This is a genomic window from Nostoc sp. NMS4 (assembly GCF_017115095.1).
Taxonomy (GTDB): Bacteria; Cyanobacteriota; Cyanobacteriia; order Cyanobacteriales; family Nostocaceae; genus Nostoc.
Window position 1 is genome coordinate 1 of the sequence record NZ_JABXKI010000277.1, and the last position, 44,884, is coordinate 44,884.

Below are 44,884 nucleotides of genomic sequence, written 5' to 3' on the forward strand. Positions count from 1 at the left end.
CATAATGTATACCAAGTCTTTTTCGTTTTTGCAACTTGAATTGGCTCTTGCCAAGTACCTGATTTTATAGGAAAACCAGCTTTAAAAGACACATTGAATGTAAGATTAGTATGTATTTTTATAATTTCTGATTCAGGTAATTTGATAGCAATATTAGGAGCGATATTGTTTGCTCCTGTTTCTACATCAGACAAGTAGCACTTTAAAAGCTCGATAACCGATTGATACATTCTTTCTGATTCTTGGCTAGTAATTTGTTTTAATACATCTACCATGACCAGATTGAGATGCATAGCAAGCTCATTAAATTCTTCGTTAAGTTGCCTGAGTTTATTTTTATCTTGATCTGTTCTCGCTTCCATTTTTTTACCTTCTTTCGCAAACGAGGCAGTGTAGCCTAATCTGACAAGTCTTTTTAGGCAGTTACCCAGCAAATTGATATTTATGACATTTGCTTTTTTGAGATTTAGTGTGTCTAGAATGACTTTTCCATTTTCTAGCGATTTAGCTACTGATTCTAGAACTTGATTTATTCCTTGACCAATCTCTCTTCGCCATCCATAAAGGGGATATAATTTATCTCCTAATTCATTGTATGGTTCGACATTTTTAATTTTTAAAAGTGTATTCTCTAGATAAAGAACTGGATCATCTTCTGATTCATCTGCTAAAAACTGTTTAATTTTTTTATCTATTTCTTCAAAAGGCTCTGTTAATTTTTTGTTACTAATTTCTAAAAAACTATCAATTGTTGAGCGAATCCATAATATCTTTTCACGTTCTTGTTGATAGCGTTCTTCGGAACTATTCAGAATCGCTGTTGTTGTCTGTAAAGACCACTCTGTAATAGCATTACCAGCAGCAATATTAAAACGTTCTATTGCTTGGGGAATAACTAATCGGGGAAAATGTTGGCTAATATGCTCTCTTAAGGATTGCTGAAATTCTTCTGCGTAAGACTTTTTCCATAACGCATCAGCAACCCTATTTCGGTCATGTCTAGACCATTTTTCTGTTTTACGCGGTAGGTCTTCTAATATATTCTCATCAATTAATCCATTAAAATGGTTATCTGCTTTTTTACAAGCTTCTAAACTGTATATTTCATCATATTGTTTTATCTGAAGTGCTAATAAAGCAGCCCATGTACTCAGTTTTATAACCTGTAATTTCTCAATGTCTTCTCTATATTCTTTTAACTGATCGGAGAGTTCGTGCTTGATACTACGTATCGCATTCTCAACAAAGCGAGTCTCTGTTTCTGGCCAGTTTCTATCTGCTCGAAAAATGTCAATCCGATTGAGAATAAACAGCATACGTGCAGGAGAACCACCTAAATCTTTTACCTGCTCAACTACTTCTTGCAGCAAGCTTCTAACTTTTTCTTTGTCGGTTTCTGCACTGTTATATGTTACCAAGCACAATGCCTCACGACACTGTTTAATCACATTTGCGTTACCTTCATCGCCCACATACGCTAAACCAGGCAAATCCATAATTCTTACCTTTACGCCTCTGGGTAATTCCAGTTTGGATTCTTTGATGAGTCTAAAAGGGTAAGATATGGTCGATTGGGGGCAAGCTAAATTAGCTTGTTTCTCTCTGTTATCGATGTAACTTATCATCACATCGTATAAGCGTTGATAAATTCGCTCATCACTAATACCTGTCCATTCTCCACACTCCCATAATGCTCCTGGAGTTTCATGGATTATTAAAGATTTTGTTTCGCTGTATTCTATGGTTACTGCTCCGGCGCTCATTTCGCTGACAGCTACAGGAACAATTTCGGCTCCACATAATAGATTTACTAAAGTGCTTTTACCACTACTGGTAGTTCCTGTAGTCGCAAGGGTAAGAGTAGGATTGCGAAGCTCATCTACTAAATTATCAATAGCTATCTCTAACTTGTCAGAAAGTTCTTGTAGTTCGGCGTGATATGTATCTGGCAAATGCTCAGATATTTCGGTAGAAAAATTATGCCAATATTTGGAGAGAAGTTGGGCATTTTGTTCTACATCTTCAAATACTTTGTATAACTTGTTGCTCATTTTAAAACCTATTGCTAATTTTTTATAACTACAGAATTTTTAGTTTCTGTATACTTCCAATAAATTTCAGTTTTATTTAGTTAACGTGTGGCTAGATTTGAGTATTTTCGCTATTTATTTATAATCGGAAATTAAGTGAATAGCTTACGTATTTACACGTAATTAGCTATTAAAGTGTTTAAAATTTTATCATTTTACGTATGTAGCCAATATTTCGCAGACTCATTCCATTTGGCACAAATTACGGTTTGGGTGCAGCATTTGGATGTTTACCTGCGTAGTAGACAACGACTTTCAAGAGTTCTTCATGAGGAACGTAAAATACTCTGTCCCCTTTTGTCACCTCATATTCCCATGCGCCTTTGTAGAGTTTGCCCTTCAAAGGAAAAACACGACCAGGCTTTCTGGTTGTTGGTGCAGTACATAAATCCTCACAACAACGACGAGTGCTTTCTGGATGAGGTTCTATTAGGGACTTCCAAATAAAAAAAAACATCCCAAATTTTCTTGTGGGATGGGTGTCCCCACCCGTCCCAGATTTAGGGCGGGCAAGATGCCCACCCCACAAGATGGATAATTTATTTCTTGGAAGTCCCTTAAGGCTTCCCAATCCCGATTTACCCGACGATTTGTGGCTACTACTAACCAAGTGCTTTCTGTCTCGGATAATGTCGGAACTATCAGTTTAACTTCTGGTAAATATATCCGATTTGTGTCAATACGGTTCAGTTAAGCATTTTTCTCTTCTCTCTGTTTCCTCTGCGCCTCTGCGGTTCGTTAAAAAATTGACTTTGATAAAGAGTTTTAGCCTTAACTGAACCGTATTGCGATTTGTATACGTAATAACACGCAAAAGCTGACCTGCTTAAGTTAACAAAAACATTGCAAAAACGATCGCTGTAATCCAGTTCTTGAGTGTACTGACGACAAGCCGAAGAAGCCTCTACGCCTTTCTGGAGTTTAGTGTAGTGGCGGAATAAAATTTAGATTTCGGTTTTTCACACTGCATCAAAAAATAACCTGTCAAAAATGCCCGAAACATATTCTGGGTATAGATTGTGACGAGTGCGATCGCAGGACTGATGAAAAATGCGGGCTAGGCTGTGATTGGTTTATTATTCTCAGGTTAATTTAGTTCTAATCATGGTCAAAAACACGACTTTAGATCCTCTAGTAACGGATATTCGATATGAAGAAATTTGTCAGATTTTGGGAGAGACTTACAACCAAGAACGCTGGAACGACTGGCGCTGGCAAATGCGGCATCGGTTAACTAAGCTGGAACACTTTCAGAAGTTATTAAGGCTTAGTGCTACCGAAGAACAGGGACTTTTAATCGCCCCAGAGAAGTTTGCTGTAGCCGTAACCCCATACTTTGCATCACTACTCGATCCAGAAGATCCCCTTTGCCCACTACGGTTACAAGTAATCCCACGGGAAGAAGAACTAATAGTTAGTCCAGCAGACATGGTAGATCCATGTGGTGAAGATAAGGACACTCCAGTGCCAGGACTCGTACACCGCTACCCTGACCGAGTGTTGCTACTTGCCCTAGACAGTTGCGCTGCTTATTGTCGTTACTGCACCCGCTCTCGTTTGGTAAGCCAAGGTGAGATGTATCCAGTAACACGGCGGTTGGATGCGATCGCTGCTTACCTGGAGGAACACACGGAGATCCGTGACGTGTTAATTTCCGGTGGCGATCCTCTATTGATGGCTGATGAACCTTTAGATAATTTGCTGAGGCGGCTGCGTGCCATTAAGCATATTGAATTTATCCGAATTGGTTCCCGCGTGCCAAGTTTTTTACCGCAGCGAATTACACCAGAACTGGTTGCCTTGCTTCGTAAACATCGAGTGTGGCTATCTTTGCACTTTTGTCATCTGCGAGAACTTACCCCAGAAGTCGCGCAAGCTTGCGATCGCCTAGCTGATGGCGGCATTCCTTTAGGCAGTCAAACTGTGCTGTTAAAAGGTGTAAATGATTCTGAAAAAGCCTTGAAAAATCTGTTTCACGGTCTTCTTAAGCTGCGTGTGCGACCTTATTATCTTTATCAATGCGACCCAGTTGTTGGCACTGCACATCTGCGAACGAGTGTGCAAACTGGGCTTGATTTAATTTCTAAATTGCGCGGTCATACTACTGGCTACGCTGTACCAACCTATGTAATTGATGCCCCTGGCGGTGGTGGCAAAATCCCAATTCAAGCTGAGACTTTACTTGCTTATGAGAAGGGTACAGCTACAATGCGAAATTGGGCAGGTCAAACATACACATATATAGATCCAGTAGAGCAGGGCTAATATCGTGTCCGGTTGGCAAACCAAAAAACTAAGTAATCGCAGGAGATTAGTGGGAATGTTGATTGTTGGTAATACAAACCTAAAAGGTCGGGGTGTCTTCGCACAGAAGCACTTTTTCAAAGGAGAGATCATTGAGAGAGTGCCAGTTGTTGTTATACCCGCAGAACAGGTCGAATTCCTAGATAAAACAATTTTGGGCAACTATTACTACGATTGGGAAGATAAAGCTGCGGCGATCGCTCTAGGTTTATCTTCCTTGATCAACCATTCTTACCATCCCAATAGTTATTATGTGAAAAAATTCGCCGACCAAGAGTTGGATCTGATTGCCTATCGAGATATAGAAGCGGGAGAAGAAATTACTGCCAACTACAACGGTTCTCCTGATGATAAATCTCCTATATGGTTTGATGTTGTTGATGAGATATTTTCACTTAACTAAGGATTTAGTAATCCGAATTCCTTAATTAAGACACCTAATTTATAAAGCTAACAGAGAAAGTTTTCTCGCTGGGAATTATCGGGCTATGGGATTATTCATTGGTCTGTGTTATGACCTGAAGGCAGACTACCTTAAGGCTGGTTTCAGTGCCTCTGAGGTGATGGAGTTCGATGATGAAGAAACTATCATCAGTTTAGAAACTGCACTACTTCAGTTAAGTCATCAGGTTGAACGTGTTGGTAATGGTAGAGAACTGGCTTGGCGTTTGGCAAAAGGCGATCGCTGGGATTTGATTTTCAATATTGCTGAAGGTTTGCAGGGTCGCTCTCGTGAAGCCCAAGTCCCGGCAGTCTGCGAATTATTCGCTCAACCCTATACCTTTTCCGATCCGCTTACCTGCGCCCTCACGTTAGATAAGGCACTGGCTAAAAGAGTAGTGCGCGATCGCGGTTTGCCAACAGCCCCTTTTGAAGTGGTGAATACTACCGCAGAAGCCACGGGTGTATCGCTGCCAATGCCACTTTTCCTCAAACCCGTGGCGGAGGGTAGTTCTAAAGGGGTAACTGGCTGTTCTCTTGTCAAAGAACGCGAGGAGCTAGTAAATGCTTATCAATTGTTACACGAACTTTTTCAGCAACCAGTACTCGTAGAAACCTTTCTTCCAGGTAGAGAAGTAACAGTAGGCATTGTTGGCAACGGTAGCAACTCACGGATAGTAGGTGTGATGGAAGTAATTTTTACAGAGCAAGCGGAAGTTTTTGCTTACACCACCCTTAACAAGGATGAGTATTTGGAAAGGGTATCTTATCGTTTGCTGATAGATCCCGAACCACTGGCAGCACAAGCAAGGCAACTGGCGCTGGATGCTTACCATATTCTTGGTTGCCGTGATGCCGCCCGCGTGGATCTGCGCTGCGATGCTAGTGGTGTGTTGCAGTTTATGGAGGTTAACCCACTGCCAGGGCTACATCATATCCGCTCAGACTTGCCAATTATGGGGCGTTTGGGTGGTATAACATACACAGAAATCATTGCTGAAATAGTCGAGTCTGCATGGCAAAGGTATGATTATTGTAAAGACGGCGATTCATCGCGTCTCTTGTCTTAACGGAACAGCATTGAGAGATGAATTATCTAATAGCGGCAAAGCAGTCAAAAGATAAAAACGCCCAGTTAAAAGCACTGCACCCATAAGTAGCCCTAGTACTAAACCCAGCCATAAACCTATAGCACCCCAGCCGAAAGTGAATGCCATCAGATAGCCCCCACCTAGACCTACCACCCAGTAAGCGAACATAGTAATTAATGCTGGTACTTTGGTGTCCTTTAACCCGATTAAAGCACCAGCAGCAATAGTCTGAATCGAATAAAATATTTGGACTATTGCCCCCGCAGTGAGGAAAGAAGTTGCTGTTTTAACTATCTCGATATTATCTAGATTACTGGTGTCTAAATACATTGCCACAATATAGTTGGGAAACAGCCAAAAAACTAGTGCCACAATGCTTACAAAGGGAGTCACAAGCGCAATGCAGACTAATCCGGCTCTGCTTGCACCCTTGCGATCGTTTTGTCCCCTCAACTGCCCTACTCTCATGGTGACGGCATAGGAAATACCTATAGATACTGTTTCGACAAAACTTTCTGTCTCGATGGTAATTTCATGGGCTGCTAACGTCTCTGTTCCAAACCACCCCATCAGTAAAGCAGTGGCAGTGAATACTCCAATTTCTGCCCCATACTGCAACCCCAAAAACCATCCAGTTTGGAAGATATCTATAAACATCTCCCGATCGAATTTATGTAAAGCGTTATTAAGTTGGTATTCTTTAAAGTAGTTATCGAAGCAAATCCAAATGGCGGCGGCGATAAAATTCAGCCAAAAAATGAGTGTGCTTCCCCAACCGATACCGGCTAAACCAAGGGCTGGTAAACCAAATTTACCGAACATTAGCACGTAATTAGCAACTGCATTTAATAATAGTCCAGCCACCGTAATTACTGTTAAAAATTGGGGGCGATTGAGGGCAGAGCTAACTTCTTTTAAGATACAAAAACCGAGTGCAGCCGGAAAACCCCAAACAATAGACCGCAAATATGTTTGAGCTAATAATACATTGCTTTCTTCTTGACCAGTCAGCAGCAGGATATAGTCAAAGTGCCAAATGATAAACATCACAGGTAAGCACATCGTCACAGCTAACCAAATTCCTTGACCGGTAGCACGGTTAATTTGGTCTATTTCTCCTGCACCAAAAGCATTGGCGATACTCACACCTGCGGCTGAAAGAATAGAACGACAAACGGAAGCTAGAGTAGAAAAGGTAACAGCGCCTAAAGCACCCGCAGCTAATGCTTGGCTGTTAAGTAAGCCCATCATTACCCCATCCAATAAAGGAATGCCCGCTTCTAATATTTGAGTAATTACCAAAGGTACTGCCAATTGCAGACAGGCTTGGACTTCTAATATCAGTTCTGACTTAAATTCTTTTGAAGTTAACTCCATTGGGGCGCTAAAAAAGCAATACTGCATACATTAAGATATACTAACGCCTACAGGTGCAATTAACTCAAACTATTAGCGATCGCTCTCCATTAACTACGTATTAAGATGTTACCTTTTAACCATAAATGAGGGTAATTCAGGAGTGCTGTTAGGGATTTATAATCTCTCCCTGCCCCTTACCCTCAAACAACAAAATCACTGGCTCGGTAGTTTTGGGTGTGTAGTCGAGTACTTACCAACGATGCCAGAAATCTCCGGGTTGTAAAGTCTCAAATAATTCCAGTAATTGCCAAATACTTGCCGCACATAATTTTTGGTTTCATCAAAAGGAATTTCTTCAACAAACTCATCTGGATCTTTTGTAGTTAGAGTTTGCAACCATTTGGAGACATTGCCGGGGCCAGCATTGTAACTAGCGATCGCCAGCAATGAGTTATTGTTATATTGATCGTGGGTATGACCCAAATACCATGTACCCAGCATGATATTATCGTTGGGATTTTCTAAGTTGATTGTTTTGAAATCCACCTTGATTTGTGGCGCGATCCATTTAGCTGTACTCGGCAACAGCTGCATTAAACCAGTAGCATCAGCAGTAGATTTGATTTTTGGTTCAAACCGTGACTCTTGACGCATCAGAGCAGTTACTAGCAGAGGATTAAGTTTACGGTCAATAGACCACTTTTCAATCTCTCGCAGATAGGGAAATGGATAACGCGCTTGCCAGTAGGTGATTTGTTTACTCAGAGTCTGATATTGGGCAAGTTCAGCTGGTATTTCTCGGTCTTCCAATTTAGAAATTTCATCAATTCCGATGAGATTTTCTCCCTTAGCTTGCCGCATCAACCCTTCAGTAAATTGCTCTGCTACCGTTGGTTGAATTTTGTTCTGAAATTCTGTTTGCCATTGTAACCAGGCATCGCGGTCTTGACCTAACAGATACAATTCTTTGAAAGTTTCAGTACCAGCAGGTGGTAATGGGCGCTGGGGTGTGATTACTTCTGGGTTCATGACGCGCACGTTGTCAAAGTTACCGACATTTAGCCCCAACATTGTCGCGGCTCGCCATGCATAGTAAGAGTAGGGAAACTGGCTAATTACATACTCATAAGCAGTTTTAGATTCTTGTTGTTTACCCAGTGAAGCTGCCCATTTCCCTACCCAAAAGCCCGCTCTTGGAGCCAAAATACTATTGGGGTTATTAGTAACGATTGGTTCTGCCCATTGCCAAGCACCGATGTAATCTTTGGCTTCGGCTTTATCTTGGGCGATTTTCCAACGATACTCTGCGGCTTCGTCAGAATTACCATATTTGGCTATGAGTAATTGCCACGCTGCGCTAGCTGACTTTTGATCCTTGAGAGTTTGGAAAGTTTTGGCTTTTTGTGCTAGGGCAGTACCAGCTTGTTTGGGAAATTTACTAATTACCTGGTCAAGATAGGGTAAGCCGTCTTTAGGTGTTTTTGCGGTTTCTGCTAACCGCAGTAGTGCCGTCCCAGTTTCCTCGGTATTGGGAAATTGCTGTACTAATTGTTGATAAGTGGCGATCGCTTTTTCTTTATCTTTACCTCCCACCTGTAAGCCCCGTGCAGTACGGTAGAGGTTGCGCGATGTTTTGGGTGCTTTGGCGTAAGCATTGGCCGCTTTGGGAAACTGACTATTTTCCCAATAGCTTGTACCAATGAGTTCCCAGTCTGCGGGTTTGAGCGTGGGCTGTTTTACTAGCTGATCCAAAACGCCCACTATGCCCGGTTGATCGTAAGCATATTTAGCCAAAATTAATTGTAATTGTGGCTGATTGGGGTTTTCTTGCAAGCGTTTGCGAATAATTTCCCAAGTTAGAGGATTGGAAGGAAATTGAGCGATCGCAGTTTCTTGTTGCTTTGGTTGAGCAATCAAATATAGCGCTTTGACTGCGGCTGGTTCTTTGGGATACAGTTTTAGCACCCTTTGCCTGAGATCCGAGGCTTTGCCGTCCTCGCCCAGCATAGCCTCTGCCTGGGCTTGTTTGAGCAAAATGTAGGGCGCGAGGATGGGATAGTCTTTCTCTAGTCCTTGGAGTAAAACCAGGGCTTTTTGCCCTTGAGTTCTTTCAATATAATCACTCGCCAAAAGATAACGAGCGCGATTTCGATCCGGCGATCGCGATTCTTGAGCGATCGTTGCTAGTTTTGCCGCCCGTTCTGGCAGCGATTGCGATATCAGAGGAAAAACGGCTGATTGGGTAACACTACCGTCCGATTTTTGCTCTGTTTGATTCTGACTCAGTTTGAGCCATTTCCCTAGAGACTTGCCAATCTCAGGTGCTGATACCATTGCCCCAGCTAAAAAGGCAAACAGTGCCGCACCCGCAATTATCGAAATTTGCTTTTTCTGTAGTTTCTTCAGCATGAATACCCGCTGAAAAGTTTCGGTGAATTTCTTGAAACTCTAACACTCCTAACCATCAGTGTTACCAATTTTTTATTTTAGATTTTTAATTTTATGTAGAAAAATACTAATTTTCAACCCTACAGTTGGTAGTATTGAGTTCCTAGCACATATTAGATACTATTACATCTATCTTGGGTATATCTTAAAGATCGCAGGAAGTTTGACTTCTACGGATTTGCGATCGCTAAACTCTCGTACACTGCGGCAAGCTGACACAACAGTTTGAAGAAGAATTCAGAAGTCAGAATGGGCTAAACCTTAGCTATCCGCTAACAGCATTCAGAATCAAGACGCAACGCTCGATAACTCGCTAACGCAGACTCGCTTGCCGCCGGCGCTATCCGCTTTTTCATTCAGAATTCAGAATGAATTCTGACTCCTGACTCCTGAATTCTGTTCGATAAAATTTAATACCTTATGCTTGGGCTATAGCCTCGCATTTTATGACAATTAATTACTGAAATTGACTGAAAAGAATGATACTAAAATATTTCAGTAAATGGGATTAGGTAGATAACTCTTGTAGCCCAATCCATTCGGTAATCGATTGCCATTGGGTTGCGTAAGTAATGGTACTCTTACGTTTTTCTTTTTGAGTTTTTCTAGGTAATTTTCCCATGACAGCATCGGCGAATGGACTCGATTCATTCCAATTATAAATAGGCATTTCCTGCCAGCAGTGGCGACAAAACCAGTAAGTCTCTGCACCGCGTATATGTTCTAAAAGTAAACTTGAGCAGCAAGGACAGTAATTCATATTTTTCTCAAATCCTGTTAATAAAAGTGTTGTTGCAAATTAGGGCAGCCTGTTGAGAAGCCCGTAGATATTTAAAACAAATGTGTCTATATTTTTACTATAGTCTTTAAATATGAGGAACTTGTGAGGTTAGTCAAAATACTTAATAATTTAGCAAAACTTATACACAAATGTTCGTTAGAGGATGTTTGAAAGGTAATTATCTGTGATTTTAGGCACTTCTTTATCCTCCGTAAACCCCTCTTAAAAAGCTATGTATTATAAACATCTTTATTAACACAGAAGTTATCGATTGGATTGCTCGACTCGGCGGGTTTTTAGACAGCTAATTATTTTTCAAACATCCTCTAACACACCCTACACTAACTAATGTTGTTCAAAATCAAAGAGGAATCCTATATAAATTTTAAGGTAATTCTCAGAGGAAATTAATTTAACTAGTAGAGAATTGTATTTATCTTCTTATAGAAAGATTTGCGTAGTTGATAGGATGATGAAATAAAAGTATTTAACGCGATGTGCAACTTATTCTTAGAATCCCTCTCTAAACCTCTCCCCGAAACAGAGAGGTTAACAGTAACTTTACATTTAGCAGTATGATTTTTTTGATCGAGACTTATTAAACACCTTAAGCGCAACCAGAAGAGTGAAGCAAATCATAAAAGTTAGGATAAATATAGATCCGTTTTCCTTGCAGTCACGCCTCACGGTTGGTATTGCAGCATTTTCTGGTTTGGTATTAGGTAGTCTTGCTATATGGACTAGTTGGAAAATGCAGCAAATTTTAGTTGATAGTCAGAAATATAATATAGAACAAATTGCCAAGCGCTTGCCGCAAGATGTACAAATTTATAGTGAAATGATGCAACCTGAATCTGGGTTGCAAAAGGCTATTAATAATTTGGCAAATACCAACACATTATTATGGCTAAAAAGTCCTGATAATAAAATTTTAGTCAAGTCTGCCACTTTAGATTTGTTATCTAATACTACAGTAGCTGAGTTAATGACTCTGACTAAGATGCCGATTAAACCACAAGTTTACAAAGTGAACGAAAGCTACTTTGTTTTATGTGGTAGTTCTGTGCAAGTACAGGGTAAGTTACTAGGTGAGTTATTTGTAGTCAAGGATATAACCCGCGAACAGAGAATGTTTGGGGTAATGGTACAGAGTTTAGGTATTACTAGTGTTTTGGCAATTATTATTTTAACTGCTGCGATCGCATTTTATATTAAGCGCTCTCTGCAACCTCTGCGCCAGCTAAATCAAATGGCTTCGATGATTTCCGCTAAAGATTTAGGACAAGCGCAGCTATATCTTGATAATGCACCCAGCGAAGTTAAAGAATTAGCTCAAACTTTAACTATGCTGTTATCGCGTCTTTCCCAATCATGGGAGCAAGAACGAGAATTTGTAAGTAATGTTTCTCACGAGTTACGTACACCTTTAACTATTGTACATGGTTATTTGCAAAGCGTTTTACGAAGGCAAAATAACTTAACCCAAACTCAACAAGAAGCTTTAGAAACTGCGGCATCAGAAGCCGAACGTACTATCCGCTTGCTACAAGATTTACTTGATTTAGCACGTGCAGATAGCGGATATTTATACTTTCAAATGAAATCTTATGTGCTGAATGAATTGGTTGAAGAAGTTGTAATAATGGCAGATAAATATAGCGATCGCACAATTACAATCGAGTCAAAAATTCATCCAATTGAGATAAAAGTAGACTATAGCCGCTTTAAGCAAGTGTTATTAAATTTAATTGATAATGCCGTTAAGTATTCTGATGCTGACACAACCATAATTTTTAAGTTAAATCAGCTTCAAGACCGGGCAATTATTCAAGTTTGCGACCAAGGTTATGGCATTCCTTTGCAACAGCAAGCACGGATATTTGAAAGATTTTACCGTGTAGATGAATCGCGCTCTCATACTACTGGAGGTTGTGGTTTGGGTTTATCTATTGTCAAGACACTTTTAGAAGGTATGGGGGGTACTGTAAGCGTGCAATCAAAGTTAGGAGAAGGGAGTATGTTTACAATCAGTTTACCTACATATAGGAATCATATTTGATTTCTATAGTAGTTCTATCTGATTTGTGAAATACTTAGCCCAAGGTAATAGAGGCAAAGTTACCGTCCTTTCAAAGCCAGGTTATGGTAACTTTTATTTTCACATTACCTGCTTTAGGAGCAAAAATATGACAGCACATATCCTTTTGGTAGAAGATGAAGTTAAACTAGCGCGATTTGTCGAATTAGAACTTAGTAGCGAAGGATACCAAGTAAGTGTCGCCCATGATGGCATCGCTGGTTTAACTTTGGCGCGAGACTCATCACCAGATTTAGCGATTCTGGATTGGATGCTCCCAGGCTTAACAGGTGTGGAAATTTGTCGCCGTTTGCGAGCAACAGGGAGTACAGTACCAGTAATTTTGTTGACAGCAAAAGATGAAGTGAGCGATCGCGTGGCAGGATTAGATGCAGGAGCTGATGATTATGTAGTTAAACCCTTTAGCATTGAGGAACTATTAGCTAGAATTCGCGCTCATCTCCGCCGTACCCAAGAAACAGACGAAAATTTGTTGCAATTTGAAGATTTAAGCTTAAATCGCCGCACCCGTGAGGTTTTTCGGGAAAAACGGAGCATTCAGTTAACAGCAAAAGAGTTTGACTTATTAGAATATCTCCTTTCACATCCCCGTCAAGTATTTACTAGAGATCAAATTTTAGAAAAAGTTTGGGGTTACGACTTCATGGGTGATTCTAATATTATTGAGGTTTATATTCGTTATCTGCGACTCAAGCTGGAAGAAAATAATCAAAAACGTTTGATTCATACAGTCCGTGGTGTAGGCTATGCACTACGAGAGTAATCGTAATGACTTGGTGATTTCGATACAAAGCGACATATTGAATTATGAAGAAAAAATGGGCTGTTAAACGACTGACAGTAAATCTCACAACCGAGGAAATGAAGAAACTTGAACAATACTGTACTCTCACAGGAAGACCAGCAACAGATGTAATTCGAGAATTGCTGCGAAGTCTTGAGGTTGAAAATGCTGAAAACTCTGAAATTGAAGCTGCAGACTCAACAATAACTGTTGGCAGTTGGTCAAAACCACACTAACTATCGACTCGAATATCGCGTTTCCTAATCAGAATAAGATACAGCTTAACCTCACCCCCAACTCCTCTCCTTACTAAAAAGAGAGTTGGGGGTGAGGTTTTATACAGCAGTTTTCAAGGAGATGAGGTACAAGCTGTATCTACTTGATGCACCTGGAAAGTTCCATTCTATATCCTGCCAAGTTTCAGAAATGAGTCAGAGACTCAATGAATGCATTCCCAGTCGGAGACTGGGAACGAGGAATAATTCACGCCCACTTACTTAGTGACTTCAAGCTTCAATTAATACTTGTGTTTAGCTAATTATCCCTCTGTTCTGTAACGCCTTTACCTCTTTTACCTTTGCCATGTCTTAACAAGCACCTATTGTGGGCATTATAATCCCAGTCCAATACATTAGCTAGCAGCCAGAACGCTATTTGGCAGCAAGTTTTTCATTTATAAATATAGTATCAACCAATGGTAGATAGTTTTAGACCTTATCTCTTTGTTTCTCGATATAGTTTGTACACTGTATTTCTTTTTTGGATATTATCAGAAGCTAAGTTACAAGCAGCCCAAGCACATCAGATATGGAAATCACCCTCAGAATTGACCGAGCAAGTCGCCACAGTCAATCCTGAGTCAGCAGAGCAATATTCAAAACCACTCCCCTATCGATTAGAGTCAACACCTATTTTGATGGCGGCACCCGAAAACTTCAATCCTGATTTGCGATTACCACCATCGCTACCTGAAGCACCGCAGCAGAATTCTAGTCCACCATCGCTACCTGAAGCACCGCAGCAGAATTATAGTCCACCATCGTTACCTGAAGCACCGCAGCAGAATTCTAGTCCACCAAAAACTTCCACCGAACCAAAAAGGCCGGATGCAGTTTTGGAAAGTATTGATACGGACTATCACTATGAGACAGACAACTTTGGTCAAACAAATTTTTTCGTTGAGCCAACAGTTCAGTTTCGATTGAGAAATGGGAATAAAATATTTTTCAAGACAGGTTTTGACTACTTTGAGCAACGCGGTGTTGAATCAGTAACTAATTTTCCCTTGCAAGTTGGATGGCAAGGAAAAATTGGAGAAGTGACTCTACAAACAGCAGCCGGAGTCGATGTGTTCAATCGTTTACCCACAGCGCTGAATCTGAATGTGAAGGTGGACGCTCCCATTTCGCCGCCGCAAGTTTCGGCATCAGGTCGATTGCGATCGCTAGTAGTACTATCAGGTAATTTAGAACAAGGGCCTTATAAATCTAATGCTCGAACTTTAGACAATCAAATTACTGCTTGGCGATTTGGCCCTGATTTATACTGGCAGATTGACCGTGATACTAGCTTGTTTTCGTCATTGCGTTTGGGTAATTACAACGATGGTAATTCTGATGTGCAGTCTTTTAGTAGGTTAGAGCGCAAGTTTGGACAATTTTCTCTGGCAGCTAACTTATTCACTTTGAGTTACGATCGCGATTTAGAACGCACAAGCGGCTATTTTTCTCCACCAGATTTTCTAGTCTACAACGGTGAGCTGGCTTGGGAAGGAAATATTGCTAATTTCTTACGCTGTCGCTTCGCTGCCAATTTAGGACGACAGCGACTTAAAGGAGAATTTGACAATGCTAATACCTATCAAACGCGCTGTACGGTAAAACTGTCGCCCAGTATAGAAGCAGACTTGGGCTATAGCTTTAGTAATGTCCGCAATCAAGAAACTGGGGGAAGTACTTACGGTGGTAACTCCTTGACAGGACAGTTGCGAGTCAAATTTTAACAAAAAAGAATTCAGGAGTCAGAATTCAGAATGAATATAGAATCAAGTGCGCTATATATTTTTGATTTTTTGATTTTTTGATTTTCTTCAAATTATAAACTTTGACTATCAAAGTCTTCTTAATTTTAACTTCTAACTCCTAACTCCTAACTTCTAACTCCTGGATTCTGAATTCTGAATTCTGTTTTTTAAATCCAAAATGGTATAAGGCTGAAGAATGAAAGCACCATTACCTGATAACGAAACACAGCGAATCAAATCTCTTTTAGAGTATAAAATTCTTGATACTGCTGCGGAAAATGCCTTTGACGATCTCACACGTTTAGCGTCATATATTTGTGGAACTCCTATTGCCCTAATTAGTCTAGTTGATAGCAATCGTCAGTGGTTCAAGTCAAAAGTTGGTTTGGATGCCATAGAAACCGACCGAAATCTGGCATTTTGCGCCCATGCGATTATACAACCTGAAGTTTTTGTTGTACCTGATGCCACAGAAGACGAAAGGTTTGCCACAAATCCGCTAGTTACCTCCGATCCGAATGTTCGGTTTTATGCTGGTGTACCCCTGATTAATCCTGAAGGATATGCGTTAGGAACCCTTTGTGTAATTGACAATGTACCAAGAAACCTCTCCCCAGAACAACTTGAAGCATTACAAATTCTCGGTCGCCAGGTAATTAAACAACTAGAAATTCGCCGCACTTTAGCAAGTTCAGTTTTGGCGAGTGATACAGGCAAACAAGTACAAAAGGGACGCAAAAATTTTTTTCAAAGAGTAGCCGGAGGCTTTGGATTAGCATCGGCAATTTTAGTTTTAATTGGCGTAATTTCTTATCAAAACACCCGCATATTGATTGATAATAATAATCAGGTACAAAAAACTCAAGAGAAAATCAATAAACTAGAAGAATTACTGTCCGAGATGAAAGATGCTGAGACTGGACAACGCGGTTACATCCTCACTGGACAAGAAATTTATCTAGAACCTTATCAAGCAGTAGTTGGAAATATCGATCAAAAAATTGTCAACCTGAAGGATTTAATTACAAATCAACCTAAGCAACAAAAGCAGTTGGCAACCCTTGAATCTCTGATAGCTGCAAAACTTGCCATCCTCAAGCAAACTATATACCTGCGTCAAAATCAGGGATTTGAGGCGGCGTTGCAGGTAATCCAGACAAATCAAGGAAAACATCTTATGGATGATATTCGGAAGATTGTCAATGGGATAGAGAATGAGAATAGAGAATTGCTTCAACAACAGTCACAAGCTGCAAAAGCTAGTGCTAACAACATGGTTTTGACACTTGCGATCGCTATTTGCCTAAGTTTTTTAATTCTGGCTATAGTTTACTACTTTATTTATCGTGAGGGAAAAGAACGTAAATTAACAGAGGAAATACTGAATCAAGAACGCAACTTTATCTCAGCAATTCTTGATACAACCAGCGCTTTGGTAATAGTTCTTGACCCGAAAGGGAAAATCGTTCGCTTCAATCAAGCTTGTGAACAAACAACTGGTTACTCATTTGATGAGGTGAAAGGAAGGCATTTCTGGAATCTGTTTTTACCTCCCGAACAGATAGACCAAGTGAAAGCAGTTTTTGAGCAGTTGCGAGGTGGTGAAGGGCCTAAAGAATACGAAAACTATTGGATAACTAAGGATGGCAGTCGGCGGCTGATTGCCTGGACTAACACTACCTTGCAAGACTATGAGGGCTACGTTAAATACATTGTTGCCACAGGTATTGATATCAGCGATGTCTTCGAGGAACTTCGCTTACGCCAACGAACTGAACAGCATCTGAAAGCAGAGTATGTTACAACCCGCGTCCTAGCAGAGTCAACCACAATTAACGAAGCCATACCTCAAATCCTGCAAGGAATCTGCGAAAGTTTGGGATGGGATTTAGGTGAATTTTGGCTGGTAGATCAGCAAGCAAATTTACTGTCTTTGCTAAATTCATGGTATAAAATATCCTTCGAGATGCAAGAATTTGACATCCTAAGTTGGCAGACCACCTTTGCACCAGGAATTGGGCTGCCTGGTCGTGTCTGGACTAGTCTGGAACCTGTTTGGATCGCTGATGTTGTTAAAGATGAGAATTTCATCCGCTCTCAAACCGCCCTCTCAGCAGAATTGCATGGAGCTTTCGGTTTTCCGATCCGTAGTGGTAAAAAAACTATCGGTGTTATTACCTGCTTTAGCCATAAAATTCAACAACCTGACCCAGGTTTGGCAACAGTCATGAATTCTATTGGCGAGCAAGTAGGGCAGTTTATCGAGCGCAAACAAGCAGAAGAACAACTCCAACGCCAAAACTTGCGATCGCAATTATTTACTGAAATCACCCTGAAAATTCGTCAGTCTTTGCAAATCAAAGAAATTCTGCAAATCACTGTAACCGAGGTACAAAAAATTCTCCATAGCGATCGAGTTTTGATTTATCAGCCTTTTGCAGATGGTTCTGGAGCCACGGTAGTTGAGGCAGTAATTTCTGGCTGGCTGGCAATTAAAGAAAAAGAGCTTGTGGATACTTACTTTCAAGCCGAATACATCCAGCAATACTATCTACAGCAGTACCGTCAAAAACCGAATCTGGGGCTTGCTGACTTGGATATAGCTGAAGTCCAAAAAAACCATTTTGAATTACTGCAACAATTTGGAGTCCAGTGTAATTTAGTCATACCCCTTCTTGTCAAAGACGAACTCTGCGGTTTGCTAATTGTCCATCAGTGCGGTAATTCCCGCCAATGGTCTACCTTTGAAACTCATCTTTTACGGCAAATAGCTGACCAAGTAGGTATTGCCTTAGCCCAAGCCCAAATGTTAAATGCCGAAACTCAACAGCGACGAGAACTAGAAATTGCCCGTCAGCAAGCTGAATTAGCTTCTCAAACCAAAAGTGCCTTTTTGGCCAACATGAGCCATGAAATTCGGACTCCAATGAATGCTGTGTTGGGGATGACAGGCTTAATGTTAGATACTCCCCTAAACTCCGAGCAGCGAGATTTTATGGAAACAATTCGCATTAGTGGAGATGCTCTCTTAAGCCTGATCAACGAAATTTTGGATCTATCCAAACTAGAGGCTGGGGAAATGTTACTAGAAACTCTAGATTTTGACTTATCTACCTGTGTAGAAGAGGTGTTGGACTTATTGGCTCCCTCAGCCCATCATAAGGGATTAGAAATTGCTGGATTAATTTATGGCAACGTTCCCACCCATCTCCAAGGCGATGCTGGCCGCCTACGACAAATTCTCATGAACTTGATCGGCAATGCAATCAAATTCACCAGCAATGGAGAGGTAGTATTACGAGCAGAATTGCGATCGCTTTCCCACACTACAGCCACCATCTATTTTGCCATCATAGATACCGGTCTTGGCATTACCCCTGAAGACCAATACAAACTCTTTAAGCCATTTACCCAAGTAGATGCTTCCACCACCCGTAAATATGGCGGTACAGGTTTGGGATTGGCAATCTGCAAGCAACTGGTAAGCTTGATGGGCGGAGAAATGGGCGTAGAAAGTCGGTTGGGGAAAGGATCTAAATTTTGGTTTGAACTAACTCTCGCCAAGCAAGTTGACTCGATTTCTTTAGAAGGCGAACGCGAACTTTTGGTAAATCGGCGCTTGTTAGTAGTGGATGATAATGCTACTAATCGCAAAATCATCCACCATCAAGCTACCCGTTGGGGGATGCTGGTGGATCAGGTTGCTTCGGCTACTGCTGCCCTGAAAGCTATTCAGGAAGCCGCCAAGCAAAAAAAATCCTATGACATAGCTGTGATTGATATGCAGATGCCAGAAATAGATGGTATGACTTTAGGAGAGCAAATTAAAGCAAATTCAGCGATCGCTGGGCTACCTTTGATTATGCTTACCTCTACTAATCAACGCGATGAAATCCAGCGATCGCTAAAAATAGGATTTGCAGCTTATTTAGTCAAACCTATTAAGCCGTCCCGACTCCTGGATACCATCATGACTATTTTAGGAACGGATCTGGAAGAGGAGGCAGAAGTTAGAATTCAGGAGTTAGAAATCAGAAATCAGGATTTAAAACTAAAAAATTCTGAAAACAACCGCAACTATTATTCTCGTGACTTACCCAAACTGAGAATTCTCTTAGCTGAAGATAATTTGGTGAATCAAAAAGTTGCCTTAAAGCAACTCCAAAGCTTGGGTTATAGCGCTGATGTTGCTGGTAATGGGAAAGAAGTTTTGCAGCTATTAGAAAAAATTCCCTACGATTTAATTCTGATGGATTGCCAAATGCCAGTTCTCGACGGTTTAGAAACTACAAAAGAAATTCATCGTTGGCAAGAAAGCAGCTTTGCTAGTGGTTATCGTCCTGTGGTAATTGCAATGACAGCTAATGCCATGAAAGAAGACCAACAAATGTGTCTAGATGCCGGAATGGATGACTATTTGAGCAAGCCAGTAATCAAAGAAAAATTGGCGTTGGCACTAGAGCGTTGGGGAAATGTCATATTTAAGGTAAAAGAAACAGCTGCCGCACAGCAGACAGGTTGTACAACAGATGTCGGTTCAGTTAAGCTCCCAATTGACTGGGAACGCTTGCATGAACTCTCAGAAAACAACCAAGAATTTGAATTGGAACTACTGCAAATATTTGTTGAAGATATTCAACCCCGTCTAGAAGTCATTAAAATAGCGATCGCAGATCATGACTTTGAGCAAATAGCGCACCAAAGCCATCAAATTAAAGGTGCTAGCGCCAATATGGGAGTTACAATCATGCATCTGGCAGCAGAAAAACTAGAACAACTAGCCCTGAGGCAAGAACGTCGAGGTACTAGTAACTTAATCGTAGAGTTAGAAGACTTTGTTAAACGCATCCAAGAATTTTTGAACTGTAAAGATAGTGAAGCTAAAACCTGAAAAATTAATAATACTTATTAATAATTAACGACAACAATTTTTTCTGAGTCAGCATGAAAAACACTTATTTTTCCGTTTCTCATGACTGATTTCCTATTTTCCAGATAGAAGTTGCAAACAACTGGGAATAATAACTTTGATGTACTAAAAGCATATTCGGTGAGTTAGCTGCATCATAAGCTAAGAATTTTTAGCCTAAATGTTAGTTAAATGCATCACCTTCTATTTCCAATTGATTCCCGAAAAGTGAGGTTTTCCTAATGAGTCAGATGAGTAGAGACGATGTACGAGAAAGACTTGGCAATATCGATCAGATCCGCGATATTATTCTTGGAACACAGCTAAGAGAGTACGACAATCGATTTAGCAAGATCGAATCAGATATATCTCTCCTGCAACAACAGATGCGATCGCATGTCGAGCAACTAAAGTCCAACTTTTCGGCTGAACTAAAAGCGGGGTTTGAGTCGCTAGATAAAAAGCTGAAGTCACTTAACCTAGCAACTCAAGAAGAAACTCTTGACTTACGGCAACAGGTTGATAGACTTAATAAAAAGTTTTCTAATAGCGTTCAGTCCCTTGATGAAAACTTAGATAGCCAAACTACCTCGATTCGAGATGAAATATTTCAAACTAAAGTCCAATTACAAGATGATGTTACGGCATTACGGGATCTGATTTTAGAAGAAATAGATCGACGTTTCTCGCAGTTGACAGACACTAAAGTTTCTAAAGACGATATGGCTGAAACTTTGTTTGCCTTGGGAATGCGTCTGAAAGAAACTGAATTTATTCCTAAATTGCGAGAAGCAGCCGATGAACGTAGCGATGAATATGCTGCTGTACCGCTTCTAGAAACTACGAAGTTGTCAAAAGTATTAACTCACTCCAACGGTACGGCAGAATTGCATTCGTAATTAAGTTAGAAGGCAAAGAGAGATGAGACAGATAATGACTTCAAACTCCTAACTCAGAACTCCTAACTCAGAACTTTTAAAAGGATAACTCAGGTGGAAAATTCGATTTCTCAATCTGTTGAGTTGAAACCAGAAAACGCTGTGCATCTTGACAATTTGCTGAATTTGCTCATCGATCTCAAAATTATCGAATCACCTGAGCAGTCTTTTTCTTTATTACCATCAGAAACTGATCATAGTAATGAGTATATTCCAGAAGAAACTCAACTACTGCAACTTCCTCCAGTAGCATTTGAAGTATGTGAAGCTTATTTAGAGTCGGCTTTTTATTTTCCTCCAGATATATCTAATTACTCACAAACCACTCAAGAACAATTAGAAGAATCTGTTGAGATATTTGCAGAACTGGAAGCAAAGTTAGATAACTCAGAGGATGCATTGCAAAAATTACGGGAGATATTATTCGGAGATGAATTAGCAGATATAGACAATATCACGGCTAAACTTGAACAAAAATTAACAAAAATAGAGAATCAAATTTACAACCCGAAAGAACTGATAAATCTACTACTACCAAGGATTGATGAGCTTTTAAGGCTGAAGATTGCAGAGTCGAAAGAGGAATTTGTCGAGATAATTGCTCCGATTATCGATCGGGCTATCCTCAGTCGCACTGAACAAGATAAAGTTAGCATGGGTATAGCGATCGCTGCTGTTATTCCTCTGGCTATCTCCCAACAGATAATTATAGCTCCAGAAGAAGTTTCAGATGCGATCGCTCCGGCAATGGGACGAGCGATAAAAAAGCAAATTGAAATTGAACAGAATATTGTGGTGGATGCACTCTACCCAATTATTGGTGGAACCATAGCCAAATATATGGCAGAGACAATCCGGGCTATTAACCAACAAGTTGAAGAAACCCTTAGCGTTAAAGGCATCAAACGTAAAATTAGCGCCAAGCTACAGGGAGTTTCGGAAGCAGAATTAATTCTGAAAGAAGCTCTACCATTTACAATTCAAGCCATTTTCTTAATTCATAAAGCATCTGGTTTAATTATCTCAGATATTCAACACTCTGATGTAGAACAGCTAGAGGCTGAAATGATCGCAGGAATGCTGACAGCAATTCGCAGCTTCGCCAATGATTGCATCAATCCATCTGGAAGCATCACAGAATTAGATGCAATTGAATATGGGACATCGAAAATAATTTTAGAAGTTGCAGGATACTGTTATTTAGCAATTGTTATCCAAGGAGAGCCAAGCAAAAAGTTTATTTCAAAAATGCGGAAATTATTCAGCAAAATTGTTCAAAAATATGGTAATTTAATTGAAAAATTTGACGGCGATCCAGATTTAATTCCTATTGAAGTTCATACACTTCTGGAAGAATTAAAACATACAGATACTCAGGAAAAAAAGAAACCAAAAATCCCACCCCTACTGGTATTAGGCTTAACAGTTATCAGCAGTATTTTCATTCCTTGGGGCATTTGGCAATACCATAGTGGAGTTATACATTCCATTGAAAATCAAACTTTGTTGGCTCTAACTTCTGTTCCAGAACTATCGGTATATCGGCTCACTGTACAAGTAGAACACAATAAATTAAAATTAGCAGGACGATTACCTAATCAACTTCTTCGCCAGAAAGCCGAGCAAATTGTTAAAATAACCTCTCCTAATTGGTTGATTGACAATCAAATTTTATTGGCAGAAATACCAGCAGACCCCGTATTAGCTGCTGCTGAAGTCAAACGAGTCACAGCAGTTTTAAATCAGACTGACGATATAGCAATTTCCGCTCAATATGTTGCTGGTAAAGTAGCTGTTGAAGGAACTGTCAACCGAATTGCAGATGCTCAAATTATTACGAATGCATTTGACCAAATTCCCGGCGTAAAATCTGTGTCTAGCGCGGTGCGAGTAGAACCCCCACAGATTGAAGTTCGATTTTACTTTCAACCATACTCAGCGAGTTTAATGAAAGTAGATACAGCGCACAAAATTCAACAGGTTAAATTTTTCCTTAATCAGCACCCAAATAAGCATTTAAAAATCATTGGTTATAGTGACCGCACTGGCGTGAACAAATCTCAAAAATTGTCACTGGCGCGAGCAAAGGCTGTACAACAAGCACTGATTAAATTAGGCATCGAGCCATTTCGTCTACAGGTCATTGGGAGGACAAATTTGCCACCAGGAATTGATGTAACTCAACCCTTATGGTTAAGCCGCTGTGTAGCTCTAGAACCGATAAACAAGCAATTTTAAGTTTATAGTGTATAGTGGCTATGATTTTGATCAAACATTCTCTACTTTTATTCAACTATGTCTACAATCTCTAAAAAAATATGCTTATTTGGTGATTTTGGTGTTGGTAAAACTAGTCTAGTTCGCCAATTTGTAGAGTGTCAGTTTAGTGATGAATATCTTTCAACTGTAGGAGTAAAAATCTCTCGTAAATTGTTTAATGTTTCAGAAAAAGACCTCCTTGTTGAACAAAGACTACAGTTAATCATTTGGGATATTGAAGGCAGTAATAAGTTTAAGGCAGTTGCTAAAAATTATTTTCAGGGTTCTAAAGGTGCTGTGATAGTCGGTGATGTGACACAAGCAGAAACGCTCCATCATATCCAGAAGCATATTCAAACTTTTTTAGCTGTTAATCCTAACAGCTACATTGTTGTTGCACTGAACAAATCAGATATGATTGCAGCCGAATATTTAGAAAAAATTCGTCAAATGTATCAATTCAGCAATCAAGCTAATATATTAGGCACTTATGTAACCTCAGCTAAAACTGGCAATAATGTTGATAAAATATTTCAAACTTTAGCCACTCGTTTAATTTAATTAACATGAACTCATTTTTGACCAACCTATTATCTGTATGTGGGATTGAATATTTAATAATTGATGAAAAGTTCAAGATTATAGAGATGTCTTTGGGACTAAATCATTTTGCCGATATTCCTAATGAAGTGAAGCCAGGTCAGGATGTTCGGATTGGATTTCCCGAATTAGAGGGACTTGAAGATATTTTTGATGCAATTCTACAGGGTGAACAAGATAATTTTGAATTAAAAGGAATTAGGCGTTTAGAAGATACGACTTCTCCTTTGTATATTGATATTCGTATTACTAATAATATCCAAGAAGACCATTTTAGCAATCGACTAATCATTATTATCGAAAATGCAACAGAACGGATGGTACTTGAGCAATCTTTGTTTCAAGGTGCAAATGAAGCAAATCTTTTGCTACGTAATTTAAAGGCTTCTAAACAATATATTGACCAAATTGTGACATCAATGGCAGATGCATTGTTGGTAACAACGCTATCAGGTAAGATAAAAAAAATCAATTACGCGGCACAAATTTTATTGCAATATGATGAAATAGAACTTATCGGTCAACCTATCAATAAAGTTATTAAAGAAGTTAATAAATTTCCCTTGATAATTGGAGATATTGAAAACGTTGATATATTCCAAAATTCAGATATAAATATTTTAGCGCAAGAGGTAGAAACGGTTTGTTATACGAAAACTGGTAAAACAATTCCCGTCGCTTTTTCATCTTCAATAGTTAAGACAGAAATTGAACATTTTCAAGGTTATGTTTACATTTTGCGAGACATGACTGAACGAAAGCAAGCAGAACTTGCTAAACAGGAATTTTTAGCGATGATTAGCCATGAAGTTCGGACTCCGATCGCATCGGTAATTGGTATGGCTAGTTTGTTGCTATATACTGAATTGACTGCTGAACAGCAAGATTTTGTTGAAATCATTTCTACCAGTGGAAATTCTTTACTCAAAATTATTAATGATTTCCTTGACTTCTCCAAAATACAATCGGCTAACTTGGAACTGGAGCAGGAGCCTTTTGCTTTGCGAAGTTGTATCAATGAGGCTCTTTACATGCTTACGCCTACAGCGAGAGAAAAAGGTTTAAAACTCATATTTTTAGATAGTCCTCAACTTCCGACTACGATTGTGGGGGATATCACCAGACTGCGCCAAGTCTTGATTAATTTACTCAGTAATGCGATTAAATTTACCGAAACTGGAAGCATCGAAGTTTCAGTTATCAGCCGCAAAAATACTGATATTAATCGTTCTTCTGCTGCAAATACTGACGAAATTCAGTTTAGTATTAAAGATACAGGTATCGGAATTCCCCGCGATCGCCTTGAACGTTTATTTAAAGCCTTCAGTCAAGTTAACTCCTCTATTACTCGAGAGTATGGCGGTACTGGCTTAGGTCTTGCTATCTGCAAGCAACTGTGCGAGTTAATGGGTGGCAGAATTTGGGTTAAAAGTGAGCTTAATGTAGGTAGCATATTTTACTTTACAATTGCCGCTTCAGTCATTGCAGAGGAGTCAGCAGGGGCTAGTGTGGTCTTCTCTCAAGGGGAGATACCAAAAGCGATCGAGTCTCCCCAAGTAGAGCAACTGGCGTTTAAGAGTCAGGAGTTATTCAACGCCCCCGCGTCTCCTGACTTCCATAAATTAAGAATTCTTGTCACTGAAGATAATCTGGTGAATCAGAAAATAGCCTTGAAGCAACTCCAAAGCCTGGGCTACAGTGCTGATATTGCTGCTAATGGAAAAGAAGCGTTACAGCTACTAGAAAAAATTCCTTACGATTTGATTCTGATGGATTGCCAAATGCCGATTCTCGACGGCTTGGAAACTACAAAACAAATTCATCGTTGCCAAGAAAGCAGCTTTGCTAGTGGTCGTCGTCCTGTAGTAATTGCAATGACAGCTAATGCGATGAAACAAGACAAACAAATGTGTCTAGATGCCGGAATGGATGACTATTTGAGCAAGCCGGTGATGAAAGAAAATTTGGCCGCGACGCTAGAACATTGGGGAAATGTGATATTCAGGGCAAAGGAAATAGCTGGCACAGAGCAGAAAGTTTCTACAACAGATGCAGATTCCGTTAACCTCCCAATTGATTGGGAACGTTTGCATCAACTCTCAGAAAACAACCCAGAATTTGAATTGGAACTACTGCAAATATTTGTTGAAGATATTCAACCCCGTCTAGAGGTAATTAAAATAGCGATCGCAGATTATGACTTTGAGCAAATAGCACTCCAATGCCATCAAATTAAAGGTTCTAGTGCCAATATGGGAGTCACAACCATGCATCTGGCAGCAGAAAAACTAGAACAACTAGCCTTGAAGCAAGAGCGTCGAGGTACTAGTAACTTAATCTTAGAGTTAGAAGAGTTTATTAAACGCATCCAAGAGTTTTTAATTAGAAGTTAAAAGTTAGGAGTTACAGCAGAATTCAGAATTCAGAATTCAGGACTAAAACGCTCTTTATACTTGGGTAACATACTTACCTTATGTACCTCATCAACTTAAAATCTACTGTATAATAATTTCCCTACTCCCCACCGCTATCATAGACATCTTTAATAATATTTACTAATAAATAAACAATAACGATTATCTACTGTCTGTTCATAACTCAACTTGTCGGCAATGGCGGACATGATTTTTAAACCACGACCGCGCTCTTGCTGATTCTCCTCAAATTCGGATATTTGTTGCAATTTCTGCTCTAAGTCAAATGGTTGTCCTTGAGAGCGAATGTAAATTTCTATATATTTATCTAACCGCACAGCTTCTATCTCAATCGGAGTTTCAGTAGGCAAATTCTTATGGGCGTGTTCAACAATGTTAGTAAAGCCTTCGATCAAAAGTGTTTGGCATTGCCACCAAATTTCTTGATCGAGAATCGGTGGTTGATTTATTTGCTCAAACCAAGACAAAACTTGAGGTGAAGCTGTCAGGTCTGTGTTGACTTTGAGATAAATTTTATTATTCACTGCTTAACTAATAAAATATTGTAGAATCATCATATTCTTTAATTAGTTTATTTAATTTGAGTATTTTTACTATACATTAAAAACTAAATTTAATATAACTTAAATTAAAGTAACTATTCACCAATCATTTTATTTAGTCAACTATAATTTATGTTTAAAATTCTGGTTATTGATGATGATCCGACAGTGCGAGCAGTACTGAAAAGTACACTCCAAAGGCAGGGTTATGAGACTACTGTAGCTAGCAATGGCGAAGAAGGAATTATCCAAGCACAACTGTTACATCCGGCTCTGATTATCTGTGACTGGATGATGTCTCAGGTAGATGGGCTAGAAGTGTGTCGGCGAATTAAAACAGATCCAAAGTTAGCAACTACTTTTTTTATTCTATTAACAGCTAGGGGAGCCGCTCGAGGAGAAGAGGAAGATAGAGTTAGGGGACTTGATGCTGGAGCAGATGAGTTTATCTCTAAACCAATAGAGATGAATGAATTGAAAGCACGGGTAAGAGCAGGACTAAGGTTACACCAGCTAAATCGGGATTTACAAAGTCAAAAGCAAGCTTTAGAGACACTAAATCAGGATTTGCAAACTCAAAAGCAAATTTTGGAAGCCGAATTGTTTGAGGCTGCTGACTATGTGCGATCGCTTTTACCCTCACCGCTTGTAGGAGCAGTAACTACAGAAAATCTGTTTATTCCTTCAGCACAACTAGGGGGTGATTGCTTCGACCATCATTGGATTGATGAGGATCATTTGGCAATTTATTTGTTAGATGTATCAGGTCATGGGGTGGGTTCAGCCCTGCTATCGGTATCAGTGCTGAATATTTTGCGATCGCAATCTCTACCAAACACTAACTTTTGTCAACCAAGTGAAGTCTTAAAAGCTCTCAATCATGCCTTCCAAATGAACAAGCACGGTGATAAATACTTTACGATTTGGTATGGAGTTTATCACCGCCTTAAACGTCAACTCATCTATGCTAACGCCGGACATCCACCAGCTTTACTGTTATCTAATACCTCCACTAATAACATCGAAGTTAAACAACTAACTTCTTTAGATTTACCAATTGGCTTTTTACCTGAAGTTCAATTTGAGGATGCAGTTTTGGAAGTCGAACCAAACAGCACTTTATACATCTTTAGTGATGGTGCTTATGAAATTAATCAGTCAGATGGTGAAATTTGGGGGATTGATGCTTTCATTGACTTACTAACCAAATATACTCAGATAAATACCTTTAATCTAAATCAACTTTTAGCGAATATTCTCACCTTAAATGCTCAAGATAATCTTGATGATGACTTATCTTTAGTAAAAGTCAACTTTGGTTAGAACAGTCAACTATGCATCTGGAGTTTTGGATTGGCTACCAGTGTATTGTATTGCCAACACTTGGCGGTAAAATTCATCTTTATCAGCAAATGTTTTAAAAATTCTATCCATTTTAGTCAGTTCAAACAACATCCTAACTTGATCGCTGATCGAACAAACGAACAGTTTAGCGTTAGCAATTCGTACCATTTGCATTGCTGATACTAAAGCACCTAAACCAGAGCTATCAATAAACTTTACTTCTTTCATGTCAATCAACAAAATATCGGCTCCATTTGCTAGCATATCGGTAACTTCCCGACGTAGTTCATTACCTCTAATACCATCTAAAATTCCAGATAATTCTAGTACTTTTACACTTAAAGCCATGATTTTATTTTCCGATTATTTTGTTTGAAAACTATGTAGTTATATTTTGGCATTGGCCTAATGTAAACCGCAATAGATAAAATCAGCAATTAGCTTTGTTTTACTACTTGCTGATTACTACTATTTGCGATCGCCTTAAAAAAGCTAGCATCAACCCATTGGCGAGAAATTTCAAAAGCTTCAAAATAGCCATCTTTCTGACCTAACTCTCTTGCCCAGAAACGAGACAGAACAAGTATGGCATCAAGTTGCATAAATGCTTTATTTAACTCTGATTCATAACAACCGATGGCTGCGACTTTTTCCTCAATTACAGAGGTGATATCTACAAAAAAGTTGGGTTCAAAACCGCGCAAAAAAACAGGTGGTGCTGAATACCACAAGGGTATATTTTTGCGGGTAGCAACATTAGAAACTGCGATCGCACACACTTCATGATCTCTATGTCCATATTTTTCAGGTTGTGGTGCGTGAGTAATAATCAGATCCGGTTGCCAACGCCCAAGAGCTTCTTCTGTAACTTTAATCACTGCTTGTGTGGTGAAATTGCACTCCTCAAGTGCATGAAATTCGTAAGTAGCACCGATGATTTTACCAGCTGCATCTGCTTCTTGATGACGTGTACCCTTCACAGGCGAACTAGAAAGGCCACCGTCAGTCAAAATTAAGCAACGAACATTCCATCCTGCTTGAGACATCAGACTGAGAGTACCAGCAGCAGGTAGAACTTCATCATCAGCATGAGCATAAATTGTTAAGACAGTTCGCTGACCAGAGTTGTTAAAATCTGAATAAGTGTTCATAGCTGTTTTCTTTCTAAATTAGATTTGCAAGTCAGCAGTCATGAGTTATTCACCTGCCCTTTCCCAGATTTTCTTGCTAGCCTCTTAAACATCTTTTGAAGGCTGCCAAACAGATGCACGGATGATCGCCCACAAAAGGAATAAATTATAGATAGCCCATGCACTATTAAGCAGGTGAACATCAGGATTATTTAATTGGCCAATTGCGAATCGGTAAAGGCTCCATAATATCCCCAAGATGGTAAGGATAAAAACAAGCAACTGCGGCCAAACTAGCCGGAGATAAATCCCGGATTGTCTCTGCTTGGGTGTGACTTGGAAACTAAGTTTTTGTCCTGTTAACACACTCCATACAGCTTGGATTAACAAGGGAAATAAAGCGATCGCATATTGTTCAGAACGCCATACTTCTCTAGCTGGAATTCCCCAAGTAGCTGCAAGGAAAGTCAGACGGTTAATAATGAAAGCTGGGAAAAAGTGTACAGCAAAGTCAGTCCCGTAGGTTTTAACTGGAACAATATCCGTAAAAAAATAGATAATTGGACAAGAAATAAAAACCAGAGTTGCAAAACCAGAGAAATAACTATACATCGTCTTGAAATATTGCAACCTTTGCCAAAATGTTAGCCCTGATTTTGTCAGTGGATTTTCCCTCACCAGCACTTGGATAGTTCCTTGCGCCCAGCGTAACTTCTGTTTAAGAGTAGAACTTAGATCCTCTGGCGCTAAACCTTCTGCCAAAAGTTCATTGTGATAAATAGATTTCCAGCCAGCACTATGCAGACGCATGGCTGTATTCATATCTTCTGTAATACTATTACTGGATACGCCACCAACTAAATCAAATTCATCTAAACGTTTTTCATCTTTGGCAAATTCATCAGCAAAATTTTGCAGTCCGACACTAACTAATGCTTCACGTCTGAGGATCGCATTTGTGCCTGTATAGAAGGCAGCATTCATGCCATCTTTACCTTGTTGAAGTGGCCCATAAAATAAATTTGCTCGATGTCCAAAAGGATCGCCTGGAGGAATATTGTAAAAATCCTGGCGAGTCTGTACAAAAGCAATTTGATTTTGGTCGTATTTTCCTGTTGAAAGATTATAGGTGTAGAAATAAGGCAGAACTCGCTTGAGGAAACTTGGCTTGGGAATGTGGTCAGCATCTAGAGTCACAATAAAAGTTCCTGCCGTTTCTCCAGAAAAAATTGCGTAATTGATGTTCCCTGCTTTCGCATGATGTGCTACACCAGGAGTTTTGGGACGAGCAATGTAGCGAAAACGAGCGAGTTCAACTAGTTCTAGTTCTTTTTTGCGAATAGCTTCTTCTAAAGCTTTCCGTTCGGTAATTAAGCGATCGCTAATACTTTGATGAGTCGGAGGTAGCCAAAGAATCAGCGATCGCAAACTTTGCACAAATCCACCGCCCGGCTGGTTCACCACCGATTCTGATGATGTTTGCAGCCATTGTTCAGCAGCTTGAGTATTGGGTGTGAGATTTTCCAGTTGCTTCAAGCGCTCCAACAAACTAGAATGTTCTCTATCAATCCGTTCGGCTTCTAGCTGTAATTGTGGTGACTGCAAATCTTCAATACACAATCTTTCTGTCATCGCTCGCATATCAGCCGAATTACCATCATCCAGCACATAAACCCGTAACTTGATTGGCGGATAATCCATTGCTAGAGCAGCTTTGGCAGTTTCTTCGACAATTTTCGGTGGCTCATTGTAGCAGGTTACAAACACATCCACTGTTGGCCAGTCGGCTCTGGGTATGGGTGGGGTCATCTGGTCGAGAGATTTAATTTGTCTGACTAAAGGTCGCCATAACCCAATTACAAACATTACGCCACCGAAATAGCTGTAAATCTCTGCTATCAGCAAAGGAATAGAAATCCAAAGGGCATCAAAATTGATCGAATCAGTAATGCGCCATTGCAAATACCAGATACCAAAAATTAAATTGATTTCTGCTAAATAACGAAATAATAGCGTTCTTTTTTTGAGTGATGAGCGGCTGTTACCAGAAAAGTTTGAGGAATTATCAATAAGAGAAACTGAAGTCATTTGAGTACTATTTTAGATTTTAGATTGTTGGAGAGTGACTAGTACCGCAAGGCGTAATTCGTAATGACGCTCGATGACTCGCTACCGCTACGCTAACGTAATTCGTAATTATGATTGCGTAAGGGTTTCGACATTTCAAATGGGTGGTTTATTTACGCCTGGTTGTACTAGTGGTTTTCTGCCTCTAGCTTTGTAAAGCAGACTTTCTAAAATTATCGCGTTTGTATTTACGTCAAAGGAAGCATTAACACCGAGACGGGAATTTTCATATCGTCCTGAAAGATAGCCGTGATTTTTATCGGATAAATTTTGAGCAAAGTCTCGCAGCATTTTTGTGTAAGGCTCATCTGGCATGAGAGCAAACCAAGAAAATGCTGCTTTTGTACTGACAAAGCGTAATTGAGGATAGGCTTTTCCTGTAGTGTTAACGGCTTGCCAAGCTTGACCATTAGAGTAAACACTGTAATACAGAAAGTAAGGAGGACGATCTAAAGAATCTTCATTTACAGCAGTTAAAATTCCAGTGCGTTTAAACCTTTGTTGTTGCACCTTAAGCAGATTTCGCACTTGAGGTTTCACAGTATCATTCCAACCCATTTCTAAACCCCAAAGCAAATAAGGGTCATTGGTTAGATAGTTGCTAGCTCCAGAGTTTTTGAAATTACGCTCATCGATTGTTAAAGTAATATCATCTATTTCAACGGTTTTGATTGGTGGATTAGAGAGAGCATTAGTAGCTTGAATATTCCACAACTTTAAACTGTGAGCAGCATATTGCTCATAGCCTAATCGCCCTTCCTGGACTTCGATAAGTCTTCCGGCTCTGGGAATTGCACCATTTAACCAACCATGCTTGACAAGTTTCGATAAATGCCACCGGGCGACAATGTGGTTAATGCGATCGCTATATTCTGGATAATGCGATCGCATAACATGTAATCCTAATAAAAATCTCGCCAAATCCAAAGCTGACCAACCACTTGTCCCCTTGGGATCGGGCGTGTCATTGAGATGACGCATTTGGACAGTTCGGGTACTATAAGCTTTGTTGGGCAAATTAGTTGCAGGTAACGGCAGTTTTTCTAACGTTTCTAGCAATACATTCATTCGCTGTTGAAACATCTCTTGTGACAATAACCCTAACTGGCGAGCCGCATGAATTCCCAATAAAGCGCTACCTTGATCCCACCAAGTTGTCCAGGGTAAATTATCTACGGAATTTACTAAACCTGTTTGGGGATTCCAATTACGCTCAAAATACTTCCAAGCCCGACTCGCGGCAATTTGATCTGCTTCTTGGGTTAATTGTGGTAAAGAAGTTGTTGGCGTAGGAGTAGGAGATTTTTCTGGGGTAGGTGTTGGTTTTGGTTTTAGTGGACTGACTGTGGGAGCAGTAGGTTTGGGAGCGCTTTGTTGTGGTGGTGTTTGGATATCCGGGTTAAAGTTATCAGGAGCAGCAATAATCATAAATGGGGTAAGAGAGCATTGCCATGTCACTGTACTAGGACAAAACAAGGGTTGCTGATTTGTCGTTGCGTACAAAACTGATTGGAAAATCATGCTTTTAATCCCAGTTGTTGCCATTTATATTTTCTTTGCTAATTCAGCCGGGGATAAATAGCCCAAAGCCGGATTTTTTAGCGCATCTTTATAACCAGCAGATTTACCGCTATTACTGTTAATTGCCCAATCACATTCTTTATTAATATTGAAGTAAAGGATAGCTCTTACACCCATTGCAGGTAGCTGAGTATAAGAGTCTCGTAACCATTGGTCTTTAGCATTGTTTTCTAAACCCTTTTGGGTATTACTTGTACTCCCTGTTTGAGCGATGAAAATCGGCTTACTAGGAGCCATAATTTTCATCCGTTTGATATATGGTTCAAAAACTTCTTTCGGGCTACTCCAATGTTTCCAAGAAGAATTATTACAATACCCCCAGTTGTACGAACTAAACGCAACTACATCTACTGACTTGTCCCCAGGATAGTAATTTTCAAAGCGATGTTCATTGTTTTCACTCCAACCATTAGGCGCAAATACCCAACGGATTGCTTGTGAAGATACACCAGCCTCTTTAAATATCTTTTGGATATGTTGGTAAGCTAACTTAAAGTTTTGGGGGTCTTTACTGTATGCTTCTCCAGGAATATTCATCTCTTGCAAGGGAGCAATTAACGCAATCCGATTCTCACCTTTATTTGCCCATTCAGAGTATGCTTTTGCCACTTTCCGCAGAGAACTATCTACATCTCCGTTAGCAATCTGCGCTGCTGAACGAGTGGATTTGAGATTAATAAAAGCTGTGTATCCGTTTTGTTTGAGTTGTTCTAAAGAAACTGGGATATTGTAGCCAGGATTCGAGTCTTCGATATCAAAGAAAAATCCGGCAATAGAATGGCGTTTACCAGTCCATTGATCGATTTGACGCAATTGGCTGTCAATTGTACTTTGATTTCCGATGTAATCTGGAGTATATAATCCCAGTAGTACAGGAGCATTGGCAGCTGTTGGGTTGCGAATTTGGTTTACTTTCCGGTTTTCTAGTTGCTTTGAGGCATCAGCGATCGCTATTAAATTTTTACTCGGAAAGATACTTCCTGGTAAAATTAGCATCATCAACGCTAGTAGTACCTTATTCATAAATTTAAAAGAATAATCAGAGATTTTGAATCGAAATGTCTTTTGCTCATGCAAGCTGCCGACTGTCTTGACTCATGTACAAGTATTCCCAAATACGACTGATTAATAACAAACAGGGCTTTTCAATTGGGAGCATCCCAAATGTGCAAGTCAACTTAAGCCTGGGCGAATGGAATTCGCGGCTACACAAACCAAGTCCGCCTATCGCGCTTGCGCTGCGCAACTCTTAGAGACGCTTTGCGAAGGCGCACCACGCGGACTAAGAGAAAATTAATATTTTTAACCCGCGTAGGCGGGTTTCGTCTGTGTAGACGCGGTTTCTAACCGCCCTTTTAACGTTAAGTTGACTTAACCTTTGTACCAGTTTTTAGGGGAGTATTTTGCTACCTGAAACCCAGTAATTTCCCGAACTATCAGAAATTAATTTGGTTTGTTGTGTGGCGGTGTTGGGTAAACCTCGCCCAGAATTTCCCTGAGAAATTTCTTTCCACCAAGGAGAGTTCATGCTAGTAGTGGGACGAATTAGGGGTTGACGATTCGTCAGTTTGTACAACAAGGATTGCAAAATCATACTGTTGGTGCTGCTAGTAAAACCAATTGCGGTTTTACCTGTGGTTTCATAGAAGCCCTCATAAAATCCCGTTAATGGGTTATATAAGTCAGTGATTCCTTGTAATAATTCTTGAGTGTACTTGTCGTCTGGCAGCAGGGCATTATAAGCAAAAGCGACTGCTGTACTTACCAATCGCCCTTTTGGTACTGATTTACCGTCATCTCCTAAAGCTACCCAAGACTCCCCTTGTCCAGTAATTGTACTGTGGAGGGTGTAAGGTTTGCGATCGATTAAGGTGGTGGCTGAGGCTGTGAGTGTGCCGGTGCGATGGTAACGTTCAGCTTGTGCTTGAAAAATTGGTTCAAAGAGCGATCGCATTTGTGGATCTAGTCCAAACTCCAATGCATAGAGTACAAAAGGATTGCTAACTGTGTATTGGTTAACTTTAGAATTAGTATCTGTGCGATGGCGTTGAATTGGGACTTTCAATCCCTCCACTGAGGCAGTTTGATATTCACCCCCAACAGCAGAACGCTCAAGATTAAACCCCCATAGTTGAAAAGCACGAGCGGCATATTCTTCATAACCCAAGCGGATTTCTGGGTTAACGCGGGTCAAATATCGCCCATCTTGCTCTTTGGTAACGATCGCACTAGAAAGAATACCTTCGCGCACCACACGCAAGTATGACCAATCCAGGACAATTTTATCTACCGCAGCCGTGTATTCTGGATGACAGCTTTTTAAGTTGTAAAGTCCTGCCAGCATTCTACCTAAATCTAAAGCTGACCAACCATTTCCTTCTGCAACTGGATTGCCACCATAATCTATTGATTGCAGGGTTCTGGTATCATAACTCCGACTCGGCAATTCACCAGCAAATAACGGTAACTTTGTCAATACTGCTAAAAGATGGCGGGTGCGGCGGTCAAATTCTTTGGGAGTAATTGTATCGAGCGATCGCGCTGCATGGAGGGCTGCGAGATAATCTCCTAAGCCCCAGAGGGTTGCACCTTTGAAATCACTGCGATCGTCTATCAGCCCACTTTTAGAGTGATAATTTGCTTGAAAGTATCGCCAAGCCGCCTCTGCATAGCGCCGTTCAATAGGTGTTAGCGATCGATCTAATTTGAGGTTTAATGGCTTAGGACTATCCACTGGTGCAATAGGTGCAACAGCTACCTCTGTCGGTTTAGAAGTATCCGCAGGGGTTGCAGTGGGAGGCGTAGAAGTTGGAGGGGTTATAGGAGAAGTATTCTCACTAGGCTGGGGAGTAGAATTTGTCGGTGTTGCAGGAGAAGTATTCTCACTGGGCTGGGGAGTAGAATTTGTCGGTGTTGCTGAAGAAGCATTTTCACTAGGCTTAACACTAGAACTACTCACAGAACCAGAACTAATTAAAGGGTGATTTCCCCTAGCTTTGTAGTATAAAATCTCCAAAATTAACCCATTAGTATTACCTGTCAAAGCCTTGTTGGGTTGTTTTGATTCTTCATAAATCCCAGCATAATAACCGCTATCTTCAGGACTGCGGAGATCCTTGACTGCATCAAAAACTTTTTGGGCATAAGCATTCTCTGGAAACAGATAGCGCCAGCCAAAAGCAGCTTTTGTACTGATGCTGCGAAACTGTGGGTAAGGTTGATTGGCATCAGTAATAGTTGCCCAGTTTGTACCGTTGGCGTAAACGGTGTTGTAGAGAAAATAAGGTGCTTGGTCGATATTATCTTCTGTTACCGCCGTTAACTGACCTGTGGTATCAAAACGCCGTTTTTGCACATCTAAAACCCTAGCAGCAAAATCAGCTAACTCACCTTGCAAGCCAAATTCAATCCCATCAAGGATATAAGACTCACTGACAACGTAATTGTTAGCGTTGGTGCTTTGAAAGTCACGGCTATCAACGGGAATTTGCACACCATTAATTTCAACTAACTTAAACGGCTCAAAAGCGATCGCCTTGGGTGCTGAGAAACCCCAAAGTTGATAACCCCTAGCGCCGTATTCTTCGTAGCCGAGTCGTCCCTCTTGCACTAGTAAGGTTTTCTTGTCAGGAAGAACAGTAGCGCCATAAAGTTGTCCATCTTTGAGCGATCGCGCCACCTGCCACTTCGCTACAATTCCTTTGAGCCACTCATTATATTGAGGATGACAGGTACGGATGACATCAAATGCAGCCAGTATTCGCCCAACATCCAAAGCAGACCAACCAATACCCTGCTCTAGTGGATTGTTGCCATAATCGACCATCTGTGCAGTGGCTGCATTATAGACTTTATTGGGCAAGGTATCTTCAAATAATTTCAGGCTATTGAGAGTTGTTAAAAACTTATTCAGGCGAGAATCAAAGTCTGCTTGATCGGTAAGATTCAACCAGCGTGCAGAATTCAATGCCATCAGGTAGTTACCCATATCCCAGAGTGTACCTGAAGGATAACCCCCAGTAGAATTGGTAAATCCCGTTGCTGGCTGATAATTTTTGACAAAATACTGCCAAGCCGCACGAGCATAAGTTTGTTCTTCAGATGTGAGCGGGGTTGTAATATTACTACAGCTATTAGAATTTTGAGATAAGACTGGTGTCGGGATGTAAAACAAAAATTGCAGAAATGTTCCAATTAGGAACAATGCAATCCATCTCAACAGCTTTTGTTGAGGGAGTTTGTATATCATAATTTCAAGAAGAAGTTAAGAGCGTCATAGCCCGTCTGTACAGTTATAATTCATAAATCGAGTTTTACCAGGTCTATTCTTTTTGTGATGGCTTGATCAAAAAAGTGAAGGTTCAAAACCTCGCCTCTTGTGGCGCGTTCGCGCTAGCGTCTCGTCAGAGAAACAGTCCTTGTATCTGTTGGTAGGTAAAAACCCCACCCCGGAGTTTCTGACTTAATTTAATACTTGCGACTTCGGACTTCCGACTTCATTTTTTATATAGTGTCTTAATGGAGGATGATATTCGGAATAGTTCTGGATATCAGGGTGAATTATACGGAAATTTTCTATATTGTTTGCTTAAATGTCATCTGTATACGTAAAAATATGAAACTTTCAAGGGCTAGTACCGCAAGGCGGAATTAAAAATTAAAAATTAAAAATTAAAAATGAATACAGCGTAAGCGTTTCATAGATTTGAAATGGGTGGTTTACTTCCGCCGTGCTGTACTAGTTATGGAACAATACAGTTCAGTTAAGCAATTTTTTCCTTCTCTTTCTTTTCTTTCTCTGCGTCCTCTGCGCCACCCTGCGGGAAGCCGCAAAGCGTCTACTGCGGTTCGTAAAAAATAGGAATCGGTTTAATTTATGAAAAAATGAGGTATTGTAAAGCCTCGAATATTTTAGGCAATAACGAAAATATCTCTATTAGTTATGGCTAGACCGATTGCTAGTTGAGCAATTTGGATTTGACCAGATGAGCCTGTACCATCAGCATCAAAAAATAAACCCCCTGTATTATTGTTGTAAATGAAGCGATCGCTGCTATCTTTTGCTACTGAACCGATAAAAAATTGCGTGGCTTGAAGTATACCCTCACTAAGTCCACCTCCAAACCCTACTTTAGAAACATAAATTGTGTCATCTAAGGACGAAAAATCTGTAATGTGATCAATTCCTTCAGAAGGGGTATTAATAATAAAAACATCAGATCCACTTCCTCCTGTTAGGGTATCATTACCTAAACCTCCAACAAAAGTATCGTTACCACTTCCCCCTATCAGGATGTCATTGCTATTTCCACCATTTAGCCGGTTATTACCAGTTTCATTAATATTGGCTGTATCTGTGGTGATATTTTCTTCACGGGCTGATAAAGGAGAGCTAACAGTTGATGGTAATATCGCACTATTGGTGACAGTGAGTAAAGTTCTAAATACCTTTTGGTTGCTGCTTAGACTTTCATCAAACTCTGGGATTGAATTAGTTGGATCTAGAAATGAAACAACGTAATAATTTCCAACTGGGATATTAGGAAACGCACCGTTCCATGTCGCTGTTCCTGAATTGAATGGGTTAATAGAAGAAACATTTATATTACCAATTAGATAAAGAGAACCAATACTATTAGTGATATCAGCATCAGTGGAAGCATAAAAAGAAACCGAGAAAGTGCCTGTTGCGGCTGTACCATTGTTGCGAGGATAGACTGTAATGCTGAAATTGTCGCCCTGTTTGATATTATTATTATTAAAACTTCCACGGGTTGTGTTAAACCACACGTCAGAATCTACTAAATCAGCTTTGTCAGTGGGTTGGCGCGCAGTAGTGTCTTGGCCGATCCAGTTTTGAATCTGGTTATATCGAGTGCTTGTAATTCGGGTGAACTCGTTGTAAAGCGGATTATTGTTAGTGGTTGTCTCATTGGAAGCTACTCCATAAATAGTCGGTTTATTTGTGTCGGACTTATAAAGCCAGAGAGGGCCTCCACTATTTCCAGGTATGATATCTAGTTCATTACTACGCAAGCTCAATTCAGTTGTACTTGTGATTTTTCCACTCTGAGTCCACATATCATAATTGTCAGATTTCCCATCGCTGTTAGCATCAAATTTATCAGAAGGATATCCAGTGACATTCATTAAAGTTCCACTGCTGAGATTATCGTCATATCCATAGTTAAACCAGCCAGTGAAGTTTCCAATATTGCGGTCAAGAGTAACCAATCCTAGATCGTATTGAAAAGTTTCGCTTTTAGTCTGATCTCCTTGAGTCCATCCTTCCAAAGAACGTGTATAAACAGATTTAGCTTCACTATAGTATTCGTAGTCAGCCCGATTTGTACCAGCAATGATATTTCCTCTAGAACCAAGCATTACCTCAATTTGATCTGCCCAACCCCCATATCTCGTATCATAAACACAGTGTCCTGCTGTTAAAAAGTGGTAGGGATCAATCATTGCGCCAGAACCGTTGACGATAATATCATCAGCAGTATTAATAACCCCATCAGCGCCTTTCCAATGTATTCTTATCTTTCCGACAGCGCTAAACGGAAAAGTTGTTGTATTGCTAACTTTTGTCCGACCATCAGGGGAGAAAATAGACATAGTTTTAGATCCTTAATAGAAAATTATGAATACGAAATATACAAATTATTGCCCAAAAATTATCTCAGAGCATTAGTAATTCACTAGCACCGCAAGGCTGAATTCAAAATTCAAAATGAATACAGAATACAGAATACAGTTACTAGCCCTGGCGACTAGAAGTCGCGGCTACACGAGACTTTACCTGCCTTTCCTTGCGGAACGCTACGCGAACGCAGGTTAAAAACTATTGATTTTTTCTTAGTCCACGGAGGTGGACTTTGTTTGTGTAGTAGCGAATTCTATTCGCCCAATACTTTTCTGTAATTGTTTTTTGAGTAAAATATGTTCTAAGTAATTGCTTTAGGTGTATTTGATATGATAATGTTATGTACTCTTGATTTTAATAAAGTTTGATGTGTAGTCAACAAAGCTCTTTCTGAAAATATAACTAAATTAATGGGTAAAAACTAGTGTATTTTGATGATACTCAAAAAACTCACAAATTTTAACATCATTTCATAATTTTTGTAGGTATAGCATGGTTTTTCGGCACTGCTTCGTTGCATCTGGCTTGATAGCTTTCTTCGCATTTGGCTGTAGTGGTGGGGCAAACTCATCCGCAGAAAATACTACACAAGTTATCCAAGAAAGCAATGTAACCCAACTTTTCATAGAAGCGAAGGCTACGCAAAAAGCAGAAGATTTCTTTCATCAAGGTAATCATTTATTAGATGGACAACGTTATGAAGATGCTATAAAAGCTTATGATAGAGCGATCGCAATCAAAGTTGAGAGTCCTGAAGCTTGGATTAACCGTGGTATAGCCTTAACATCGTTGCAAAGTTACAAAGACGCTCTGACATCTTACGATAAAGCGATCGCCATCAAACCCGACAAATATGAAGCCTGGTATAATCGTGGCATCGCCCTAACATCGTTGCAACGCTACCAAGACGCTCTAAAATCTTATGATAGAGCGATCGCCATCAAACCCAACAAATATGAAGCCTTGATTAACCGAGGCATAGCTCTGACAAAGCTGCACCGCTACCAAGATGCGATCGCATCTTATAATAGAGCGATCGCCATCAAGCCGGATTTGCACCAAGCATATTACAATAAAGCTTGCTCTTATGCTTTACAAAATAATCTGGAATTAGCAATTGAGAACCTAGATAAAGCAATCAAGCTTGTTCCTGATAAATACAAGAAATTAGCAAAAACTGACCCAGATTTTAGCAAAGTGCGTAATGAAAAGCAGTTTCAGGAATTAATACAATAGTATTTATTGCCACCAGTCAGTGTAAAATATAAACTTGCTGTAGCCAGGATTTTTCTTGAACGGTTTACGATTAGACATGAAAAAATTGTTAATCACCGGGGCAAGTGGTTTTTTAGGATGGCATCTTTGCCAGCTTGCAAAACAAGAATGGGAGATTTACGGCACTTATTTATCCCATCCCTTAGAGATTCCTGACATCAAAATGTTAAAAGCAAACTTAACAAATTTTCAGGAATTGAAACGTATCTTTAATGATGTCAAACCAGAAGAAGTTATTCATACTGCTGCACATTCGCAACCAAATTTTTGTCAAACTAACCCCAAAGAATCCCACGCAATTAACGTCATTGCATCCTGCAATATTGCCGGACTTTGCGCGGATAATTCTATTCCTTGTGCTTTTACCTCAAGCGACTTAGTTTTTGATGGCTTAAATGCCCCATATCAAGAAGCAGATGCCGTGTGTCCTATCAATCTGTACGGTGAGCAAAAAGCGATCGCAGAAGCAGATATGCTAGAAAGATATCCGATGACCGCAGTGTGTCGGATGCCGTTGATGTTTGGTGCAGCAACACCCACAGCGAAAAGTTTTATTCAGCCATTTATTCAAACTTTACAAGCCGAACAAGAACTAAGTTTATTTATCGATGAATTTCGTACACCCGTAAGTGGAACAACTGCCGCTAAGGGACTTTTATTAGCATTAGAAAAAGTTAACGGCATCATTCACTTAGGTGGCAGAGAACGGATTTCGCGTTATGATTTTGGACAGATATTAATAGAAGTATTTCAACTTCCCATAACCGGACTTAAATCCTGCCGACAACAAGATGTAAAAATGGCAGCGCCTAGACCGGCAGATGTTTCTTTAGATAGTTCCAAAGCTTTTGCATTGGGTTATCAGCCGTTATCTTTACGAAAAGAATTAGAAGAGTTAGCAGTGAGTAGGGGCAATTCATGAATTGCCCCTATATTGTTGTAATTTTGCGTAAATTCTATAGATGCATCTTCAAAAAGAAATGGTATGCGGTGCAATTTAACCCTTGACGGCAGAACATTTCCTTCATGATTACTGAGGAGGCGTTTGTGTCCTTTTGTTGCTGTGCGATTCGTTTCAGTACTCCGTGCAGATTATTTTTGGTAACTTTTTCTCCTAAAACTTGAGAGAGCGATCGCCATAATGCCGAACCAATATCTTTGATGTAACCAGGATCATAACCAGACTCTACAGCCATGTCTAAGTACGTCTGTCCTGCCCATGATTGAAGGAAGACGATCTCTTGAACTTTTGTTAAGCGTCCCTGTGGTAATAATTGTTCAACTAGTGCGATCGCTTCTTCACCCGTCATTTATTTTCGTGAAAATACTAAGTTAACTACGATATTCGCACCATAAGCTTTGCTTATTAAAAAAGCTTACGTAAATCTACCAAAAAGATCCGACTTTTTTCCGACCTTTTCTGACCATCAAAATTTATACCAAGCAGTAGAGTATTTGAATAAGCAGTATTCATATCTCCAACTTCTTAAAGGGGATATAGCAGAAGCGATCGCACAAACTTGACAAAAGCTGATTACGGATAAAAAATGAACAATAAAAAATTAAATTGCTTGCTTCCCATTGTAGGATTGATATTGGCTCTTACACCAGTTTTAGAAGCTTCAGCCCAAAACAAGACACAATACTATAAAAGCGTTGCTGCTTCTTGTGAGGCGACGCTTAACTCTAGAGGGCTTGCTTCTCTGTGGTCAGATATCCGAAATGCCGCTACCAACGATGCAGGAAACACCAGTAGTGACACTTATTACAAACGAGCGACCGAACATTGTGAGTGGAATCTGAGAGGCGAAAAGGAAAAGCCTCTATGGGAGCAGATCAGGTTAAATGCGATCGCTTCTCTACCAATTTCCAACCAGCCTTATTACCAAAAGAGAATTGCTGCTCATTGTGAGTGGTTCCTAAGTAATACGGGGCGTGCAGACTGGTGGCGTTTAATCCGAGATTCCGCCATAAATGATGCAAGTAATACTAATAGTGAGTATTATTACAAGAGAATTGGTGAACACTGTTCTTATCTCCTCAACCAAAGAAAGAAGCCTGAGGATTGGAATCTAATTGAGAAATCTGCAAGGTTAGATTCGTTTAATCAGTAACACGATGATTTTGCGCGATCGCACTTTCCATTACTTGATGATTTTAGGCGATCGCACTTTCCATTACTTGATGATTTTAGGCGATCGCACAGACTTGACAAAAGCTGATTGCAGAATAATCTGACATAGAAAAAGTTAGAAAAATCTGCAATTTTTTTGGTAAACACTTAATACAATACAAGGATTTGACCATGAGACTGAATTTAACTAATCGGGTTTTAGTAGGAGCAACGGAATGTAACTTAATGAAAGCAAAGACCGTGTTAAGAAGCATTACAACAGCAGGATTCGTATTCTTAAGTATTGGCTTCAGCCTTGGAGTATTTCAGTCACCAGCTAATGCAAAAGATTTGTGCGAAAGGGCTGGTATTTGCGCTTCTCCTCCAGAACGACCTACCAAATCCTCTATTGTCAAAAGACTGTCTGGCAATTTCCGTGGAACAGGAGGACAACAGGAAGCAATCATACACGATCTGGGGCGTAACAGAATACAGATTCTTGTCGATGGTGTCGTGTGGTTTGATTCAGGAGATGGAGAATTTAATTTCAGTAGTACACGCGGAAGATGTCTCACTGGTCTATTTTCAGGGAGCGGACGGACGGATATTACATGCCTGTATGACTATGGCAACTCTAACGTAGGTTTTGTTGTTTTTACCTCTAATGGACGTGGTTTCAGTTTGAATCCGTGGTGGACGAGTGGAGCAGGTAATATGAATCCTGACATGATTGGCGAGATAGTCGCTGGGGACTTTGCTCGAACTGGCGCGACAGGACTTAGATTTTCATATAAATATCCTGAAAATACTGGTTATATTACTATGGCATCCAATGGTTCAAGTTTTAAAGTGCAGAAAATTGATCGATAAATTGAATATTTATTGCCAAAAAATTTGCTTGTAAGTTATTTGTAGGTTGGGTGGAGTAAAGCGAAACCCAACACTATATTTTTCCATTACTTGATGATTTCATGCGATCGCACTTTCCATTACATGATTATTTTAGGCGATCGCACTTTCCATTACACGATTATTTTAGGCGGTTCTGGTAGATTAATTTAATACAATATAATTACCTATTGACATAATATGCTAGTTTTAGCATACTTAATCAAAAAAATACAGTAAAAAAATGGGCGAAGAAAATAAAGTTGATGTTAGTAGCGGAAATGTATTTGCTGACTTAGGTTTATCTAATCCCGAAGAAAGATTATTAAAAGCTGAACTAGTACGTAAAATCAGTGAAATCATTACTAATTTAAATTTAACACAAGTTCAAGCAGCCGAAATTCTAGGAATAGACCAACCAAAAGTTTCTCTACTAATTAGAGGTAGATTAAGTGGTTTTTCAACTGATAGATTGATAGCTTATCTAAACAAGTTAGGTAGTGACGTAGAGATTACAGTTAAACCTAAACCTGAAAATCGTAAATTCGCTCAGACAATTGTAGTCTGATAATTATTACCAAACAAAAACCTCACCCTGTCCTTGCGGACATCCCTCTCCTTACTAAGGAGAGGGACAGGTTTTGCGTAGCATAACCAGGGTGAGGTTTCTTTGGGCTA

Annotated in this window: 33 protein-coding genes; 19 read left to right on the forward strand and 14 right to left on the reverse strand. The window is 39.9% G+C overall.

Annotated elements, in window-relative coordinates; all coding sequences use genetic code 11:
• Together HWQ37_RS25805 and HWQ37_RS25810 are read right to left on the reverse strand one after the other, a co-directional pair.
• Positions 1 to 2,051 (reverse strand): dynamin family protein (locus HWQ37_RS25805; protein WP_292752737.1); only part of this gene is annotated, 2,051 nt, incomplete at its 3' end.
• 241 nt (positions 2,052 to 2,292) lie between these two features.
• The gene (locus tag HWQ37_RS25810) at positions 2,293 to 2,547 is read right to left on the reverse strand and encodes a hypothetical protein (RefSeq protein WP_292752739.1); all 255 of its coding nucleotides are present in this window, start codon (positions 2,545 to 2,547) and stop codon (positions 2,293 to 2,295) included.
• A gap of 647 nt (positions 2,548 to 3,194) precedes the next feature.
• Here HWQ37_RS25810 and HWQ37_RS25815 point away from each other — a divergent pair.
• The 3 genes from HWQ37_RS25815 to HWQ37_RS25825 all read left to right on the forward strand — a co-directional run bounded on the left by HWQ37_RS25815 (position 3,195) and on the right by HWQ37_RS25825 (position 5,905).
• Positions 3,195 to 4,355: a KamA family radical SAM protein gene (locus HWQ37_RS25815; protein WP_292752741.1), complete on the forward strand. Its 1,161-nt coding sequence runs from the start codon at positions 3,195 to 3,197 to the stop codon at positions 4,353 to 4,355.
• A 4-nt stretch (positions 4,356 to 4,359) separates the two neighbouring features.
• Positions 4,360 to 4,797 carry an SET domain-containing protein gene (locus tag HWQ37_RS25820; protein ID WP_292752744.1) on the forward strand — a complete coding sequence of 146 codons (438 nt, stop codon included), beginning with the start codon at positions 4,360 to 4,362 and terminating at the stop codon, positions 4,795 to 4,797.
• Between the two features lie 85 nt (positions 4,798 to 4,882).
• Positions 4,883 to 5,905, forward strand: coding sequence for a D-alanine--D-alanine ligase family protein (locus HWQ37_RS25825; protein ID WP_292752747.1), 1,023 nt, complete (start codon positions 4,883 to 4,885; stop codon positions 5,903 to 5,905).
• Here HWQ37_RS25825 and HWQ37_RS25830 read toward each other — a convergent pair.
• The 3 genes from HWQ37_RS25830 to HWQ37_RS25840 all read right to left on the reverse strand — a co-directional run bounded on the left by HWQ37_RS25830 (position 5,885) and on the right by HWQ37_RS25840 (position 10,493).
• Positions 5,885 to 7,303, reverse strand: coding sequence for an MATE family efflux transporter (locus tag HWQ37_RS25830; RefSeq protein ID WP_292752749.1), 1,419 nt, complete (start codon positions 7,301 to 7,303; stop codon positions 5,885 to 5,887). The two genes, HWQ37_RS25825 and HWQ37_RS25830, sit on opposite strands and share 21 nt — an antisense overlap.
• A 195-nt stretch (positions 7,304 to 7,498) precedes the next feature.
• Positions 7,499 to 9,694 carry a lytic transglycosylase domain-containing protein gene (locus HWQ37_RS25835; protein WP_292752752.1) on the reverse strand — a complete coding sequence of 732 codons (2,196 nt, stop codon included), beginning with the start codon at positions 9,692 to 9,694 and terminating at the stop codon, positions 7,499 to 7,501.
• Positions 9,695 to 10,241: 547 nt separating this feature from the next.
• Positions 10,242 to 10,493, reverse strand: coding sequence for a hypothetical protein (locus HWQ37_RS25840; protein WP_292752754.1), 252 nt, complete (start codon positions 10,491 to 10,493; stop codon positions 10,242 to 10,244).
• Between the two features lie 646 nt (positions 10,494 to 11,139).
• Here HWQ37_RS25840 and HWQ37_RS25845 point away from each other — a divergent pair.
• The 9 genes from HWQ37_RS25845 (at position 11,140) to HWQ37_RS25885 (ending at position 26,518) form a co-directional block, all read left to right on the forward strand.
• Positions 11,140 to 12,573, forward strand: coding sequence for a sensor histidine kinase (locus HWQ37_RS25845; RefSeq protein ID WP_292752756.1), 1,434 nt, complete (start codon positions 11,140 to 11,142; stop codon positions 12,571 to 12,573).
• A 127-nt stretch (positions 12,574 to 12,700) separates the two neighbouring features.
• On the forward strand, positions 12,701 to 13,375 hold the full coding sequence (locus HWQ37_RS25850; protein ID WP_292752758.1) for a response regulator transcription factor: 675 nt from the start codon (positions 12,701 to 12,703) through the stop codon (positions 13,373 to 13,375).
• A 44-nt stretch (positions 13,376 to 13,419) separates the two neighbouring features.
• Positions 13,420 to 13,632: a CopG family transcriptional regulator gene (locus HWQ37_RS25855; RefSeq protein ID WP_292752761.1), complete on the forward strand. Its 213-nt coding sequence runs from the start codon at positions 13,420 to 13,422 to the stop codon at positions 13,630 to 13,632.
• A 458-nt stretch (positions 13,633 to 14,090) separates the two neighbouring features.
• Positions 14,091 to 15,398, forward strand: a complete 1,308-nt coding sequence (locus tag HWQ37_RS25860; protein WP_292752764.1) for a hypothetical protein — start codon at positions 14,091 to 14,093, stop codon at positions 15,396 to 15,398.
• 217 nt (positions 15,399 to 15,615) lie between these two features.
• A complete protein-coding gene (locus tag HWQ37_RS25865; protein ID WP_292752766.1) occupies positions 15,616 to 20,310 on the forward strand; it encodes a response regulator in 4,695 nt (1,564 codons plus the stop codon).
• 260 nt (positions 20,311 to 20,570) lie between these two features.
• Positions 20,571 to 21,227 carry a hypothetical protein gene (locus tag HWQ37_RS25870; protein ID WP_292752769.1) on the forward strand — a complete coding sequence of 219 codons (657 nt, stop codon included), beginning with the start codon at positions 20,571 to 20,573 and terminating at the stop codon, positions 21,225 to 21,227.
• 93 nt (positions 21,228 to 21,320) lie between these two features.
• The gene (locus HWQ37_RS25875; protein ID WP_292752771.1) at positions 21,321 to 23,504 is read left to right on the forward strand and encodes an OmpA family protein; all 2,184 of its coding nucleotides are present in this window, start codon (positions 21,321 to 21,323) and stop codon (positions 23,502 to 23,504) included.
• Positions 23,505 to 23,561: 57 nt separating this feature from the next.
• Positions 23,562 to 24,086, forward strand: a complete 525-nt coding sequence (locus tag HWQ37_RS25880; RefSeq protein WP_292752774.1) for a Rab family GTPase — start codon at positions 23,562 to 23,564, stop codon at positions 24,084 to 24,086.
• A gap of 17 nt (positions 24,087 to 24,103) precedes the next feature.
• Entirely contained in the window at positions 24,104 to 26,518 is a 2,415-nt protein-coding gene (locus tag HWQ37_RS25885; protein ID WP_363318187.1) for an ATP-binding protein, read from the forward strand.
• A gap of 149 nt (positions 26,519 to 26,667) precedes the next feature.
• Here HWQ37_RS25885 and HWQ37_RS25890 read toward each other — a convergent pair whose 3' ends face one another.
• Positions 26,668 to 27,084, reverse strand: a complete 417-nt coding sequence (locus tag HWQ37_RS25890; RefSeq protein ID WP_292752777.1) for an ATP-binding protein — start codon at positions 27,082 to 27,084, stop codon at positions 26,668 to 26,670.
• Positions 27,085 to 27,234: 150 nt separating this feature from the next.
• Between HWQ37_RS25890 and HWQ37_RS25895 the strand changes: the two genes are divergently transcribed.
• A complete protein-coding gene (locus HWQ37_RS25895) occupies positions 27,235 to 28,425 on the forward strand; it encodes a SpoIIE family protein phosphatase (protein WP_292752780.1) in 1,191 nt (396 codons plus the stop codon).
• 9 nt (positions 28,426 to 28,434) lie between these two features.
• On the opposite strand, the gene HWQ37_RS25900 is transcribed toward HWQ37_RS25895, so the two are convergent.
• The 7 genes from HWQ37_RS25900 to HWQ37_RS25930 all read right to left on the reverse strand — a co-directional run bounded on the left by HWQ37_RS25900 (position 28,435) and on the right by HWQ37_RS25930 (position 39,902).
• The gene (locus tag HWQ37_RS25900) at positions 28,435 to 28,794 is read right to left on the reverse strand and encodes an STAS domain-containing protein (RefSeq protein ID WP_292752782.1); all 360 of its coding nucleotides are present in this window, start codon (positions 28,792 to 28,794) and stop codon (positions 28,435 to 28,437) included.
• An 89-nt stretch (positions 28,795 to 28,883) separates the two neighbouring features.
• Complete coding sequence (locus HWQ37_RS25905) at positions 28,884 to 29,597, reverse strand: PIG-L deacetylase family protein (protein WP_292752785.1); 714 nt, start codon at positions 29,595 to 29,597, stop codon at positions 28,884 to 28,886.
• 84 nt (positions 29,598 to 29,681) lie between these two features.
• Positions 29,682 to 31,664, reverse strand: a complete 1,983-nt coding sequence (locus tag HWQ37_RS25910) for a glycosyltransferase (RefSeq protein WP_292752787.1) — start codon at positions 31,662 to 31,664, stop codon at positions 29,682 to 29,684.
• Positions 31,665 to 31,799: 135 nt separating this feature from the next.
• Positions 31,800 to 33,224 carry a DUF3131 domain-containing protein gene (locus tag HWQ37_RS25915; protein ID WP_292752790.1) on the reverse strand — a complete coding sequence of 475 codons (1,425 nt, stop codon included), beginning with the start codon at positions 33,222 to 33,224 and terminating at the stop codon, positions 31,800 to 31,802.
• A 24-nt stretch (positions 33,225 to 33,248) separates the two neighbouring features.
• Positions 33,249 to 34,307: a glycoside hydrolase family 26 protein gene (locus tag HWQ37_RS25920; RefSeq protein WP_292752793.1), complete on the reverse strand. Its 1,059-nt coding sequence runs from the start codon at positions 34,305 to 34,307 to the stop codon at positions 33,249 to 33,251.
• 367 nt (positions 34,308 to 34,674) lie between these two features.
• Entirely contained in the window at positions 34,675 to 37,533 is a 2,859-nt protein-coding gene (locus HWQ37_RS25925) for a DUF3131 domain-containing protein (RefSeq protein ID WP_292752795.1), read from the reverse strand.
• 662 nt (positions 37,534 to 38,195) lie between these two features.
• Complete coding sequence (locus tag HWQ37_RS25930) at positions 38,196 to 39,902, reverse strand: trypsin-like serine protease (protein WP_292752798.1); 1,707 nt, start codon at positions 39,900 to 39,902, stop codon at positions 38,196 to 38,198.
• 520 nt (positions 39,903 to 40,422) lie between these two features.
• Here HWQ37_RS25930 and HWQ37_RS25935 point away from each other — a divergent pair.
• Positions 40,423 to 41,166, forward strand: coding sequence for a tetratricopeptide repeat protein (locus tag HWQ37_RS25935; RefSeq protein WP_292752801.1), 744 nt, complete (start codon positions 40,423 to 40,425; stop codon positions 41,164 to 41,166).
• Between the two features lie 76 nt (positions 41,167 to 41,242).
• Entirely contained in the window at positions 41,243 to 42,127 is an 885-nt protein-coding gene (locus HWQ37_RS25940; RefSeq protein ID WP_292752804.1) for an SDR family oxidoreductase, read from the forward strand.
• A gap of 34 nt (positions 42,128 to 42,161) precedes the next feature.
• Here the strand turns inward: HWQ37_RS25940 and HWQ37_RS25945 are convergent, their stop codons facing one another.
• Positions 42,162 to 42,515: a hypothetical protein gene (locus HWQ37_RS25945; protein ID WP_292752806.1), complete on the reverse strand. Its 354-nt coding sequence runs from the start codon at positions 42,513 to 42,515 to the stop codon at positions 42,162 to 42,164.
• A gap of 49 nt (positions 42,516 to 42,564) precedes the next feature.
• On the opposite strand from HWQ37_RS25945, the gene HWQ37_RS25950 reads away from it, so the two are divergent.
• The 4 genes from HWQ37_RS25950 to HWQ37_RS25965 all read left to right on the forward strand — a co-directional run bounded on the left by HWQ37_RS25950 (position 42,565) and on the right by HWQ37_RS25965 (position 44,774).
• The gene (locus tag HWQ37_RS25950; RefSeq protein WP_292752809.1) at positions 42,565 to 42,729 is read left to right on the forward strand and encodes a hypothetical protein; all 165 of its coding nucleotides are present in this window, start codon (positions 42,565 to 42,567) and stop codon (positions 42,727 to 42,729) included.
• Positions 42,730 to 42,752: 23 nt separating this feature from the next.
• Positions 42,753 to 43,319: a hypothetical protein gene (locus HWQ37_RS25955; protein WP_292752812.1), complete on the forward strand. Its 567-nt coding sequence runs from the start codon at positions 42,753 to 42,755 to the stop codon at positions 43,317 to 43,319.
• Between the two features lie 191 nt (positions 43,320 to 43,510).
• Complete coding sequence (locus HWQ37_RS25960) at positions 43,511 to 44,188, forward strand: hypothetical protein (RefSeq protein WP_292752814.1); 678 nt, start codon at positions 43,511 to 43,513, stop codon at positions 44,186 to 44,188.
• A 262-nt stretch (positions 44,189 to 44,450) separates the two neighbouring features.
• Complete coding sequence (locus tag HWQ37_RS25965; protein WP_292752818.1) at positions 44,451 to 44,774, forward strand: helix-turn-helix domain-containing protein; 324 nt, start codon at positions 44,451 to 44,453, stop codon at positions 44,772 to 44,774.
• Positions 44,775 to 44,884: the final 110 nt, after the last annotated feature.

Bases quoted from the DNA above. Each gene is read 5' to 3' on its own strand.
- HWQ37_RS25810 (WP_292752739.1), bottom strand. From the start codon at position 2,547: ATGTTTTTTTTTATTTGGAAGTCCCTAATAGAACCTCATCCAGAAAGC.
- HWQ37_RS25815 (WP_292752741.1), top strand. From the start codon at position 3,195: ATGGTCAAAAACACGACTTTAGATCCTCTAGTAACGGATATTCGATAT.
- HWQ37_RS25825 (WP_292752747.1), top strand. From the start codon at position 4,883: ATGGGATTATTCATTGGTCTGTGTTATGACCTGAAGGCAGACTACCTT.
- HWQ37_RS25830 (WP_292752749.1), bottom strand. From the start codon at position 7,303: ATGGAGTTAACTTCAAAAGAATTTAAGTCAGAACTGATATTAGAAGTC.
- HWQ37_RS25835 (WP_292752752.1), bottom strand. From the start codon at position 9,694: ATGCTGAAGAAACTACAGAAAAAGCAAATTTCGATAATTGCGGGTGCG.
- HWQ37_RS25840 (WP_292752754.1), bottom strand. From the start codon at position 10,493: ATGAATTACTGTCCTTGCTGCTCAAGTTTACTTTTAGAACATATACGC.
- HWQ37_RS25850 (WP_292752758.1), top strand. From the start codon at position 12,701: ATGACAGCACATATCCTTTTGGTAGAAGATGAAGTTAAACTAGCGCGA.
- HWQ37_RS25855 (WP_292752761.1), top strand. From the start codon at position 13,420: ATGAAGAAAAAATGGGCTGTTAAACGACTGACAGTAAATCTCACAACC.
- HWQ37_RS25860 (WP_292752764.1), top strand. From the start codon at position 14,091: ATGGTAGATAGTTTTAGACCTTATCTCTTTGTTTCTCGATATAGTTTG.
- HWQ37_RS25865 (WP_292752766.1), top strand. From the start codon at position 15,616: ATGAAAGCACCATTACCTGATAACGAAACACAGCGAATCAAATCTCTT.
- HWQ37_RS25870 (WP_292752769.1), top strand. From the start codon at position 20,571: ATGAGTCAGATGAGTAGAGACGATGTACGAGAAAGACTTGGCAATATC.
- HWQ37_RS25880 (WP_292752774.1), top strand. From the start codon at position 23,562: ATGTCTACAATCTCTAAAAAAATATGCTTATTTGGTGATTTTGGTGTT.
- HWQ37_RS25895 (WP_292752780.1), top strand. From the start codon at position 27,235: ATGTTTAAAATTCTGGTTATTGATGATGATCCGACAGTGCGAGCAGTA.
- HWQ37_RS25900 (WP_292752782.1), bottom strand. From the start codon at position 28,794: ATGGCTTTAAGTGTAAAAGTACTAGAATTATCTGGAATTTTAGATGGT.
- HWQ37_RS25905 (WP_292752785.1), bottom strand. From the start codon at position 29,597: ATGAACACTTATTCAGATTTTAACAACTCTGGTCAGCGAACTGTCTTA.
- HWQ37_RS25910 (WP_292752787.1), bottom strand. From the start codon at position 31,664: ATGACTTCAGTTTCTCTTATTGATAATTCCTCAAACTTTTCTGGTAAC.
- HWQ37_RS25915 (WP_292752790.1), bottom strand. From the start codon at position 33,224: ATGATTTTCCAATCAGTTTTGTACGCAACGACAAATCAGCAACCCTTG.
- HWQ37_RS25920 (WP_292752793.1), bottom strand. From the start codon at position 34,307: ATGAATAAGGTACTACTAGCGTTGATGATGCTAATTTTACCAGGAAGT.
- HWQ37_RS25925 (WP_292752795.1), bottom strand. From the start codon at position 37,533: ATGATATACAAACTCCCTCAACAAAAGCTGTTGAGATGGATTGCATTG.
- HWQ37_RS25930 (WP_292752798.1), bottom strand. From the start codon at position 39,902: ATGTCTATTTTCTCCCCTGATGGTCGGACAAAAGTTAGCAATACAACA.
- HWQ37_RS25935 (WP_292752801.1), top strand. From the start codon at position 40,423: ATGGTTTTTCGGCACTGCTTCGTTGCATCTGGCTTGATAGCTTTCTTC.
- HWQ37_RS25940 (WP_292752804.1), top strand. From the start codon at position 41,243: ATGAAAAAATTGTTAATCACCGGGGCAAGTGGTTTTTTAGGATGGCAT.
- HWQ37_RS25945 (WP_292752806.1), bottom strand. From the start codon at position 42,515: ATGACGGGTGAAGAAGCGATCGCACTAGTTGAACAATTATTACCACAG.
- HWQ37_RS25955 (WP_292752812.1), top strand. From the start codon at position 42,753: ATGAACAATAAAAAATTAAATTGCTTGCTTCCCATTGTAGGATTGATA.
- HWQ37_RS25960 (WP_292752814.1), top strand. From the start codon at position 43,511: ATGAGACTGAATTTAACTAATCGGGTTTTAGTAGGAGCAACGGAATGT.
- HWQ37_RS25965 (WP_292752818.1), top strand. From the start codon at position 44,451: ATGGGCGAAGAAAATAAAGTTGATGTTAGTAGCGGAAATGTATTTGCT.